Below are 57671 nucleotides of genomic sequence, written 5' to 3' on the forward strand. Positions count from 1 at the left end.
ATACCGGAACCATCTTTTAAGTGCCTAATTTTTAAAGGTCTTTTTATTAAACTGTCCATTTTATAGGGTACAGTTCAGAGAAAGGTGACTTCTTCTTTGTATTATTGTGTTGGATTAACTTCTGGTGTTGGTGGATCTGGCTTTGGATCTGGCTTTGGATCTGGCTTTGGATCTGGCTTTGGATCTGGTTTTGGATCTGGCTTTGGATCTGGCTTTGGTTTGTTAGCATCGTCTTCAGCCTTTTTCTTGGCTGCAGCAGCATCGTCTTCAGCCTTTTTCTTGGCTGCAGCAGCGTCGTCTTCAGCCTTTTTCTTGGCTGCAGCAGCATCGTCTTCAGCCTTTTTCTTAGCCTCATCTTCAGCCTTTTTCTTGTCTGCGGCAGCATCGTCTTCAGCCTTTTTCTTGGCTGCAGCAGCATCGTCTTCAGCCTTTTTCTTAGCCTCATCTTCAGCTTTTTTCTTAGCTTCTGCGTTCTCACCAGGGACAGTGAAAGATACGCCAGCTGCATCGCTTGTACCTGTTCCTTTTTTCGCTACTACTGAGAAGCTGTAAGTTACACCTGGTTTCACCCCGCCAAGTGAAGCACTTGTACCGCTCACGGATAGGCTACCACTAGAACCATCGTTTGCTTTATAGCTTGCAGAGTAAGCTTCAGCGTCTGAAGAACCAGACCAGCTTAATGTAATCGTATTAGATGCTGCATCATAAGATGGCGTTACACCAGTTGGTGGATCTACTTTAATCTGCTTAACAGCATCCTTTTTCGCACCTTTTACATACAGTTCTTCATTTATACGTTCTACAGAAGAAGGTTGTTCAAAACGAGATGTATCTGTAGCAAACTTACTCATCATTTCTTTAAATATTTGCTGTGCTATTCGGACCGAAGGTGATTTATCTGGAATATAGTTTTCTTCAGAATCTTTTTCATACCCTGTCCATACCGACATCGTATATTGCGGTGAATAACCTGCAAACCAACTATCTCTGTTAGCACTTTCTGGAATATTATATTTTTTTAATGTATCTGGATCAAAGTTTTGTGTTCCTGTTTTACCAGCCACATCAATTCCTGATACATAAGCCGTTGGACCTGTACCACCAGAACCTGGTTTTACAACATCACGAAGAACATCCGTAATCATATATGCTGTGTAGTCTTTCATTGCTCGTATTTCTTTTGGTTTAAAGTTTTTCTCTTTTCCATCAGGAAAGACAACTTTTGTTACGAAATGTGGCTTGTTATAATTTCCTTCGTTACCATAGGTGGCATATGCACCAGCTACTTGTAATGGGGAAGCGCTGTTACTACCAATGGCTGTTGATTCGTATACTGTGTTGTCCTTGAAAGTCATTCCAAGTCCTTCAGCAAATGCTTTTGATTTGTCTAATCCAACTGCTTGTGCTGTTTTTAAAGCAGGGATGTTTAATGACTTTTTCAATGCTTCACGTAAAGAGACATCACCTTTATAGCTGTTTGTAGCATTCCGGATTTTTTTACCGTTGGAATACGTATATTCTGAGTCATTTAATTGATGGTATGTAGACCATTGCATATATTCAATAGCAGGACCATAATCAAAAATTGGTTTCATAGTCGAACCTACTTGGCGTTGCATATCAACGACCATATTATGCCCTTTAAATACAGTTTTACTTTCTTTACGGCCAGCACCAATTGCACGAACCTCACCATTTTTTGTATCCATGAATACGAAAGAACCTTGGAAACGATCGTTTGGATAGTTAATAATATCCCCATCCAGTAATTGTTCAGCGTATTCTTGTGCCTTTGTATCAATTGTCGTATAAATCTGTAATCCGTCAGATCCAATATTTACATCGGGCATTTCTTTTTCGATTTCTTTTACGACTGCGTCTAAAAAGGCTTGATAAGGCATTTCGGTTACATCTTTAGATGGAAGAAGTCCTTCTGTTACAGGGATTTTTATCGCTTCATCCATTTCTTGCTTTGAAATAAAGCCATGTCGATTCATTAACGTTAATACAACGTTACGACGTTTTGTTGCTCGATCGATATTTTCTTTCTTTGTTGGATCATAAATGTTTGGACCTTGAGGTAATCCAGCAAGCATCGCTGCTTCGTGTAATTTTAAATCTTTTAAGTCTTTGCCATAATAGGTTTTCGCTGCTGTTGCAACCCCGTAGGAGCGATTACCAAGGTTGATTTTGTTTAAGTACATTTCTAAAATTTCATGTTTGGAATATTGTTGCTCTAATTTATAAGCTAAATACCATTCCTGTACTTTACGTTTTGATGTTTTTTCCATCGTTAGAAAATAGTTTTTAATTACCTGTTGGGTAATTGTACTACCGCCTTGAGAACCAAAACCACCTGTGACATTTTCAAGGATTGCTTTTCCAGTACGCTTAACGTCGATTCCGTTATGTTGATAGAAGCGAGCATCTTCTGTCGCTAGGAATGCGCTTTCTACTACTTTCGGAACTTGATCGTAAGTAATATTCGTTCGCTTTTCGGCACCATATTCATAAAAGAAATTCTTGTCTTTATCATAAAATTTAGTTGATAGCGGATTGACAAGTTTTGCTTTATTTAGCTTTGGAGCATCTTGTACCATTACAAAAAAGGCGGAAACTCCAGCTATAAGACCAACAATGCCAAGAAGTAGGCAACCAATTAAAAATTTCTTGAAAAAGGAACCTTTTTTCTTTGGTTTCTCCGTTTGGTTTGTTTCTTGTTTTTGATGTTGTGCATGTTTTCGTTCTGTACGAGAACGATAATTTTCTGACATTATACTTTCTCCTACCTTTCATTTTTTCCCCAAAAGTCGAAAAAAGAGCCTTATTGTTGACTCTATCACGAAAAATAAGCCATGTCTAGTACACGAATATAATCAATTCGAGGGTGATAACCGCATGATAACAAGTATCCGTGCTCTTCGATTTCCTGTTTCTTAATCGATTTGCGTCCACCAGCATCTTGGCGATTCCAAAATGAAACGACATGTTTTGCATCAAGTAAATAAAACTCGTCATAAAGTGTAAATTTAATAATAACAAATGCAATTCCGTTATGAGCTATTACTTGTTCCATATGCTTAATTTGATGAAGATGGAAATTTTGTAGCGGAAAACTTGTTTTATTTTTTGTTTCTTTCGCTTCGAAGTCAATGTATTTCCCCTTGTATACACCGTTGTAGTCTGTTGTAGAAGGCTGTTTAAAATAAGCTTCTTTCACAACCGCCGCACTTCGAGCGGGGTAATCCACTTTTACAATTTGAAGAGGAGTGGGTTTTTTATGTACGCATGCAATATTATGGGTTAAATAATATTGATTTGTTTCATTTAGTTCCTCTTCCAGAGACATACCTCTATTGCTATAAGTATGTTTTTTAAATTGTGTTTTTTGAGGTTGTAACGCTTGATTATACCTTTTTCCGTTTGGATAACGAATGGTCATAGTTTGTCCACCCCAACTTACCTAGAATTACTTACAAAGGTGATTATATCAAAAAAAACAAAAAAGATGCGATTTTTTTCAAGAGAGATGTGGTGATTCCTGTATGCATATGCAGAATGAGTATGAGAAAATAAATAGAGAGCGCAGTGGACTTTCTTGTACAATAGAAGAGAAACAATTAATAGCATATATAAAACAACAGACGACTCTAGCAAATATAGATAATATTTCACGCACACAGGCTTATCAAGAATATTACTTGAGAAATAAAGAAATCCGATGGTCATTTTTGGCGAGTATGGTTTCGAGAAATTCTGGGTGGAATATGACAGATTTAGCAGGGGAATATTATCCGAATATTTTATCTGAAAGAATGAGGAAGCAACTGTTCCTTACTTATGAAAGTGCAAATTGGCTTATTTTTTCAGATGCATACCCACAATTGTTGTTATACGAGTATAGCAAGAAAATGAATAAACCAATCTTTCACTTATTACAGTTTTTTAACGTATCTATTTTTATGGAGAAGGAATGGAATGATTTTTGGAATAAAAGAGATCTCACACGTCTTATTACAGCACTTATTATTAATGAACAAAATAGGATTCAAAAACCGATTATTGAACACCCATATTTTCAAAAGCACGTATTCCAAACTTTACTGTTTAAATTTCAAGAGCTCTTTCATTTTAGTGCTGTAATTTTTCCGACTACAAAAGGGCAACTATATGGTTTTTCGGTTTATCAATTTGAAGCATTACAAAAACGTATAGAACTCGGAAAGAAATTAGCTTGGCTATTATTTCATCCTAAATATGAAACGTTATTTTACGATTTTTCCTTGCGAACGTTTCCTACAGGATCAAGAATGGATTACGAGCGGTACTTTATAATTCCAAAAGAAAAAGATACACCGCAGTTAAGAGATGCTTTCTCAATTGTTTTACATCACCATAACGTAACGAAAGATTGGTTCCATAAAAAAATGGATATTGAGGCATTGTTTTTCTTTCAGGAACTGAAAGAAGAAGTTAATATTACAGAATGGTTTTTACAAAAACAACAACAAATACATCTTTTTTCTTCATTGAATAGCTTTTTTAAAAGGAGCAATGACTTCATGATATAATAAGAAAAGTCCCGCTCTCTGACAGGGAGTCGGGACGAATGGATTACATAAATCGATTCATGTTTTTATACAGTTTCAATAGGACAGTATGATTCCAATTGAAATGTAGGGAAAATTGAGGAAGCTAGGTAAGAGAAATAGACCCGCCGATTAAAGTTTTACTTTATGTAGCAGGAAAGTTCGGACCATCTAGCTTCGGATTTCCAGTTTCAGGTTTATTTTGCTGTGTGTTTTGTTTTTTCTTCTTCTCATTTTTATTTTTATTTTTAGCCATGGTAAACACCTCCCTTTTGTATTGTTACCACTTCTATAAAACTCATACAAACCGATTTCTTTGCCGAATATCAACTAGTTTTGTCAGTCGTGCAGGAGTGGTAAGTGACCCGTCGAAATAACATGACAAAGGAAAAGCAAAGAAGGAGGCGTTTTATAAATGGCGATGGTTCAGAAGGAAAATGTAATGAAAAAAATGGATCAAATGTTAAGTGCTCTTGATTTGCTGGAAATGAATGTTTCACTTAGAGTTAATCATTCTTTAAAAGATAAACGTGAAGATATATGTAATCGAGGAGAAATAACAGAAATGCACATTCAACATATGGAGGATAAATTATTACATCACGAAGAAAAAGGAAGTTGGCTTCAAACGTTTCAAAACGTCATAGTAAGTGCATAAGAGGGTGGAAATAAATTGGATTATGGAAAATTAATGCAGTCTTCAATAAAATTAATACAGTACAATGATGAAACGATTATAAAAAAAAGAGAAGAGAAAGAGTTTGATTTTTATCAAGATATGAAGCCTTTTGTGGATATGGTTGATCAAGAGTTAGAAGTGTGGAAAGAATTAGCTTATCAATGGATAAAACATGAAAAGCCTAAGTATATACATGTGCAACAAATTGACCAAGTGTATGAGAATTTACAAAATAATGCACTGCAATGTTTTGTAAATAAGGGAAAAGGTAAGCGGTTTTATGAAACACATCAGGCGATTTTATATACGTTGCAGAATATAATAGAACAATGTAAGTGACAAGAGGGAAAACCCTCTTGTTTTTATGATTCTACAGTTGTATGTGTCGGTTCCGCCCCATTTATTTCTAATTCACGTATTAATACTCGGTATTCTGAGATACAGATTTTTCCTTCTAAATAGTGATGTCTAGCAAAATCAAGCAACTCATTCATATCCTCTGTAGAGTACCCCTTTTTTTGAGCGAAAGCTTGTTTTAAATCCCCTAATATCATGTTGATTCCTCCCCAATGAGAATCTTCTTCTTCATTATCATAACATGAAAAGGCTTACTTTCTTATTTTTTTAAAAATTTAAACTTCCGACAAAAATAGACATTTATAAGGTTACACATTTTATTTTATAGGTACATATTCTGTATGTAGAAACTTAGTTAGAGGGGGAGAATGCATGTTTCAGCAATCTAATGTATACCAACACATCAATTCGTATACACAACCGGATTTTTATCAATATAATGAAGATCCATATTTACGCTATAATATGCACCCATTTGCACCTTATTATGGAAATCAAGCGAATTATTATCAGCCATTTGAAGTATCCTTTATGAATCAGCAACCACAGTCCTATATGAATCAACAACCTTATGTACCACAGCAACCACAATCTTATGTACCACAGCAACCACAATCTTATGTACCACAGCAACCACAATCCTTTATGAATCAGCCATCAATGTTTTACCCACCGAAACAGCCTTTTCAACCATATCCAACGATGAATAAACAAAAGCAACAACAGCAGCCAAGTCAATTTTCTAGTTTCGTATCTCAATTTAAGACGTCAGATGGTAACTATGATGTGAATAAAATGATGAATACAGCAGGCCAAATGATGAATGCTATGAATCAAGTCACTGGGATTGTAAAACAAGTTGGCGGCTTTTTTGCTAAAGGATGATAGTTGCGTGTCCAAGTTATCATATTTAAATGGCTATTATATAGACAAATTTCCATTAAATAAATGGGTATATATAACAAGCGGCTTTTACCCCTTTCTCATATTGTAAAGTGTAGTCAGATTTTTTAATGAGAGAGGAGAGAAAAAAACTATGTATCATTGTCATCCTTGTTTTGGAGGGCATAAACCTGTAGGACCTATTTGCACAACACCTCCTGTCGTTCATCCAACAAAGCAATGTGTAACGAACACTTTTTCCACAACGGTGGTACCACATATTCACCCAACTCATACAACACATGTTCATCATCAACAAGTTAAAAGTCAACATTTCTTCCCGCAAACAGTTTCAAATGTGAATGTTGTAGAACCTGTTGCTCCAGGATTCGGTGGACCTGGAGTTGGAGGATTCGGCGGACCTGGAGTTGGAGGATTCGGCGGACCTGGAGTTGGAGGATTCGGTGGACCGTGTGGCCATGGGCATCATGTATCTCCATACGGACCAGGACCAAATGTAGGACCACAAGTATCTCCATACGGACCAGGACCAAATGTAGGTGGAATGTTTAAAAAGTAAATGTTATGTTAGAACTAGCAAAATGCTAGTTCTTTTCTTTTTATTGGAGTGTTGATATGAAAGTTGTTGCGGTAACAGGATATAAACCATTTGAACTTGGGATATTTAAGGATGATCATCCAGGCGTTATTTGTATAAAAAAAGCATTGCATCGTAAGTTACTTGCTTTTATAGAAGAAGGGTTGGAATGGATTATTATTAGTGGGCAGTTAGGAGTAGAGTTATGGGCTGCTGAAGTTGTTTTTGACTTGCAGCTAGAATATCCTAATTTAAAGCTTGCTGTGTTTACTCCTTTTTTAGAACAAGAGGAAAATTGGAAAGAGGGAAATCGAGAACTATATGAGTTTATTCTAGGGCAAGCAGATCATGTTGATAGTATTACGAAAAGAAAATATGAAAGTCCTGAGCAATTTCGATTAAAAAATCAATTTTTTATTGAAAAAAGTAATGCACTTTTGGCAGTGTATGATGAAGAAAAACCAGGAAGTCCTAAATACATAGTAGAAGCAGCAAAGAAAAAAGGCGAAATAGAAAATTATCACAGTTATTTCATTCTTTTTTCTGATTTACAAGATATAATAGAAGAGGAACAGTGGGATAATGCCGAGTAATATGTAATATAGCTCATGTATATAGGATTGACAAAAGACATTGTTTCTGAAAAAATTTAGTTAATGAAAGTTTTGGTAAAAATTTGAGGTGAAGAAAATGATTTCGGATAAAATTAAATTAACAGCGAAAGATATTTTGGAAAAAGAATTTAAAACAGGTATGAGAGGTTACCAGCAAGAAGAAGTAGATAAGTTTCTTGATATGATTATTAAGGATTATGAGGCATTTCATAAGGAACTTGAGCAATTACAGCAACAAAATGTTCGTTTAAAACGTGAATTAGAAGAGCAAAAAGTAGCGGCAGTGCAAGTACCGCAACAACCAGCTCCAACACCGGTTGCACAACCTGTATACAACAATACGAACACGGATATTTTAAAGCGTTTATCTAATCTGGAAAAAGCTGTATTTGGAAGTAAGTTATACGAGTAATCTAGGGATAGAAAAAGATTAAAGCATTTTACATATAAAAAAGCATTGCAAAATCTTTTTGTTTCCACTATACTAATGTTTGTCATAACGTTTGGGTAATCGCTGCAACGCCAACGTTGTAGAGGAAAGTCCATGCTCGCACGACCTGAGATGGTTGTAGTGTTCGTGCCTAGCCAATTCATAAGCTAGGGTATTCTGGCTGTAAGGCTGGATTAACGGCAGGGAAAAAACCTAAGTCCTTTTGGATATGGTTTGACTACCTTTAAAGTGCCACAGTGACGAAGTCCTTGAAGAAATGATAGGAGTGGAACGAGGTAAACCCCACGAGCGAGAAACCCAAATAATGGTAGGGGAATCTTTTCCAAGGAAATGAACGATGGAAAAGGACAGGTTCGAGTAACCTGTAGATAGATGATTGCCACCGGAGTACGAGGCGTGGGCCGTTTGCAGTACAAAGGAACAGAACATGGCTTACAGAACGTTATGAACCAATTATGGAATGACTCAGCTCTCCTTTGTAAGAGGAGGGCTTTTTATTTGTATGAAGTTATAACTTGTGAGTTAAAATGGTAAATAAGAAAATACTTCGTAATATTTAATAATTAATAGAAGGAAAAGCTATTAATTATTGTTTGATTATACATAAGAGGTGAATGCAAATGGGAAAAGTTACTTTAATTGCAACAGCAGCAATGGGAATTGAAGCTTTAGTTGCAAGAGAAGTTCGCGATCTTGGTTATGAATGCCAAGTAGAAAACGGAAAAGTAACGTTTGAAGCGGATGCAAAAGCGATTTGTCGCACTAATTTATGGTTACGCACTGCAGATCGTGTGAAAATTAAAGTTGGTGAATTTAAAGCAACAACATTCGATGAATTGTTTGAAAAAACAAAAGCATTGAACTGGGGAGATTACATTCCAGAAAACGGAGAGTTTCCTGTAATTGGGAAGTCTTTAAAATCAACATTATTTAGTGTTTCAGATTGTCAACGTATTGTGAAAAAGGCTGTTGTTGAGAAACTAAAGACAACATATAGACGTACAACTTGGTTTGAAGAAGATGGTCCTTTATTCCGTATTGAGATTGCGATGCTAAAAGATATTGCAACATTGACAATTGACGCGAGTGGCGTTGGTCTTCATAAACGTGGATACCGCCTTGACCAAGGGGAAGCGCCTTTGAAAGAAACATTAGCGGCATCTTTAATTAAACTTACAAATTGGAAGCCAGATCGTCCGTTTGTTGATCCGTTTTGTGGATCTGGAACAATTCCGATTGAGGCAGCTTTAATTGGTCAAAATATTGCTCCTGGTTTTAACCGTGAGTTTGCATCAGATGCATGGGGTTGGATTGGTAAAGAAAATTGGCGTGAGGCTCGTCAAGAAGTAGAAGATTTAGCGAATTATGATCAACCATTGCAAATTATTGGATCAGATATCGACCATCGTATGATAAGAGTTGCACAGGACAATGCTGATGAAGTTGGACTGGGTGACTTAATTTCATTTAAACAAATGCAAGTAAAAGATTTTACAACAAAAGAGGAATATGGCTATGTTGTAACGAATCCTCCATACGGAGAACGTTTAAGTGAAAAAGCGCTTGTTGAAAAATTATATAAAGAAATGGGAGAAGTATTCCGCCCATTAGATACGTGGTCACTGTATTTATTAACGAGCTATGAAGCGTTTGAAAAATGTTATGGAAAAGATGCATCGAAAAAGCGTAAACTATTTAACGGTTTTATTCGTACAGACTATTACCAGTACTTTGGTAAACGCCCACCTCGTAATTCATAGTATAAAACCTCTTTGACGCGCATATACTGGCTATTATGTAATGTGCAAAAGGAGGAATAAATATGGATGGTTTCCAATTGTCGATGATTCAAAAGGCCATTCATCGTACGTATGATGAGCTTGGAAAAGAAATTAATCTTCAGGGTGTAGTTGCAGATGAAATACAGAAAGTACAGGAAGAATATTTATCTGCATTATCATATGAGACATTGATTGATAAGCGTTACTTAAAGTCATTAATAGAGTGAAAAATTTTCCTTTATATAAAGGAAAATTTTTTTCGCTCATTTCTATGTATTGCAACAGGGGAAAGCAACTGCTATTTAGATATAGCAGTTGCTATATCTTTTTATAGAAAAACTTTTTGGTTGGAGGCTAAGGATGTTTACTGAGAAGAGATTACCATTTGAAGTAGGGAAACAAGATAATTTTTATGATAAGTTGAATGAGTGGATTGGAGATGTGTTTTACGATATCCTCCCAGAAAAAGGTTTTGAAGAACGCGATGAACAAATTTTTATGGCATTCCAATTAGAACGAGCGTTTCAAGAGAAGAAAGTTATGTTCGCAGAGGCGGGTGTAGGAACGGGAAAAACGATTGTGTATCTTTTATATGCAATTTGTTATGCGCGTTATACAGGAAAGCCAGCTATTATTGCTTGTGCAGACGAAACGCTAATCGAGCAGCTTGTGAAAGAAGAAGGGGACATTGCGAAATTATCAGAAGCATTAGGGTTATCTGTTGATGTACGTCTAGCGAAATCAATGGATAATTATTTATGTTTACGTAAACTTGAAGATGTAATGAGTGGACGAGCTCCAGAAGTAATTGAAGATCTATATTATGAATTACCTCAGTTTGTATTTGATCATGGAACAATGCAAAACTTTACGCATTACGGTGATCGAAAAGAGTTTCCATTATTAAATGACGAAGAATGGTCAAAGGTATCTTGGGATTATTTCCAAGACTGCTTCACATGTGATTCTCGTCATCGTTGTGGTCAAACGCTCTCTCGTGAACATTACCGTAAAGCAGCAGATTTAATTATTTGCTCTCAAGATTTCTATATGGATCATATTTGGACATATGATGCTCGTAAACGCGAAGGGCAAATGCCGCTTTTACCAGAAAGCAGTTGCGTTGTTTTTGATGAAGGACACCTTGTGGAATACGCAGCGCAAAAAGCACTGACGTATCGATTAAAGCAAACGATGATGGAGCAACTCTTAACAAGATTATTACAAAATGATATTCGAGAAGAGTTTGCTCATTTAGTAGAAGAGACAATTTGGCAAACAGAGCGTTTCTTTGATGTATTAAGAGAAAGTAAAAAAGAAATTGCTGGATCAGATCGTTTAGAAATTACAGTAACAGAAAAAGTGATTACAGAAGCGAAACGACTTTATGCAAAAATTGCTGAAGTTGGTGATGCTCTTGTATTTGAAAGTGAAATGTATACAGTAAACACTTATGATTTAAATATCGTTGATGAGCATTTAGATGTACTGGAACATTCACTTCGTCTCTTTATGCATGAGAAAAATGTAATTACATGGGGAGAAGAAGGTGATGGTGCCTTTACGTTAGTTATTATGCCACGTGCGGTAGAAGAAGTGCTACAGGAGAAAGTATTCTCGAAAAAGATTCCGTATATCTTCTCTTCTGCTACATTATCTGAAAATGATTCATTCGCATTTACAGCAAATAGTTTAGGGGTAAAAGATTATTTATCATTCTCAGTAGCTTCTCCATTTGATTATGAAGAGCAAATGAAAGTATACTTACCATCGTATAACCAGGAAAATGAATGGGAACGAAAATGTCAGTATACGCTTGAGAACATTCAAAAAACAAATGGGCGTACGCTTGTATTATTCCGCACAACACAAGAACTTGCGGCGTTCAAAGAATATGTGAATAAAGAACAAATGTCTGTTCCGTTCTTATATGAAGGAGATCAAGAGATTAGTCAGCTTGTTTCCCGCTTCCAAAATGAACAAGAGACTGTGCTTTGCGCTGTTCATTTATGGGAAGGTTTAGATATTCCGGGTTCTTCACTATCACATGTCATTATTTGGTCGCTACCATTCCCTCCAAACGATCCTGTGTTTGAAGCGAAACGTAAGCATGTTAATGATCCGTTTTGGGATGTAGATGTACCATATATGATTTTACGTCTTCGTCAAGGAATTGGACGTTTAATTCGTACGAGCGAAGATAAAGGTGCTATTTCGTTATTCTTATCAGAGAATGAAAATGAAAAGGTTATTGAGGCTGTAAAGAAAGTACTTCCAGTAGAAGGTACGGTACTATAAAGTGAAACTGTAATCAGTAGCGGTTTTCTGCACCCCTCACCAATGGAAAAAGCTTAGCGTTTGCTAAGCTTTTTCTTTCTATATGGAAAAGGACTTTATATCTTTATGTCGAAATATAGGTGAGGTAGAAAAAGGAGGCAATAAAATATGACAATCGCTACATATGAAGTAGAAAAAGAGTTTTTAGCACACGTGAAAAAGATAAATAATTATGGGGAAGCATTAAGCCTAATATTTTGGGATTTACGTACAGGAGCACCGAAACAAGGTGTGGATCAACGCTCTGAGGTAATAGGAATGCTTTCATCAGAGGTATTTTCATTATCAACTTCTGATGAGATGGAAAGATATTTAAAAGAATTAGAACAGCTAATAGTAGATAATAAAATTTCCGAAACAACAAAGAAAATTGTAGAAGAGTGCCGCAAAGCGTATGATCGAAATAAAAAAATTCCACAGGCCGAGTATGAAGAGTTTGTTAAATTGCAAGCAAAATCGGAAAGTGTTTGGGGAGAAGCACGTGAAAAATCTGATTTTGAAATGTTCCGACCATACTTAGAAAAAATTGTTGAATATAAGAAAAAATTTATTACATATTGGGGTTATGAAACTTATAAGTATAATACGCTTTTAGATATGTATGAGCCAGGTATGACAGTAGAAGTGTTAGATCATGTATTTGGACAACTACGTGAGCGTATTGTTCCACTTGTAAAAGATATTGGTGAATCAAATAAAGAATTAAAAACAAATGTCTTATTTGAACATTTTTCAAAAGAACAACAAAAGAATTTTACTTTAGAGTTACTAACGCAATTAAATTATAATTTCGAGGCTGGCCGTCTTGATGAAACGATACATCCTTTTGAAATTACATTAAATAGAGGGGATGTTCGCATTACAACTCGTTATGATGAGAATGACTTCCGCATGGCAGTTTTCGGAACAATTCATGAATGTGGACATGCTGTATATGAACAAAATATTTCAGAAGAATTAGAAGGAACACCGCTTTGCAGTGGTACATCGATGGGAATCCATGAATCGCAATCGCTATTCTTTGAAAACTTTATTGGACGTAATAAATCGTTCTGGAAGAAAAATTATGATATATTGAAACAATTTAGTGATGGGCAATTTGAAAACGTATCTGTAAATGAATTCTATGATGCGATTAATGAATCAAAGCCTTCCTTTATACGTATTGAGGCAGATGAACTTACATATCCGCTTCACGTTATGGTTCGTTATGAACTGGAGAAAGAATTATTTGATGGAACATTAGAAGTAAAAGACTTGCCGGCAGCATGGAATGACAAGATGGAGAGTTATTTAGGTATCCGTCCAGAAACGGATGCACAGGGTGTGCTACAAGATGTACATTGGTCAGATGGATCTTTTGGATATTTTCCATCTTATGCACTTGGTTATATGTATGCAGCGCAATTTAAACATAAGATGTTAGAGGAAATTCCAAACTTCGATGCATTGCTAGAAGAAGGAAATGTGACACCAATTCGTGAATGGTTAACAAGAAATATTCACCAATATGGTAAAACGAAAAAACCATTACAAATATTAGAGGATATAACAGGTGAAGGGTTAAATGCAAATTATTTAGCGGATTATTTAGAAACGAAATATAAAGAGATTTATGAGTTATAAAAAGAAAAGGAGCTGCTTTAATGCAGCTCCTTTTTATGAATTAACATTTTACTGTATATGTGCGTTGCTTAAGGAGGAAGAGAAGTGAATTATACTTTTGAAGTGATGACACAAGAGCAAGCAGAAGAAATTGCGCTTAAATGGCACTATGAGGATAAGTATTCTTTTTATGATATGGAAGCCGATCAAGAAGATTTAGTGGAGTTTTTAGATCCTAAAATACGCGGAGAAACGACTTTTGCTGTTAGTGAGAATAATAGGCTTGTTGGATTTTTTAGTTTTAATAAAGTAGATATACATACAGTGGATATTGGACTTGGAATGAAACCAAACCTGACTGGAAATGGATTAGGTTTGGTATTTATAAAGGCAGGTCTGGTTTTTTGTGAAAAAAATATCAACCTAAGTATATAACGTTATCAGTGGCAACATTTAATCAAAGGGCAATTAATATTTATAAGAAAGCAGGTTTTGAAGCAGTTGGAGCTTTTATTCAAGAGACAAATGGAAGTCGCTTTGAATTTTTAAAAATGATGTATGTGACTTTATGTTCATCAAGATAAAATAGTTTTGAAACGATTTGCTTAGTAGTGATTTATGTTTTTTATGGATTCTATCGTATATAAAAATACATTTTTTCGAAATTTAGGGAGGGATATGAAAGTGTGTTGTTTTGATGATTTTGATTTTAATAACTTTTGGGATGACAGCGAATATGCAAGAGATGAATATATTTCTGAATATCCTACAGATGAAATGATTTCTAAACTAGAAAATGAATTAGGGTATAAGCTACCTGAATCTTATATTTGGTTAATGAAGAAGCATAATGGGGGAATTCCAATAAACGATTGTTTTCCTACAGATGTTCCTACAAGTTGGGCAGAGGATCATGTTGCTATAACTGGTATTTATGGTATTGGATATAAAAAAAGTTCTTCATTAGGTGGAGGATTTGGTAGTGAATTTTGGATTGAAGAATGGGGATATCCTGAAATAGGAGTAGCTATTTGTGATTGTCCCTCGGCTGGACACGATATGATATTTCTTGATTATAGGGAGTGCGCCCCGAAAGGAGAGCCTTGTGTTGTACATATCGATCAAGAATATGATTATAAAATTACATGGTTAGCAAAAGACTTTGAGAGTTTTATTAGAGGGCTTGTAAATGGGGAAGTCTATGATGATAGCGAACAAATCAAGGAAGAATATTAAGAAAAGGAATATACTTATTAAGCCTGCAGGTACATGATTAAATAGCTATTCTCGAAATAAAGCAGAGGGGATATCCCCTCTGCTTTTCACTTACCATAATTTAAACCCTTTTGAACCGGGCGGAGCATTTTGAATCATATCGATAAACGGAATGGTATAAGCGAATAAAATGAGTAGAGCTGTAATGCCAATCCAAAGCTTCCAATTATCGAAAACCATCGGTGTCCGTTCAGATGCATCAGCTACTTCACCAATTGGGAATTCCGTTTGTCCTTTTGGAGCGAAGAAGACAAGATCCACATAAATAATAATTGCGATAACAATGCCAGCGAATAAAATGGCGCCTCCGACTGCTTGCGCAATTTGATATGGAATCCATTCAAGTGCTTGCTGCGAATTTCCATATGTAGAAAAAGCAGAACGCCGAGGTGCTCCGAGTAACCCGGCAAAGTGCATACCAGCAGACATGAAGAACATACCGATAGCCCACACGCAAGTTTGAATCATGGCAAGCCGGTTCATTTCCTTTGTCATGACGCGTCCTGTTAGATGTGGAATTAACCAATAGGCGATTCCGAAAAATGTTAATACAACAGATGTTGCTAATGTTAAGTGGAAATGCCCAGTTATCCATACAGTATTATGAACGACCTGGTTTAGTTGGTTACTTGCATTGACAAGTCCACCAGCACCAGCTGGAATAAACATTAACATACCGACGAATGGAGCGAAAAATCTAGCATCTCCCCATGGGAGCATTCGAAGCCATCCGAATAGTCCAGTAGCTCCTTTTGAACGCCCAAACTGTTCAAAGGTTGCAAATAAAGAGAAGGCGGTCATTAAAGATGGAATGACAACCATAAATGTTAATACAACTTGTAAGTATTTCCACCCAGGGTCAATACCTGGTTCTGTTAATTGGTGGTGGAATCCTACAGGCATAGAAAATAGTAAAAATAAGATGAATGACAAACGAGCTAGTGAGTCACTGAAAATTTTACCGCCAATAATTTTCGGTATAATGACATACCAAGCCATATAGGCAGGAAGAAGCCAAAAATAAACGAGCGGATGACCGAAGTACCAAAATAGTGTTCGGCTGACCAGGACGTCAATTTTATCAATAAAGCCTAGGCTCCATGGAATAAATTGAATAAGTGCTGCTGCCGCTACACCAAGTGTTGCAACAAGCCATAGTGCCATTGTCACAACAGCCATAAAGCTTAACAGAGGACCTATTTTTCCTTTGTTATGTTTTTTCCATGTACGATACTGAGCAAACATTGCAAATCCGCTGAACCAACTTCCAACAATAACAAGGGTAAGGCCAATGTAAAATCCAGGATGTGCTTTTAATGGAGCATAGAACGTATAGAGTACAGTAGCTTTATTGAGTAGGATAAAAATTGCAGTAATTGTTGTTCCAATTGTCATAAGCCAAAAACCGATCCAGCCTGTTTGTCGGGCACCTTTTGAGAGGACACCAGTTGTTTTACTCATACAAGCAAATAAGAAACCGATAATAAAGAACGTTGTTAAGACGAGCCCGAGTAAAACACCGTGTGTTGTTAACACTTGATAATAACCAATACCAGCAGGTAAATTGAATTTTCCTGAACGGACAAGAACTTGTAGTAATCCGCATAACCCACCTAAAAACAGGGCGATAAATGCGATGTGACTATGAGCCATTGCTAATTTTGCATCTCGTTTGCTTATTTTATCCTGCAGTGCAATCATTTGTCGGTCACCTCTACTTTCGCGCTCATCATATGATGGCCAGTACCACAATATTCATTACAGACAATTAAATACTCTCCAGATTTTTGGAAAACTTGTGAAGCGGTACTTACATATCCAGGTTCAATCATCATGTTGACATTTGTCCCTGCGATTTCAAAACCATGTACAACATCTTTTGTTGCAACGACAAAATCTACTTTTGCACCTTTTGGTACTTTAATTGTATTTGGTGTAAAAGAAAAAGCTTGTGAGACAATCGTCACTTGATAATGATTTTTTCCAACTTGTTTAACGCCGGGTTGATCAAATGGTGCGGTCGCTTGAACCTTTTCTGGGTCAATTGTAGTTAAACAACTCGGTGGTTTGTTACCCATATAAAAAGCACTAATCCCTAAAACAGCCAAAAATACGAACAGTGAGCCGACACCGAAAATGAGCCAAATTTTTTCGTATTTATGTAAGTGCATATCTCCATCTCCCTTTTCAGAACTATATCTTATAGCCGATTAACAAAAATTTGATAGACGCTAAACCACGTGAAAATAATGAAAAAACCAATAAAAAAAACAGAGATTAAAGTTCCTTTTAACGAACTTTTTTGAGTGTTTTCAGTTTCTGTCTGATGTAAATTATGTTCCCCCATGATACCCCTCCTTGGATAAATGAAATCTTACATTTTTATAATACAAAAAATTTAGATAATTTCATCACGTCCGAATGTGCTTTCAAAAAGTGTTCATTGATACAATAAAAACTATGTCTATGATGAGAACTTATAAAGTCGCGGATTCTTACAAGTTTTGGAATGTTAATTTGTGAAAAAAATGTGAAATGAATGCTCTTTTGAAATTGTTGAGGAGGATGTGTATGATTGAATTTGGAAAGCTTTTATCGAGGGGAGATTTCATGAGTACAATAAAAACGAAAAAAGAAATAAATTTGATGCGCGAATCGGGAAATTTACTAGCTTCGTGTCATCAAGAAATTGCGAAAATAATAAAACCAGGTATCACGACATTGGAAATTAATACATTTGTTGAAACGTATTTAGAAAAGAATGGTGCGACACCTGAACAAAAAGGATATAACAATTATCCATATGCAATATGTGCATCTGTGAATGATGAAATGTGTCATGGTTTTCCGACTACTCACCCATTAAAGGGAGGTGATATTGTTACGATTGACATGGTAGTGAACTTAAATGGTGCTCTTGCTGATTCTGCATGGACTCATAAAATAGGGGATATTTCTAATGAAGCAGAAAAGTTATTACTAGTAACGGAAAATGCTTTATATAAAGGAATTGAGCAAGCGATAATCGGAAATCGTGTAGGTGATATTGGATATGCGATTGAAAGTTATGTAGCTTCGGAAGGGTTTTCTGTCGCAAGGGATTTTACAGGGCATGGAATTGGTAAAGAAATCCATGAAGAACCAGCAATTTTTCATTTTGGAAAGTCAGGTCAAGGATCAGAATTACAAGAAGGAATGGTAATAACGATCGAACCGATTGTAAATGTAGGTATGCGATATTCAAAAGTAGATTTAAATGGATGGACTGCCCGGACGATGGATGGAAAATTGGCAGCGCAATACGAGCACACGATAGCAATTACAAAGGATGGACCAGTTATTTTAACGAGTCTCTAGTAGAAGAATACAAAATGTAAGAGGTTTCAAAACTCGAACGAAAAAGATGTTTTTGTAAAATTTGTACGTGTTTTTTCTAGAAACGCTTTTCAAAGTAAAAAAAGTGCGTTATAATCCTTCTATAAAATAAATAGGTTAGCTACACTCATATAATCGCGGGGATATGGCCTGCAAGTTTCTACCGAAGTACCGTAAATACTTTGACTATGGGTGAGGACGAATATATTGCTGGTTTAGCATTCTTTTTTGCGAAGCTCCAAAAGCACGTCTCTCACTTGTAACGAGTGGTGGCTGCTTTTGGAGTTTTTTATTTGCATAAGAGGGGGAGCAAGCATGAAAGTATTACAAGAAAAGATTTTAAACGAAGGAAAGGTTTTATCTGGTGATGTGTTGAAGGTAGATGCCTTTTTAAATCATCAAATTGATCCAGTACTTATGCAAAAAATAGGAAAAGAGTTTGCACAGCGTTTTAAGGAAGATAATATTACAAAAATCGTGACGATTGAATCTTCGGGTATTGCACCAGCGGTTATGGCAGGTTTAGAGCTTGGTGTAAAAGTGGTTTTTGCAAGAAAGCGGAAATCGTTAACGTTACAAGATAATATGTATGTTGCAAAAGTATACTCATTTACAAAACAAGAAACGAATGAGATTTCATTATCTAGAAATCATATCCATGAAAATGATCGTGTATTAATCATTGATGACTTTTTAGCAAACGGTCAGGCTGCTTTAGGCTTAATGAGTTTAGTAGAGCAAGCCGGTGCAAGTATTGCTGGGATTGGAATTGTTATTGAAAAAGCATTTCAAGACGGAGGAAAGAAACTACGTGAGAACGGTGTTCGTGTAGAATCACTTGCAGAAATTGCATCACTTGATAACGGTACTGTTACATTTGTTCAGCATGAGACTGCGGAGGTGAAATAGTCATGAAGCAACACCCATTTAAAATCGCATCCCTTGGCGTGCAACATATGCTTGCGATGTATGCAGGAGCAATAATTGTTCCACTTATTGTTGGCGGAGGACTTGGCTTAAATCAACGAGAATTAACATACTTAGTATCCATCGATTTATTAATGTGTGGTGTCGCAACAATTTTACAAGCTTTATCGAATCGATTTTTTGGAATTGGCCTTCCTGTTGTACTTGGTTGTACGTTTACAGCAGTTGGACCGATGATCGCCATCGGTAAACAGTACGGTGTTTCTTCCATATATGGAGCAATTATTGCAGCAGGATTGTTCGTTGTTATTTTTGCAAAATTATTTGGAAAGCTTGTGAAACTGTTCCCGCCTGTAGTAACGGGTTCTGTTGTTACAGTTATTGGAGTTACATTAGTTCCAGCGGCTATTAATGACATGGCTGGAGGAGTTGGAAGTAAGGATTTTGGAAGTCTAGAAAACTTAGCGTTAGCATTTGGTGTTTTACTATTTATTATAATTATGTACCGCTTCTTTGATGGTTTTATCCGTTCTATTTCTATATTACTTGGCCTTTTATTTGGTACGATTATTGCAGCATTTATGGGAAAGGTGAGCTTGCAGGCTGTTGGAGAAGCTGAGTGGTTTCACGGTATTCAACCGTTTTACTTTGGCACACCAACATTTGAGTTAACGCCGGTTATTACGATGATTCTCGTTGCTTGTGTTGGGATTGTGGAAGCAACTGGCGTGTATTTCGCTTTATCCGATATATGTAACAAAAAGATTGGTGAAAAAGAGCTAACAAAGGGTTATCGTGCCGAAGGATTAGCGATGATCTTAGGTGGTATTTTTAATGCATTTCCATATACGACTTATTCGCAAAACATAGGTCTTGTTCAATTAACAGGTGTACGAAATCGCGTCATTATTTATACGTGCGGTGGTATGTTAATCGTTCTTGGTTTTATTCCAAAAATTGCAGCTATCACAACGATTATTCCAAAGCCAGTACTTGGTGGTGCCATGCTAGCAATGTTTGGGATGGTTATGGCATACGGTATTAAAATGTTAAGTAGTGTAGACTTTGCAAAACAAGAAAATTTATTAATCGTAGCATGCTCTGTTGGAATTGGCCTTGGTGTAACAGTCGTTCCAACGTTATTCTCTCAGCTTCCAGAAAGTATTCGTATTTTAACAGATAACGGAATTGTACTTGGAAGTGCGTCAGCTGTACTCTTAAATATTGTGTTTAATATGATTCCGCAGCGCAAAGCGAAAACAAAAGAAGAGCAAATTCCAATGCAAAGTGCTGTAACAGAAGCATAAACAAAAAGCAAGGTTCTCATTAAGAGACCTTGCTTTTCTTTTTTAGAGGCATCATTTTTCCATATGTGCCAAGGCGCCAAATATATTCAAGTGGACCGTACTGATAATGAGAGAGCCACCAGCGACTAATACAGATTTGTAATGTATAAAAGCCGATGCAAAATATTGGGCCGATCCATAATGGTACTGGTAAATAATTTTTGAAAAACAGACCAAACACAAGCAATGTAATGATTGTGCTTGAAATGTAATTTGTTAGTGCCATTCGACCTACATATTGGAATGGACGTAATAGCTTCTGCCAACGCTCCTTCTGTAATAAGCGCATAAGTGTGAAAATGTAAAAGATAAATAATGTTTTCCCGCTAAACATTGTAAGACCTCTCATGTAGATTGGTTCATATGGCTGTTTTGCCACAAAGTAGCGAATCATGAAGAACCAAATAGGTAATGTTAAAACGAACATAATGATTTGCCACTTTTTTAGTTTTGGATCTAGTTCATTCGTTCGGCGGAAAATGTCGTTTTTGCCGGCATATAAGCCGAGAAAGAATAATCCAACTATTTCTGGAAGTATAAAAAGGTTTGTCTGGATTACTTCAGAATAAAAGTCTGTAAAGCGATCTTGCACTTGTACTCCCCAATTTTCTAAAGGCATAATAGGGAGGGAAGTTCTTAATTCTTCTATTGGCATAAACATAAGGAGTAAACTCATTAGTAGCATGAAAAACTGGAAAAGTCCTAATAGAACTAAAGCCCATATTAAAACAGTACGAGGCTTTCTTTTATAAAATAAAAATAAGAAAAATCCTGCAATTGCATAGCTATGTAAAATATCCCCATCCCATAAAAGGACATAATGCATGAAGCCGAATAATAATAAGATGAGGAGACGACGAACAAATAATGTTTTTGGATGATCTGTTTTTGTCTCAGCACGCTGCATGAAAATGTAAAATCCTAGTCCAAACAAAAATGAAAAAATAGTATAAAATTTTGTTTGAATAAACATGTCATAAAATAGGCGAATATAACGGTCTATTCCTTCATAACCTCCTGTGATTTCACTAGTGTCAACACCAGCAATAACAGGCCAGTTAACAAGAAAAATACCAAATACAGCAATCCCTCTAATAATATCGATAGAATGAATCCTCTCACCGTGCGAAACGCTTTGTTCCATTATTTTCCTCCTTTGAATAAAGCCCTTTTATTATACAAAATGTTATCAAAAGGAGATAGAGGGGATTTCCAATTTTTGAAACTGTTAAGATGTTTGTTATGAGATATAATAAGGATGCACAGCAAGTTTTTCACTCCTTTAAAACAGGTAGTAAAGAAGCTCCTTATTTTCAAGGAGCTTCTTTTTTAGAAATTAATATTGATAATGATTCTCTTTAATGATAAAATATACTCAAAAGTGATAATCATTATCAAAAAAGGTTGGTGTGCTAAATATGGTATATGCATTAGTTGCAGGAACGGTGGCTGTGTATGCTGTCGTTACAAAATATGTGTTAAATGGAGTCGGAGCAACAAAATGAACAAACTTACATAGAATCCCTTTCATCTGTCAAAAGAATGAAAGGGATTTTTTATTTTTAATGAGAATATCCTGAAAATTTAGTATGATAGTAGGGTATATACATCTTGGAATAAAGGGGAACAAGGGGATGACAAACATAGTACAGACAAACAGTATGAAAAAGCTTGTTTGTTTTTATGAAGAATGGCAGAAGCATGGTGATACGGAAAATAGTTTGAAGTTGTTTGAAGTAATTCAAAAATATAAGCAAGAACAGCTTATGATTGCTTTTTGCGGTCACTTTTCTGCTGGAAAATCGACAATGATGAATCACTTATATAAAGCGCAGTTATTACCAACAAGTCCGATTCCGACAAGCGCGAACGTTGTTAAAATTGAAAAGGGACAGGACCGTGTTGTTGTGACAGTGAAATCTGGAGAGCATTATGAATATGATGGTGCATACTCGGCGGAAGAATTGAAACAGCTTTGTAAAAATGGTGATGAAATAATTGGCGTTCATATTTATCGAAATGATGCGCCAATTCCTGATGGCGTTATGCTCGTTGATACACCTGGAATTGATTCAACAGATGATGCGCATCAATTAGCAACAGAATCAACACTCCATCTTGCGGATGTTATTTTTTACATGATGGATTATAACCATGTTCAGTCAGAAGTGAATTTGCAGTTTGTGAAAGAATTAAAGCAGCGTAATAAAACAGTTTATCTTGTTATCAATCAAATCGATAAGCATAAAGAAAATGAGCTATCATTTGAAGATTATAGGCAAAGTGTGAGTCAATCGTTTTCTAACTGGGATATTGAAGTAGATGGTATTTTTTATACTTCTTTACGAATGATGAACCATTCGTATAATGAAATACAAAGATTAGAGAAATTGCTTTCTTCGATTATGAAAGAGCGTGAGCAGTATGTGAGCAATGGTATGGAAAGAGAAACGGCATATTTATTACAAGAACATTTTTCATTTATTCTTTCAGAAAATGAAAAACAATTAATGCCCTACCAAAAAGAATTAGCATTACCCCTATCGCTTACAGACGTAATGGAAAAGAAAGAAGAGCTTATTGAAAATAAACGACGTGTGGCTAGTAAAGAATCGGACGTGAAAAATGAATTTATAAAAGGATTGCAAGCAATATTAGACAATGCTTACTTAATGCCATTTGAAATGAGAGAGCTAGCAAATCAATATTTAGAAACGAAGCTAACGAAGTTTAAAGTTGGTTTGCTATTTGCAAAAGGAAAAACAGAGCAAGAAAAACAGCGACGTTTAGATGCATTTTATTTAGCACTAGGGAAGACCGTTGAAACACAGATTGATTTTCATGTGAAAGAGTTTATTGTGGCTTTCTTAAAAGATGAAGGGATGTTTACAGAAGAAGTCGGAAAAGACATATATGCACTGCGAATTTCTTTTGGTCCAGAATTATTAGCAGAAACCATTAAACAAGGTGCAGGGTTTACAGGAGATTACTTGCTTCTTTATACAGCGGATGTTGCGAATGAGCTGAAGAAACGCTACTTTATGAAAGCACAGCAAATTTTTGAGCAAAGCACGGGCGTTTTACGGAAAAAGATGGAGAAAGAGATTGCTCATATTGAACAAGAAATTGAGCAATATACTATGTTACAGACAGCAAAAGAAACAAAATTACAATATATTGAGGCGTATGATAAATACGAGAATTACTTACAAGGTATTTGGAGCGATCATGTACCGGTGCCAAATGAATTGCAAGTAGAAAAAGTATTACAAGGGAAGAAACAGGTTGTAAATGAGAAGTTTACATTACAAGAACAAGAGGTACAAAGTGATAGTATTTCGTATAAGGAAGAAAATATAAAAACAACAGCAACATTAAATATTCATCGTATATTAGAACAAGTAAAAGATGCGGAAACAATATTAGAAACTCTTCCTACACTTAAACATTTGCATCAAGAAGTTGTCGGGAAAAGAAAACGTGTTGAAACAAAGCAATTTACAGTAGCGTTATTTGGAGCTTTTAGTGCAGGGAAATCATCATTTGCAAATGCATTGCTTGGTGCGAATGTACTCCCAGTATCACCAAATCCAACAACGGCGACGATTAATCATATTTTACCGATTACAGAAGACAAACCTCACGGCACAGTAATTGTTCAGTTTAAATCGAAGCAGGCGCTATTAGAAGATATGAAAGCAGTTTATAAATTGTTTTATTATGAAATAAAGACATTTGAAGAAGCGTTATTACAAATAGATACAATCCTACAATACCCGTCACCAAGTGGAAAGCAGAAAACAACATTTAGTTTTTTACGTGCAGTGCAGAGGGGATATCAAGCAGTTTCTAATCATTTGGGAGAACAAGTGCAAGTTACGTTAGAGGAATTCTCTGATTATGTAGCGAATGAAGAGAAATCATGTTTTGTTGAATATATGGAATTATACTATGATTGTGCTTTAACGAGACAAGGCGTTGCACTTGTTGATACACCAGGAGCAGATTCTATTAATGCTCGACATACAGACGTTGCATTCCAATATATTAAAAACGCTGATGCGATTTTATTTGTAACATACTACAATCATGTCTTTTCAAGGGCGGATCGTGAATTTTTAATTCAACTTGGCCGTGTCAAAGATACATTTGCGCTTGATAAAATGTTCTTTTTAATTAACGCAGCGGATTTAGCTCAGTCTGAGGATGAACTTGAAATGGTAAAAGGCTATATAGCAGACCAGCTCCTGCAATACGGTATCCGAAATCCACGTCTATTTGCAATTTCGAGCTTATGTGCACTTGAGGAGAAACAAGGAAAGAGTATTGCAAAAGAAAAGTATGGTATCTTGAAAAATTCGGGGATTACAAAGTTTGAAGAATCATTTACATCCTTTATGATGCGTGATTTAATGCTCGTATCTGTCCATTCTTTATATAGCGCATTGCAAAGTGCTGAGCAGCTTCTTGTAAATATGATACAAGGAGCAAAGCAAGGGAACGATGAGAAAGAAAAACAAATAAAAAAATATGAAGCAGAACGTGAGCAGCTACTTCATATTATTTCATCGTATAGTGTACTTGCAGAAGAGCAAGCGATGCAAAATGAAGTGAAAGAACTGTTATATTATGTGCAGCAACGTCTATTTTTACGTTATAACGATGTGTTTACTGAATTTATTAACCCAGCATCCCTTCGAACAGATGGAAATGTGAAAATTAAGTTGCAAGAATGTCTCATGGAACTTGTAGCCTTTATCCAACATGATTTATTACAGGAAATGCGAGCAACGTCACTACGTCTTGAAAAATGGATGGATGAAGCGATGCAACGTGCAAAAGATGAAATTGCAGTGAAATGTAAGTTGGAAAACGAATCTATTTCTATGAATGGGACAGCAGATTATGAATACCAAGTTATTACGCATAAAGAGCCGTTTCCTTCTATAGAAATAAAGCATTTTAAAAAGGCATTATCTCATTTCAAAAATGAGAAAAGTTTCTTTGAAAAAAATGATAAAGCAACAATGCAGGAAGATACGAAGGAATCACTTGAGCCTGTCGTATCCCAATATGTAGCTGATGAAGAAGAGATATTTATCCAGCATTATAAACAAGAATGGGAATTGAAATGGGACTTATTCAAAAAAGTGATGCAGGAAGATGTTAAGCAATATTATGCAAGTGTATTATTCGCTTTAGCAGAGACAATTGATGTGTCGCTATATGAACAAAGTAAGGAACAATTACAGAAACAGTTAGCAGCAATCGAAAAAGAAATTCATATTTTATAAGCTCTATGAAAAAAAGATTCGTTCAATTTTCTTTTGTAATACAGCATCCAGAGATTTTACGAATCCTGCAAATTCATCTGTAGAAATCATATGAGTCAGAACTAACCGTCTGCCATCTGGTGTTTCACCGCATAAGACGAATGAAGAAAACTCATATGTTTTTCCATCTACAACTAATTTTGGGTGGGAATATGTTCCGTTTTTCTTTTTCTTTCCATCAATCGAGATGACGTTGCATTTTTTCTCATTGTTGTCCATGGTGAATCCCTCCTTTGTATTACTTATGGTAGACAAGGAGGGTTTAGAACAAGAGAGAAAGGGGAAATTTCATGAAAATTGTCATGGAACGTATTTCGCAAGATAAGGCGCCGATGTCATTATTGTTGCTTGCTGATCCCAGTGAGAGGCAAATTAATTCATATTTGAAGAGAGGTCTTTTATATATTGCAAAATATGAAGAAAATGTTATAGGCGTATATGTATTACTTGAAACAAGACCGCAAACAATGGAAATTATGAATATCGCTGTTTCAGAAGAAATACAAGGGCAAGGACTTGGAAAACAGTTATTACAGCATGCAATTGCAACTGCCAAAGGAAAACACATGCATAACCTTGAGGTAGGGACAGGGAATTCTAGTATTTCACAGCTTGCTTTCTATCAAAAATGTGGTTTTCGTATTTATTCTATTGATTTTGATTACTTTTCGAAGCATTATGAAGAAGAGATTATTGAAAATGGGATTGTATGCCGAGATATGATTCGGCTTACAATAGAACTCTAGTCATTTTCTTATGAAGAATTGGCGAGAAAGTATAAATTATTTAGGGGGAAGAGAAGATGGAAGTACATAAAGCAATTACAGCACATTCTCGTAAACAAAATGAAATTGTGACAACATTTTTACAGTTAGAAGCACAGCGTGAAGCGGCAATTGAAGCAGCAGTAGCACTTGCGTCAAATGGAAAACATTTCTCAGTAGATGCAATTAATATGGTAACGAAGCAAATCAATGCTCTTGCTAAACGAGGTGTTGCACCGCAACGTAAAATTGTAACAGAAGATATGGTTATGGAGTATGTAGGTCGTCTGCAAGAGAAAGAAGGTCGTTAAGCATGATTGTTACAGTCGAATGGTTACGTGATCACATAGAAGATGAACATGTCCGTGTAGTCGATTGTCGTTTTGACTTAGCTGATTCAAATTTGGGACGAAAGCAGTATGAAAAAGAACATATTCCCCATGCATTATATTTTGACTTAAATCTTGATTTATCAAGCGCTGTTACGGAGCATGGTGGTCGTCATCCACTCCCAAGTCTTGAGAATTTTGCCGAAAAGCTTTCTCAGGCTGGTATTGATAAAAATACGACAGTGGTTGCATATGATAGTCAAGCTGGTGCAATGGCTTCGCGTCTATGGTGGCTATTAACATATGTAGGACATCAAAAAGCATATGTGTTAAATGGTGGGTTTCCTGCTTGGAAAGACCAAAATTTATCTACAACAGCTGAAGTTCCAACCATTGAACGGAAAAAATTCATACCGAATGTGCAAGACAACATGCTTGTAACGATGAAAGATGTGAAAGAAAAAATTCGTACAAATGCAGATGTTACGTTAATTGATTCGAGAGAGCCAAAACGTTATGCTGGCGCTGAAGAATCTGTTGATCCTAAAGCTGGTCACATTCCAACAGCAGAAAATTATTTTTGGAAAGATGGAATCACATCGGAAGGTCAGTTCAAAGATAAAGAGGAACAAGAAGATCGTTTCCGCTATCTTAGTAAAGAGAAGGAAACAATCGTCTATTGCGGATCTGGTGTAACAGCATGCCCGAATGTATTAGCGTTACAAACAGCTGGTTTTCGTAACGTGAAGTTATATGCTGGAAGCTGGAGTGATTGGATTTCTTATCCAGAAAACCAAATTGTAAAAGAAGGACAGTAACCTCTTGCATGCAAAAATATTTTGTATTAAAATAAGGTCACAAGCAAGAATTTGCTTCAAAACATTACATTTTACACATTGCATGCAATGTGATAAGATAACGACAAGTAAATAAAACATCCTGCGGTGTACGTAACTTATTTATGTCTAAAACCGATGTTAGTTATACGGAAGCTCAACATTTAGCGACCATCATCAAGCCTTCCATGTGGAGGAAGATGTACGGTAGCTGTGAGGGCATCCACCTGCGAGTAGCGGGTTTTTGGACATTTACGAGGGACGGCACGTGCGGGGGTCTTATTTTAACTAACATTATATAAAATTCCTACGGTGTACGTAGCTTATGTATGTCTTAAACCAATAAGTATAATACGGAAGTTCAATATTTAAATGTAAACAGCATGCCATCTTTTTAAGAAGGAAGCTGAAAGCATTTATGAGAACATCCACCTGTGAGAGCAGGTTTATGGACATCTAGAGAGAACGGCATGTGTGGGGCTATATAAAAAACCTTACGTTTTATACGTAAGGTTTTTTTGTTTTAGGAACCTTTTATCGGGACTATGGAAATGATTAGAATTTCATTGTGTGGAGAGCATAAAAATATTAGAAATCAAATGAAACTCCCAATTATGGGAGTTTCATTTGATTGTTACCCCGCATTAACGGACAGTAAGACTCCCACCTCAAAATTCTGCAAAAACAAAGAAGTTAGGTGGGAGTCTTACTGTCCGTAAAAGCCCGATTCGTTCAACTAATAATCAGTGGGGGATGAAGAAAACCCCCACTGATTAAAGTTTCACTTTATCTGTGCCCACCTGTAAAATTTCCATAATAAACATAGCACTTTCGGTCTTCATCAATCTCTCTGGAATCTAAGGCGAGTTCCATAAATATTCCGTCTTTTTGAACGTACAAAATATCTGAATGGAGATACGTTAAAATCTCGTCATGGTTCCATACATCTTTACTTTCTATTAAAATTGAATTTGCCTCTTGTAGTTCTCTAATCTCAAAACCTATATGGGAATATGTAGGCTCTGAAGGATCATCGAAGAACGCTTCTTTTTGGACATATAATACTGCTGTTCCATCAGGATCCATCACGGTCGCTGTTACGACATATGTATCTCCTTCTTTAATGAAATACTCACAAGTCATCCTTGCGACGGTTTCGGAAACAGGAATGTTCGCGTAGCTCCATAGGGCAGGGTATTGTTTCGCTTCATCATTGAGTCGATATTCTAACCGCAATTGTACTCCCTCTTCCTTTTTCTTCTATTTTATCATGAATTCTATTATAATAAAAAAATAATATACAAAGGAGCGTTGGAAAGTGACAAAAACCAAATGGTTAGTAACAGGTGTTCTTACTTCTTTAATGACTAGCACTTTATCTGGATGTACAGAAGATCTCCCTCCAAAACCGAAGGATAAGAGTTGTGCTGATTGGGATTGGGATGATGAACTTGGTGTGTGGCGATGTGATGACAACCGTTCAAGTTATCATGGGCATTATTATTACGGTAGTACATACTATCAAAATAAATCCACCTTCAAAAATTCATCTGAATTTAAGTCCTACCAAGCTTCGTCCAATTTTAAAGGGGGAATTGGAAGCGGTTCAAAGGGTGGATTCGGAGGTTAAATTATGTCGCTTTACATAAAGAAACGAAGTGAATTTTATTCAAGGTTCCCTCACTTTTGGTCTGACTTATACGGGAGTGAGTATAGCCTTTTTCATGTTTTTGAAATAACAGAACAAATAATCCAAGATTTGCAATTAGCAACAGAAAGAATGGGGAAAGTATTTTTTAAGACTGCTAGGCTTCTTCGGACCTTGTCTGACGCTCAGCTTCTTGAATTTGGTTTTCCATCTTCAAGTTTGCCTTTTATTAGAATGAAATCTCTGTTTCCTGAATCTATTATTTCACGGTTTGATTTTGTTTTGAAGGATAGTGGTATCAAAATGCTTGAGTTTAATAGTGATACTCCAACTTTTATCGTGGAATGCTTTCAAATGAATGGAGTGGTTTGTAAAGAATTAGATTATCATGATCCGAATAAGAATCAGGAACGTCTTCTCTCTTCTGGTATCACAAAAGCTGTGATGGAGGCTGCTAAGGGAATAGAAAGTCCAAATGTTGTCTTCACAGCCCATCATGAAAATATAGAGGATTGGAATACGACTGCGTATTTGAGTCAGCTATGTCAGGTTAAAAACAAAATGATGTCAATGCCAGAACTCAGAATTACTGACGATGCTTTGGTCGACAGAGACGGTGTGCCAATTGATATTTTGTATCGTCAGACATATCCTATTGAAGACTTGGTTGAGGACAGGGATCCCAAAACCGGAGATCTTGTAGGGATTGAGCTACTGCAACTTGTAAAGGAAGGAAAGCTCTTTATTATAAATCCTATCTCATCCTTTCTGCTTCAGCCAAAATCGATTCAATGCCTGATTTGGGGATTGGCCGAGGCGGGCGCTTTTTATACAAATGAGGAACGACAATGGATAAAAAAATATATGCTCCCTACTTACCTAGAACAGGATCCTTTTTTAGGGAAAAGTTCTTTTGTTCAAAAGCCTTCGTTCGGTAGAGAAGGCGACACGGTTACAATTCGTGACAAAGACACCAATATTGTTAGTCAAAATTCATATCAAACGTATAAAAAAGAACTTCCTGTATTTCAAAAATATATAAAGCTTCCAGTTGTTTCACTTGAGACTGAAAGGGGAAACGAGGAGCTGTCGTATGTGTTTGGATCGTTTTTAATTGCAGGAAAACCAAGTAGTATTGGTATACGTGCCGGTGAAAAAATTACGGGGAATGAATCTTATTATTTACCTGTAGGAATTAAAAAGGAGGATTATAAATGATAAATTTCTTACTTTATTTAGCGATTTCAATCGGTCTTTTATGTATCGGTCTGTTTCTTATGGAAGTGACAACGAAAGTCAAGGAATTTTCGTTAATGGCGAAAGGTAATAAAGCAGCAAGTTATGCACTTGGAGGAAGACTTCTTGGTCTTGCTATTGTTTTGTATTCGACCGCAGCTAATTCTATTTCATTTTTGGATATGGTTTTATGGGGAGCGATTGGAATTTTAGCACAGATTATTGTGTTTTATTTAGCTGAATGGCTCACACCGCGTTTTAATATCAATCAAAGCATCGAAGAAGATAATCAGGCCGTCGGACTTTTCCTTATGTTTTTATCAATTTCCATCGGAATCGTGATTGCTGGGTGTTTAACGTATTGAAAAACCTTGAACTGAAGGTGTTGACATCTATTTTAAATAGGAGTAACATTTTCTATGTAATAAAAAAATAAGTCTCTGTTAGGTGAGGCTCCTGTATAGAGAAATGCTACTGCCCAAAAATGTCGAGAGACGCCAATGGGTCAACAGGAATGATCGAATTAAGGTTTTTCTTAACGTAGCTGGTAATGTACCTATGCTATACAGTGCTAAAACTCGGCGAGGGAGAGGTTCGCAGATTTCTATGTTGATTAGGAATCGCTTATTTACGTATGTAATGACCTTTACTCGCTTATGAGTAAAGGTCTTTTTATTAACAAACTATGACCATTTCCATAGTATAAATACTGACTAACAAATGAAAGAGGAGGTGAGGAGCATGTCAAATTCTGACTCGGTTCCGTTACCCATATACTGCAAAACAAAAATATATGATGTAGGCAGGAAACGACTTGTTCCTCCCTCTATAATTTATCACTAAAATAGCGGGCAGCTTATAGTTATGTGCTGAAATAATTATGAGTTGAGCGTAGACACTTTAACTGAGTTTAGGGATATCCATTGTTAAAGTGAGATAAATTGAGAAACAAAGCGTTTCTTCCTATGTTGTAAAGGAGGAGACGATAATATGTTATATGTAAATAAACTTGTGGGTAACATGTCTCATAAACAAAGTAAAAGAATGATGAAAGAGCAATCTATGTTAAAACAAAATAAAGACTTGTTAATTGAAATTGCAACAAGAGATGTAAAGTCTGTATTTGCTTATTTTAAAACGACAAGAGATGGTCTTTCTATTAAAGAAGCGCAGAAACGCATGCATGTGTACGGGAAAAATGAATTACCTTCAAAAAGAGCAATTCTTTTTGATGTAATGATGAAATTATGTGAAATGCTCCCTGGATTTACAAAGCAACGTGTTCATAATCAAAATCAGTGTGAGATTGTAATGGTTACTGTTTCTAGGATAGAAGGATGTACAACTGCGGAGATGAATAGCGAATCAAAAATAATGAAACTTCCAGTTGAGGAGCTAGTTCCCGGGGATATGATTTTTCTTTCAGCAGGTGATACAGTTCCAGCTGATGTACGTATTATTTTTGCAGAGGATTTGTTAGTAAATGAATCGGTGCTAACAGGGAAAGAAACGAATGTAGAGAAATTTGAAAGCTGTTATCATCTTGAACGCAAACGTTTTATTCCGTTAAAACGAATGAAAGATTACAATCCACTTCAACTTGAAAATGTATGTTTTAAAGGCACACATGTTGTAAATGGAAGTGCGAAGGCTGTGGTCGTTTCAACAGGTAAAAACACGTATTCTGGATTACTTCATACATGCTGTAGTCAAACATGTTAAACTATTAATGGTGCTAAATATATGAAAACATTGTATAATAGATAAAGTTGAACAGAAACGTAGAATGGTAATCTATTTATATAACCTTACGTGATAACGTGAGGTTATTATTTTTTGTTAGTAGGAGAGGAATTATGAAAAAAGTATTGTTAGTTGATGGCATGGCACTATTATTTCGTGCCTTTTACGCAACAAGTGTTTACGGCCAATTTATGAAACGACAAGATGGTACCCCAACAAACGGGATTCATGGTTATATGAAACATTTATTAACAGCGGCGCAAGCGATTGAACCGACGCATATTGTAACGTGCTGGGATATGGGAAGTACGACATTCCGAACAGAATCTTTCTCAAACTATAAAGCAAATCGTGCAGCACCACCAGAAGAATTGATTCCGCAATTTGATCTCGTGCAAGAGATGACATCGAAGTTATCTATTCCTGTAATTGGACTGAAAGGCTATGAGGCTGATGACTGTATTGGTACGTTGGCAAAAGAATACGCTAGTGAGGCAGAAGTATATATTTTAACAGGCGATACAGATTTATTACAGCTTGTTGATACAAATGTTACGGTAATGCTTCTTCGTAAGGGTATTGGAAACTATGAGTATTATACGCCAGAGAAGATTAGGGAAGAAAAGGGTGTAGAGCCTTGGCAAATCGTTCATGCGAAAGCATTTATGGGAGACACGAGTGATAACTACCCAGGTGTAAAAGGAATTGGCGAAAAGACGGCATATAAACTAATTCAAGAACACGGAACCGTAGCGACAGTATTAGAAAATATAGCGGCATTAACAAAAGCACAGCGTACAAAAATTGAAAATGATTTGGAGAATTTAAACATATCATTACAATTAGCACAAATTCATTGTGAAGTTCCGATTTCATGCTCGCTAGAAGAAGGACTGCATACAATTGATGAAGAGAAAGTACGATTTGTTTGCGACCAAATGAACTGGGGAAGACCTGAAATATTTATAAATATGCTGTAAAAGAAATGCTAGAGAGATTGCTTACCACTATAGATAACGTCTGATCAAATATATTTTGATTAGGCGTTATTTTTTATGTGATTTCTTTTAATCGATAAAGTTATCAGAAAAAATACTTAGTTTTCATTTGGAATTCAAATAGATTTCACACGAATCTTTTATTATAAGACTACACAGATAATTACTTATCTTTTATATAAATGATCCTTTGATAAGTTATTTGTAATAGTGAAGGAGGAAATTAAATATGCGAAAAAAAATACGAAAATCATTTAAACAATTATTGATAGAGAATAAACAATTATTATTAAGCGATAAAGAGAATATAAGAGAAATAGAAGAAAAAATCGAAAAAAGGCATGTATCATATCGTGTATCAAGTAACTGAATAAGATAAAAAAATTATGTAAAATCCCTTCATTTATGGTTCGAAGGGGTTTTATTTATATATGGATCATACTTAAGAGCGGGGTTGTGACGGAGAAAGAAGGGGAATGAAATGAGTGAGTTAATAGAAAAGGTGGCGTTACAATTAATTCTTTCTGTTCCATCAAAAAAACAAAGGATCGTTAACGAAAAATTCAAGTTACTAAGAAAACAAAAGTGGTTTCAAGATAAATATGATACCACTGTGATGTTTCAACCAGAGGTAAGAGAGTGTATTATGAAATACGATATTGAAAAGATGTTAAAAAGTGATTTAGAAATTATGATATTTCAGAAAGAATTGAATGGAATATTGATAAAGTAATTTGTTATCCCGCTATTCGCGGGCAGTAAGACCCCCACCTCAAAATTCAGCGAAAGCAAAGAAGTTAGGTGGGGGATTAACTGCGCGCAAATGCCTGATTGGTGAAGGCTAATAATCAGTGGGGGATGAAGAAGTCCCCTCCTGATTAAAGTTTCATTTTATTAAATCACGAACTCTCCCTTCTGAAAAAAGGTTTTTTAAGAGCATACGCTGTATATAGTTATTATTTACTTCTTAAAAAATTGATAGCTAAGGAGGAATAATAATGAAAGCGATTACTGAAGGTGTGCTGTTATGGGAGCCATCAGAGCAACAAATAGAAAGCTCAGGTGTCAGTCTTTTCATGAAATGGCTCAAACAAGAGAAGGGGCTATCTTTTGGAAATCAAAAGGAACTATGGAAATGGTCTGTTGAAGAACTTGAAGTGTTTTGGGAAAGTATTTGGAATTATTGCCAAGTTATTTCTACTACACCGTATCATCAAGTTTTAGAATCAAGAAAGATGCCCGGGGCAAAATGGTTCCCGGGTGCTACTTTAAATTATGCGGAACATATTTTTCGAAATGCAAGAAAAAATAAACCGGCAGTAATTTTTCAATCAGAAACCACTCCGAGAACAGAATTAAGCTGGAAAGAACTTCAGGAAAAGACAGCGATGGTGGCCAATTCTCTAAAGGAATTAGGGGTTAAACCAGGAGATCGTGTTGTGGCTTATATGCCTAACGTTCCTGAAACTATAATTGCTTTTTTAGCATGTGCCAGCATTGGAGCGGTTTGGTCCAGCTGTTCTCCTGATTTCGGGACAAATACTGTTATTGATCGATTTAAACAAATTGAACCGACAATTTTATTTGCAGTCGACGGGTATTCCTATAATAGTAAAATTCAGAATAGAATAACAAATGTTTCGGAAATTCAATCGAGCCTACCTACCTTAAAGCAGACAGTTTTAATCCCTTATGTTGGCAGTAATGATTCTGAATTGAATAATCGTACAATGTATTGGAATGACCTATTGCGAGGAGATTATGATCTTGTTTTCGAAAAGGTCCCATTTGATCATCCTCTTTGGATTTTATTTTCTTCTGGAACGACAGGGTTGCCAAAGCCAATTGTACAAAGTCAAGGTGGAATATTATTAGAACAGCTTAAGACATTATTAGTTGAGCAAGGTGTTAACCGAGATGATGTGTTTTTTTGGTTTACAACGACAGGGTGGATGATGTGGAATCTTTTAGTGGGTGGTCTTTTAGCTGGAGGTACAATTGTTTTATATGACGGCAGCCCATCTTATCCTAGTATACATAGATTATGGGATCTTGCCGAAGAAGTTGGTGTGACTTTCTTTGGTACAAGTGCCGGTTTCCTAAGTGCATGTATGAAATTTGGGATTAAGCCGAAAGAAAGAAACAGTTTTTCTAAGTTAAAGGCTATTTGTTCAACTGGTTCACCTCTACCTGTGGAAGGGTTTTTATGGGTATATGAAAATGTGAAAACAGATGTATGGCTTGTTTCGACCAGTGGAGGAACTGATGTATGTACTGCATTTGTTGGTGGCTCTCCTATATTGCCTGTTTACGCAGGTGAAATACAAACTCGTTCTTTAGGTGCAAACGTACAATCATTTGATGATGAAGGGAATTCGATTACTAATGAAGTTGGAGAGTTGGTTATAACTTCTCCAATGCCATCTATGCCTATATATTTATGGGGAGATGACAATAATAAGCGTTATCTTGAAAGTTATTTTGAGATGTATCCAGGGATTTGGAGACATGGTGATTGGATTAAATTTGATGATAAAGGCAGCTGTGTCATTTTCGGGCGATCAGACTCTACGATCAATCGGCTAGGAGTACGTCTAGGGACGAGCGAAATCTATCGTGTAGTTGAGTCCCTGGATGCCATTATAGAGAGTTTAGTAGTGGATTTAGAGCTCCTTGGACGTAGATCATTTATGCTGCTATTTGTGGTATTAAAACCTGAAGTAAATATGAGTGATAACTTAAAAGAAACAATAAGAGCTGAAATAAAACAAAAAGTTTCGCCTCGGTTTGCCCCTGACGAAATTTACGTAGTAGAGCAAATTCCGAAAACATTGAGTGGGAAAAAACTAGAAGTCCCAATTCGCAAAATTCTATTAGGATTTCCGGCAGAAAAGGTAGTCAATCAAGGTTCCATGGCGAATCCTGAATCATTAAGCTTTTTTATGGATTTAGCACGAATTATCAATAAGCAAGAATAATAGAGTTCTTCCTTATTTATCCTGCTATTCGTGGGCAGTAAGATCTCCACCTCAAGATTCAAAGAAAAACGAGGAAGGTAGGTGGGGATCGGGTTGCCCGTAAAAAAACGATTGGTGAGGGCTAATAATCAGTGGTGGATGAAGAAAACCCCCACTGATTAAAGTTTCAAAGGAGTTGTATTGAGACATTCATTTATGGAATATAGAAGGAGGATAGATAGTGATTGCAATAGAGAGAATTCAGGAAAATGATATACCGCATCTTATAAATTTATCTGAATCAGTTGGATGGGATTATAGCTCAGAAGAAATTAAAACAATTGTTAATTCTGGAATTATATATGGTGGGAAAAATAAGCAAGGTGAAATAATCGCTAGTGCAGCTATCATCCTATATGGAGAGAAACTAGCATCTATTGGTATGGTTATTGTACATCCTCAGTATAAAGGAAAGGGGATTGGAAGAAAAATTACAGAGGCTTGTATAAGAAGTGTTTCAGAAAAGACATCGATTATGCTTATTGCTACAGAAGAAGGAAGACCTTTATATGAAAGATTAGGTTTTCAAGTGGTTAGTCATGTTTCAAAGTATATATGTAATCAGTATGTAACTCCTAAAGATTACGATAGAAATGAGCAACATATTTTTATGGATTATGATAAGGGAGATAGTAATGGGATTGTGAAGTTAGATGAAGCCGCTTTCGGGGTAAATAGAAGTAATTTTATACAGAGAAGAATTGAACAATCTGAGCAATGTATAGTTGTAAAAGACAAAGAAAATTATATTGTGGGATATGGAATGAGCGTACAAACTCCAGAAAATAGAATTATAGGATCAATTGTCGCGCCGAATGATCATATCGCAACTACAATTGTTCATCATTTGGCAAAAGATTATAAAGGAAGGCTTAGAATTGATGTACCAGAAGGAAAAGAATTTTTTATGACAGTGCTCGAGACAGTTGGATTTCAAAAGGTAAATCAACCACCAATTATGTTGAAAAACAGCACTCAATTTTTGAAAAGAAATGGTGAATTATATGGAATTGCTGCACAGATATTTGGATGAAAAAGATTCCTTGTGAACTACCCGCCACTTAAATTCTAACGAATTTTGAAGTGGGGGCTTCTCAGTTCCACGACGAAAGCAACCTTTCGTCTCCCTGAGCGTTACTTCGGGTTATTCCACCCCTAGATGTCCAACGCTTGGACGTTCTTTTTTACGGTTGATATTTTACGCAGGAACCGAACGGCTTGGTTTTCGCACTTTGTTTTCTTCCTGCAACCTTATATATCAAGTTATCAAAGAACTTCATGTGTCTAGTTTATCAAAAATCTTTTTGCTATGCCAAACCGAAATTCATCTCCCACCTAGCGTTGGGCTATCGCCCTACACACGCTTGAAGAAGGAGAATTCTTTCGGATAGAGTGTTAAAAAAGGAATCTTTTAAATTTATAAATGTGATTTTTCTATTCTCGATATTGATTATGAATAGGGGAAAATAGAGCTTCTTCGACATCTCTAACAACAGAAAAATGATCCACATTATAATGACCATGTAGTGTTTTATTATGATGTTCAATAATTTTTTTGGCTGATAAAATCGTAGAATCATTCGTGGAATGCCCATTTTTAATTAAAGTGACATCAAATCCCTGTACAGTTGCTGTTCTAACGGCAGTATCAATACAATGCTCTGTTTTGCAGCCGCCTATAACGAGATGACCAATTTCTTTCTCTTTTAAAATGGCATGTAAAGAGGTGTTATAAAATGAATTGGTTGCTTGTTTGTCTATGATTTGTGCTGCATGCGGAATTCTGAGTTCCTCATGTACTTGAAATCCTTTCCCCATACCAGAAGCAACATCAGTATCTCTGACGAAAATAATAAGAGCATTGGATTGAATTGCTTTTTGAATGGCTATATTTATGTTCGTTAATAATTGCTCTTTATGAAATACTGCAGATTCTTGCTCGTTTCCATCAATAAGTTCTTGTTGAGCATCAATAATTAATAGAGCTTGTTTCATTATATTTCTCCTTTTTATTTCGTGATTTGTAGGTAATAAGTTTGTCTCGATGTTTAGAATATAGATAGAGAGACAGGTACGGAATAAAGAAAATTCCCGTTGATTAAAGTTACACTTTATTTATTTCGTGATGCTGTACATGAATCCTTTTTATATAAGGGAATTATTTCATTTTCTTTATTGATCTTCACATCATGTAATACCTTACAATATAACCAAGGAGAGAAAGTGAAAATTAGTGAAGTATTTAGTGTTGTTTTTATCTTTTAGGAAATCAAGAAATCTAAGAGAGATTGTCAAAGAAAATTCATTCTCATAAAGCCTAAAAAAATGTATGATAGGAAGTGGAGAATTTTTTGGTAGGTGGGAACAGCATGCAAACGGTACAAGAATATCTTTCATTCTTACACACAAAAGCATTTAAATTATCAGAGGACGCACAAGGGTTTATTATGTTTGGTCAAGGGTATACTGGTGCGTCGGATGGGATTGTGAATGCAGCGATTGAGGCAACAATTAAACATCAACTACAATTTGATGGTAGTTATTTTATCGCTTTATTGGAGCGTTTGAAGGAAGAGAAAATTACTGATAAAAAAAGCGCAAAGGCTTTTATGTGGACGTTACAAGCGTAACATCACGCAGCCTGCGCTTCTTTTTTTGCTTTTGAAGGAAGTTCAACGAAGATCATGCCTAAGAAAATACAAAGGCAACCAAGTACTGTGGGAATAGAAAGTTGTTCGTTTGCGACAAGAACACCTGTTAATGCAGCAAAGACAGGTTCCATTGCGAAAATAATGGCAACTCTTGTTGGAGAGGTGTGTTTTTGCGCAGCTGTTTGAATAAAAAAAGCGATGGATGTTGCGAACACGGATGTTGCAAGTAGAGCAAATAAAAAAGCAGAATTCGTCCATAAAGAGATTGAAAATAACTTTTTCCAGTCCTCGAATAAAAAAGCGCAGATAGAAGAGAAAATTCCAACAGATAATACTTGAGATGTGCTTAATAATAAAGGGGATATTTTTTTAGAAAAGACTCCGTTAATGAGAATATGGGCTGCAAAAGCAATTGCACAGCCGAGAACAAGTATATCACCAATATTCAATTGAAAAGAATCACCAGCGGTTAGTAAATATAAGCCTGCTGTTGCAGCAGTAATGCCAAGTATGATAAAAGGTGTAACTCTTTGTTTTAAAAAGATAAATGAAAGAATCGGAACCATAACAATGCTGAGTCCAGTTAAAAATCCTGCTTTAGAAGAAGTGGTATAGAGTAATCCAAATGTTTGTAATAAATAACCGATAAATAAGAAAAATCCGATAATTAAACCAGCAATGCTACTATGTTGAACTTCTTGTTTTGAAGTTTTTTTCGAGAATATAAATTGGACAAATAATAAAATGATTCCAGCAAATAAAAAGCGAACACCATTAAAAGTAAATGGCCCAACAAATGACATTGCATTTTGAACGACAACAAATGTGGCTCCCCAAATAAAGGAGACAAATAATAAAGCGAGAGGAGCAATCCATCCTTTTTTCACACTAAAACCCCCATTAATTTTGTAAAATGGCTTTTCTTGCTAATTCATCGGCAACTTTGTTTTGACTATTTGGAATCCACTTTATAAAGAAAAGATCAAAGCTTTTGATGTACGCTAGTGCTTCTTCTAAAAGTGGTGCATACGTTTTGTTTTTTGCATATTCTTTTTCTACAGCACGTTCAACAAGCTGTGAATCTGTGCGAAAAGATACAATGCTATAATTATGTTCCATGCAATATTTTAATGCGACCAGTAATGCATGATATTCAGCTTCATGGTTGGACATGATTCCAAGTGGCAGTGATAATTGCACAGGTGGCTGCACACCTTTAATAAAAACCCCAGCACCAGAAGGACCTGGATTTCCCTTTGATGCACCATCAATATATACTTCAATCAAAATTGAATACCTCCATTATTATATAGCGTTAGCTGATAGTAATCACCCCGCCTAAAAACTTCTAGGGGCGGGGGATAGAATATGAAAAATGCACTTTATCCAATTGTAATGCTGTAGCGACATGTAAACGTTTCATTTGCTTGTAAGGATTGTACGCCTTTTTTCTCTTTGAAATCTTTAGCTGGTTCTACTTCATCAGCAATTCCATACCACGGTTCGATACATAAGAAAGGAGCGTCATTTCCTAGTGTCCACACACCAACGAATGGGAAACCTTCAAATGCTACTTTTACAAATTTATTATGTTTATGAGAGCCAATGGAAATTTCATTTGTATTCATATTTTCAAAAATAAGGGCATCATTTTTGAATAAATCGTATGTAAGTGGTAATTCTGTCTTGTTTTCAACCATTAGTTGTTTTTCTTTTGAAAGAAATGGTCCTTTTAGAACGTTTGTTTCTAAATGTTCAGGGCCATTAAATGATAAATGGTAATCTGTAAATGATTCACCTTCTATTAAAGGACAATTGAAGCCTGGATGTGCTCCGATAGAAAAGAACATTTCTTTTGAAGTAGGGTTGATAACTTCATAAGTAACATGTATATTTTGCTCGTCTAGTTCATAAGAAACACGTAACTCAAATTCGTACGGATATTTTTGTAAAGTTTCTTGATTACTAGTGACTGCATAAGTAATTTTTGTTTCACTTTTCTCTTTTACTGAAAATGTAAGATCGCGAGCGAAGCCGTGCTGTGTTAATGAATAAGGTTTACCATCTACATAATATATATTGTCCACTAATCTACCGACAATTGGGAATAAAATTGGTGCACGGCGCCCCCAATAGTTAGGATTTCCTTGCCACATATATTCTGTGTTGTCTTCTTTTAAGCGAACGCTTTGTAACTCTGCACCTTTTTCAGAGATGGAAACGATCACTTTTTCATTTTGAATTGTTGCTGTCATGAAGTGAAACCTCCTAAATCTTTCATATTCTTTATTATACGTGGTCTATAAGAAAAAGGGTAGTGGATGGTAGGAATCTATTGACGAATGGTTTGCTATTGCGTACAATATAAAATTGTTGTTTAAAAACGAATCACGTGGTTCGAAACCATCCCACGTAAAAAAACTAAGGAGATTTTGTCATGAATATAAAAACATTAGTTGGTAATGGTATTTTAGCAGCATTATATATTGCTGTTTCAGCACTTATTCAGCCGTTTGGCTTTACGAATGTACAATTTCGTATTTCGGAGATGTTTAATCATCTCGTTGTATTTAATAAGAAATCAATTTATGGAATTGTCTTAGGGGTATTTTTAACAAATCTCTTTTTCTCACCTATGATTGCGTATGATTTAGTATTTGGAGTGGGGCAATCCATTCTTGCACTTCTTGCTACTATTATTTCCATGCGTTTTATTAAGGGTGTTTGGGCGCGCATGATTTTTAATACAGTTATCTTTACAGTTACAATGTTTATGATAGCGATTGAACTTCATCTTGCATTCGATCTGCCATTTTTATTTACATGGCTTACATGTGCAGCTGGTGAATTTGTCGTGATGGCAATTGGTATGCCTGTTATGTATTGGATTAATAAACGAGTGCAATTTGAAAAGGTGATGTAATAAATAAAGAGGCTGAACCAAATCGAAAGGATTGGGTAGCCTCTTTATTTGTATATAAGTAAGTTCTCTCAGTATATCTAATAGCAGTAAAGAAACCGAGATTCAGAAAAAAATTGCATTTGTTGGATTAGGAACTTTAATGATTGTGATGTTAGAATTGATAGTTTTTTCATTACTATAACACGTGTCTGAATTTTCTTTTTTGTTTTCGAAGAGGATAAGGGCTAAATCTAAGTTAGTATTTCTATAAGTAATCGCTTTATCCCGATTTGTGAGGACTGATTAAAGTTTCATTTTATCCCGCATTAACGGACAGTAAGACCCCTACCTCAAGATCCAGAGAGAAATGAGGAAGATAGGTGGGGGATAACTGCTCGTAAAAGCCCGATTGGTTCAACTAACCATCAGTGGGGGATGAAGAAAAACCCCACTGATGGAAGTTTCACTTTATCTCAAAATTTTGAGGAGTTCAAAGGACTTTGATGGAGGATGAAGCCCTTCTAATCATACAGACTCTCCCCTTTCTTGTGAGTTAGGAGAGCAATCTAAGTTAAGTTCAGATAATGGTAGTTACTTACAATATGATTTGATTCATTCGCATATAATACTGTGACTCTTGGTAAAATATAATAAAATAAAAATATGAAGTCTTATATAAGGGGAAAATAGTATGAAGTATAAAATGAATTGGTTGTATAAAACAAAACATGGTCTTCAAACAGAATTAATAACAGATTATATGAGTATGGAAGAAGCTCTCCAATTTGCAGTGGATTTTGAGAAAACGGGAAGAGTAAAAGAACTCGTATTTTACGATGAAATGGGCGCGGAATGGACGCTGAAAGAAATGAAAAAATTGAGTAAACAAGTGGAAGAAGATCCACAAGAAATTCGCATTTACTTTGATGGAGGATATGACATCGAAACGAAAGAGGCGGGACTTGGAATATGCGTGTACTATAAAAAAGGGAAAAAAGTGTATCGTGTTCGTCGAAATGCTTACATAGAAGGTATATATGATAATAATGAGGCAGAGTATGCAGCGTTATTATATGGAATGGATGTATTAGAAGAATTAGGAATCAAATATGAATCAGTTACGCTTCATGGTGATTCTCAAGTCGTACTTCAGCAATTAGCTGGACAGTGGCCATGCTATGATGAACATTTGAATCACTATTTAGATCAAATTGAACAAAAAGCAAAGCAAATGAAATTGAAGCTTGTCTGTGAGCCAGTAACAAGAAAACAAAATAAAGAAGCACATCAATTGGCCGCGCAAGCATTGGAAGGGACACCGATCGATAGTCATAAGGAAGTAACAGAATAGAGAGGTGCACTGGTGAATAAGAAGCAGCTCATTATAGAGGTAAATGATTTATTAGAGACGTATTGTGAAGGATGTTTTTTACAAGAACACTATAGAAAAACACAAAGTAAGTACTATGCCCATTCTTTTTGTATTCGGCAATGCACAGTGGGAGCGAAGTTAAAAGAATATGGCAATCAATTATCATAAAAAACATCCAGAGGTAGCTCTGGATGTTTTTTTAATGCTTAGCTTCTTTCAATTGGTGTTCGCATAGGCTTAGTTTTTTTTCTGCATTCATTAAGAAAGGCTCGTCTAAATCTGTTGCAACAGATTTCATTGTTTCAAGCTGAGAGCGTGCAGATTCTACTGCAGTTGTCGCATGCTGCAGTGATTCAGGATCCATTGTAATTGTTGCAGAACCTACCATTTTTTGTGCTGTTTCTACGCGGAATTTTACTTCTTCAAAATCATTTACATGTGAACCCATTGTCGATTCCTCCTTTGTATTCTGTCACATTTCACATAGTTTTTACTCTGCAAAAAGGAAATATACAAAGGAATAACAAAGGAGGTTACCAAATAAGGTAACCTCCTGTTATATGTTGGATTAAAGTTTTACTACGTTAGCAGCTTGTGGTCCACGGTTTCCTTCAACGATGTCGAAAGATACTTCTTGACCTTCTTCTAAAGCTTTGTAGCCTTCGCCTTGAATAGCTGTGAAATGTACGAATACATCGTCAGCACCTTCAATTTCGATAAATCCAAAACCTTTTTCGTTGTTAAACCATTTTACTTTTCCTTGCATGTTACAATTCCTCCTAAAAAACGATTACTTTTTCATTTAGTGAAGTTCATTTGAAATATTTGCGAATTCATAAAACTGAAAATGCTATATTATCGAATATTCTGCTAAATGATATTTTAAATATACACGAAATGGTAGATTTTAGTCAAGTAAGCGGTTTTATATTTTTGTATTTTCAAATAATTTTTTACACAAGTTTTTAAAATGGTATAGGACAACTTTTATTCTTAATATGCTTAAATGAATGCTGTACATAATGAGGTGAGAGAATGAGTAAGTCTTATTTGTTAGATAATCAAGAAATTAAAACTAGGAGTGATATACCAAGTTGGGTTTCAAAAGAATTTGAGAATTTTTCTAATGTTGTATTAGAGCCAACTTTTCCGTGCTATTTTGGCTTAACGGCCTTAAAGAAAAATGAACTTCGTTACTCGTTTTTATCTCAGGATGATTGGAGTCATTTACCCAAGACTCTGTTTTCTTTTTTACAGTTAATGAATGAGCGACCAGTTGTAAGAAGAGGTTTTTTTCTTTTTGTTGAGCCAGAGTGTGAAGAAAGATCGCTCGAATATTACCGCATGTACTTTTGGAGAGTGCTACAATATTTACATGAAAAGGATGAACAGCCATGGCCAGAGCAAATTCCAAAAAATCCAGATCATTACTTATGGGAATTTTCATTTGGTGGGGAGCCGATGTTTGCATTTGGGAATGCTCCTGCCTATAAACAGAGAAAAACGAGGCATTTAGGAAATTCGCTCATTATAGGATTTCAGCCACGGATCATATTTGATGGATTAGAAGGAGATCGACCGAAAGGGGCATATTCCAGACAAACGGTTAGAGAACGAGTGGAAAAGTGGGATCAGCTGCCGAAACATCCCAATATTAGTCACTATGGTGATCCGAATCATCAGGAATGGAAACAATATTTTATTGGAGATGACATCGAACCAATCGAAGGGAAATGTCCATTTCATCATAAAGTACTAAAATGAAAGCCATCATTAAGGATGGCTTTTTTGCATATTTTGGATAAAAAAGGGCATTTTATATATGTATATTTTTTATAAAAGTTAGTCTATTTTTAGTACTGTTTACATTAGCTAATAGTAAAATGATATAAAAAGGATAGAGCGATGTTTGGAGCAATTATACAGCAATTTATACTAGGAATTTCACTAGCAGCACCAGTAGGGCCAATTAATATTGAAATGTTAAAAAGAGGGATCGAACGTGGGTTTTGGCATGCTTGGCTTGTTGGGGTAGGAGGCATGAGTGCAGATATTTTATTTATGCTGCTTATTTACTTTGGATTATCTTCTGTATTTATGTATACATATGTACAAGCATTTATGTATTGTATAGGTTTTTTCTTATTGTTTTATTTAGGATTTCAAAGTGTAAAACAAGGAATTTTACATTCAAATATGGAATATAAACAAGAAGAGGTAGGTGGACTTCGTCAATCCTTTATGGCAGGATTTTTAATTGCGGTATCTAATCCGTTAAATCTTGTCTTTTGGTTTGGTGTATATGGGAGTACGCTTAATTCACTGCTCACGAAAGTAACAAAACAAGAGGCCCTTTTATATAGTCTCTGCATAATTGGTGGCATTATTTTATGGAATTTAAATATTGCCTTTTCTGTTCATTTTGGACGCACAGTGCTTAAACCAAAGGTACTCGGTTATATTACAGCGGGAGCTGGTTTTATCTTAGTCGGGTATTCGATTCATTTTGCGTATAAAGCTTTACAGTTGTTCATATAAGATTGAAGGGGAGATTTTTATGTATCGAACCACAGTTAATGGAAAAGAAATTATCATTACATTAGCACCAAAAATTCGAAAAGAAATAACGGATAGGGACCCTTTATATGAGGCCGTTCTTCAAACTGTTGAAAGACTACTTCAAACAAAGCAGCTAACATTTGCTGTAAATCATGCAATACTGGGACTGATTATTGGAGAGGTACAGGGAGGTGAAGTAACTGTCTTTGCAGTTGAACACATTATACCGAAACAAAATATATTTGGTTCGCAAAATTTTTTCTCTACAATAGAACAGCGAGCAAATTTGTGAGTAAAAGAGAATAAGATAGATAGAATGAAAACAGTCGTAACGATATGTTATGGCTGTTTTTTCTAAGAAAGGGGATAGGATGAATGAAAAGGGTGATGAAGGAGTTCTTTTTCCAACATGATATTGTGATTATGTTTGGAGTATTTATATTGTTTATCATTATTTTGAAAATGCAATTATTTACAGGGCTGGCGATTTTATCATGTCTTGCGGGAATCGTTTTTTATACAATCAATGAGTATATAACACATCGGTTTTTATTTCATATGAAACCCCCTAAAAATGTTAAAGAGATTACATTATGATCACCATGTGTACCCGGATGATTTAAAGCTATTATTTTTACCAGTATGGTATAGCATGACAGGATTTGCAATTTATTTGTTCATTCTGTATGGACTTACAAGTAATATAACGATTACATTTTCATTTGGAATTGGGATGATTGTCATGTTGCTCGTTTATGAATGGAAACATTATATAGCGCATAGACCAATCCGTCCTTTGACTGGTTTTGGTAGATGGCTAAAAAAACAACATATTTTGCATCATTATAAAAATGAAAATTATTGGTTTGGTGTGTCGAATCCAGTTTATGATTTCTTATTTGGAACTTATAAAAACGGAAAAGATGTTGAATTAAGTAGGACGGCACGTAACTTAGAAAAAGAGAAGTACAAGAAAGTGGTGCGATGAGCACTTCTTTTTATTTTAAAAAAATATATTAAAAAATTAGGAAAATATGACGAAAAATGTCTATCGAAAAATCTTTGCAGAGGAAAAGAGATTGTCTAAAATAAATGTAAGTTTCTGAATATTTATAAAATTTAGTTTTTTGTTTATGAGGGAGAATTTTATTTAAGGATTGAAGGAAAGGGGAGAGGACAAATGAAACGAGAGAGTTCAGCACGTAAGTTGCAAAGTGAGGTAAATTATACAGAAGTCGTCCAGTCAGCGGAATTTCAAGCATTGCTAGAAAAGAAGCGAAAGTTTATTGTTCCGATGAGCATTTTCTTTTTAAGCTTTTTTATTGCTCTGCCGCTTTTGACTTCTTATTCAAAAGTGTTGAATACACCAGCGTTTGGAGATGTTACATGGGCGTGGATCTTTGCTTTCGCACAATTTGTTATGACGTGGTCGTTATGTATGATGTATAACAAAAAAGCGGAATCGTTCGACAAGACTTCGCAAAAAATTCTTCAAGATATACAAAAAGGGAGGGGATAAATTTGAACGTAACGGCGTTTGCACTTTTTTTAATTATCGTTCTTGGTACGCTCGTCATTACATATTTTGCATCGAAAAAGACGAAAAATGCGAGCGAATTTTATACGGCAGGAGGAGGCTTAACTGGGTGGCAAAATGGTTTGGCCATTGCGGGAGATTATATGTCAGCTGCTTCTTTTTTAGGGATTGCAGGGGCAATCGCATTAACTGGATTTGATGGTTTCTTTTATAGCATAGGCTTTCTTGTTGCCTATTTAGTTGTATTATATCTTGTTGCTGAACCGCTTAGAAACTTAGGGAAATATACATTAGCTGATATGATTGCAGCACGTTTTGATGCGAGAAAAGTGCGCGGAGTTGCAGCTTTAAATACGATGACGATTTCAATTTTCTATATGATTGCACAGCTTGTGGGAGCAGGAGCACTTATTAAATTATTATTAGGGATTGAATATACGACATCCGTTTTAATTGTTGGAACGTTAATGACGGTGTATGTGATTTTTGGAGGTATGACAGCGACGAGTTGGGTGCAAATTGTAAAAGCTGTCTTGCTAATGGCAGGGACATTTATTATTTCAGTAATTGTATTTGCTAAATTTAATTTTAGCGTGACAGAAATGTTTGCGCAGATGAAAACGGCAACACCTCTAAAAGAGGCATTTTTAAATCCAGGTGTGAAATATAAAAATGGATTAGATACGATTTCTTTAAATTTAGGTCTTGTTTTAGGGACAGCTGGTTTACCTCATATTCTTGTTCGCTTTTTCACTGTTCGTGACGCGAAAACAGCACGTCAGTCTGTTGTATATGCAACGTGGTTAATTGGTGCATTTTATATTATGACCATTTTCCTAGGTTTTGGTGCAGCTGCATTTGTAGGGAATGCTGCAATTATTCAGGCAAATCCAGCTGGTAATATGGCAGCACCTTTATTAGCAAAAGCACTTGGGGGAGATTTCTTATTTGCATTCGTTTCTGCAATTGCATTTGCGACGATTTTAGCCGTTGTAGCTGGTTTAGTTTTAACAGCCGCTTCAGCTTTCGCACATGATTTCTATAATGAAATTATTCGCCGAGGAAAATCAACAGAAAAAGAGCAGGTGTCCATGGCACGCTATGCATCAATTGGTGTAGCTGTATTATCTATTATTTTAGCGTTATTTGCTCAAACGTTAAATGTTGCGTTTCTAGTGTCGTTAGCATTTGCGGTTGCTGCAAGTGCTAACTTACCAGTGATTTTGTTTACAATTTATTGGAAACGCTTTAATACAACAGGAGCAATTTGTGGAATGGTTGTTGGGTTAGTATCAGCTATCGTATTAGTGGCACTAAGCCCGAATGTTTGGAATCCCGAAGCTGGGAAAGCAATCTTTGTTGGAAAAGCATTATTCCCTTATACAACACCTGGAATTATTTCTATTCCACTTGGATTTTTAGCAGCGTATTTAGGGACAATCTTTTCAAGTAAGAAAGAAGATGCAGCGAAGTTCGATGAAATCCTTGTTAAATCTAACACAGGTCATGGAGTTAGTGACGTGTCTGCGCATTAAGAAGAAAGAGAGCTTTCCAGTTGCTTGGAGAGCTCTTTTGTTTTGTAATGTTGCTTGAAAATATTACTCGGCAGTCGGTAGGATTTATTTTGTTCATGTGGAATGAAAATAAATAGGGAAAAGTTTTATCTCATCATGGCGCCAGTACAGCTTGGGAAAATATAAGTTGTTTTGGAAGGTGGAATGTATGATGAAAACGAAACAATCAGATGCATTATTAGCAAAGGATGAAAAGTATGTGTGGCATGGAATGCGTCCTTTTAGTCCAAATAGTACAATGGTTGGGGCAAAAGCAGAAGGATGCTGGGTAGAAGATATAGAGGGGAAACGGTACTTAGATGGGATGAGTGGGCTTTGGTGTGTGAATAGTGGATACGGAAGAAAAGAGCTTGCTGAAGCAGCGTATGAGCAATTGCAAAAATTATCATATTTTCCAATGTCACAATCTCATGAACCTGCAATTCAGCTTGCTGAAAAGTTAAATGAATGGCTTGGAGGAGAGTATGTTATTTTCTTCTCTAACAGTGGATCGGAAGCGAATGAAACAGCATTTAAAGTTGCTCGTCAATATTATGCTCATAAGGGAGAGTCACACCGTTATAAATTTATGTCACGTTATCGTGGTTATCATGGAAATACAATGGCGACGATGGCAGCGACAGGACAGGCACAGCGGAGGTATCAGTATGAGCCATTTGCTTCTGGTTTTTTACATGTTACGCCACCAGATTGTTACCGAATGCCAGAGATTTCGTCACAAAATATTTATGATGTAGAGTGTGTGAAAGAAATTGATCGTGTTATGACGTGGGAACTAAGTGAAACGATAGCTGGATTGATTATGGAACCAATTATTACAGGCGGAGGAATTTTGATGCCCCCGCAAGATTATATGAAAGCTGTTCATGAGACGTGTCAAAAACATGGTGCATTGCTAATTAGTGACGAAGTAATTTGTGGTTTCGGTCGTACAGGAAAAGCGTTTGGTTTTATGAATTATGATGTAAAGCCTGACATTATTACAATGGCAAAAGGGATTACAAGTGCATACTTACCGTTATCAGCAACAGCAGTGAAGAAAGAGATTTATGAAGCATTTAAAGGAAAGGGAGAATATGAATTTTTCCGTCATATTAACACGTTTGGTGGCAATCCAGCAGCTTGTGCGTTAGCACTTAAAAACTTAGAGATTATGGAAAACGAAAATTTAATTGAGCGTTCTGCACAAATGGGATCGCTTTTATTAGAGCAATTAAAAGAAGAAATAGGAGATGATCATCCACTTGTTGGAGATATTAGAGGGAAAGGGTTGCTAGTTGGCATTGAGCTGGTAAATGACAAAGGAACAAAAGAACCAATTGATAATGATAAAATTGCCAGTGTAGTGAATGCTTGTAAAGAAAAAGGATTAATCATTGGACGTAACGGAATGACAACAGCAGGCTATAATAATGTTTTAACGTTAGCACCGCCTCTTATTATTTCAAGTGAAGAAATTGCTTTTGTTGTCGGGACATTGAAGACAGCGATGGAACGTATTTAAAAAAACCGATTCATCCCCCACCTTCACTTCGTTTAGAGGAGGGGGTCTTCTCGGTTAAAATGATAAAAAATGAGATGATTGTCTTTTGAAGAGAATCATCTCGTTTTTTATATTATGAAACTAGTACTCTATATAGCTATTATGCACTTTGTTTTAATTGCTTATCTTTTACACCGAAAGAATATTTTAACATTGGTGGTGTAATCATTGTTGTTAAAATAACGACAATTACAATTGCTGTAAAGTAATCTTGTGCTAGTAGTCCAGAAGTAAGCCCCTGTCCTGCAATGATAAGAGCAACTTCACCGCGTGAAACCATTCCGGACCCAATGATTGTAGATGATTGTAAATCAAATCCTGTCATGCGCGCTCCGAAGCCACAACCAATCAGTTTTGTTAATACAGCAATTACAGTTAAAGCCAAGATAAACCATACTTTATCTCCAATGCCTGCAAACGTAATATTCATACCAATGCTTACAAAGAAGATAGGAACGAACATTGCATAAGCGATTGGTTCTACTTTCTTTTCTACTTCATGTTTGTAATCTGTTTGAGAGATAGCAATACCTGCTGCAAATGCTCCGATAATGCCTGCGATTCCTAATAGTTCACCGAAATATGCAAAAGCGAAACAAATGATAAGAGCCGCACTAATTATAGACTCTGATACGCGTAGTGGTGATAACCAACGCATAATCATTGGAACACCTTTCCAACCGATTAGGATGATAGAAAGGAAGAAAACAACCTTTTTCAAAATAATCATTGTTAAGCTTACATCACCTGAGCCTAAGAAACTCATGGCAAATGCTAGTAAAATAACAACAAGAATATCATCAAATACAGCTGCTCCCAACATTGTTGTGCTTTCGCGAGTCTTCATTTTTCCTAAGTCACGAAGTGTTTGTACAGAGATACTAACACTTGTTGCACATAGAAGTAATCCTAAAAAGACAGCATTTGCTTGTTCCATACCCATAATTAGTCCTGAAACATAACCACCTACAAATGGAAGAATAATACCGCCAACAGCAACAGCTAAAGATGAATTGCGATTTTCATTTAGTTCTTTTAAATCTGTTTCTAGACCTGCCATAAACATAAGGAGAATAACTCCTACTTGACTTAACTGTGTGAGTAAATCTGAATTGTTAACTAAACCTAATACCGCCGGACCAATTACAATACCAACAATTAATTTCCCGAGTACAGAAGGTTGTCCTAATCTCACACTAATGTCACCAGCAATTTTGGTGCTTAGTAAAATTAACGCAATTTGAAAGAAAAATTCCATCTCATCTCTCCTTTTCATTTTTTGTTTTTATTAAACGATTTCTCGGAGTTTGCCTAATGTACTAATATGTAAAACACATTAAACAAGAGGTCTTTATACGAGTTCTTTTGAACTTGTAATTTGAACCTGTGATAAATATATAATAAATTTCAAGAAAAATCAATGTTAAATCGGAAGATTTTCATGGGGATGATTCATTTTGAATAAGGAATAAATGTCTATATAATGAAGGGGAAGAAAAACAAATTTGTTTTTAACGAATCAATTTATTTGAAAGAAACGGAGTAGAAAATATGTTATTCAATCAACGCTTTACTATTGGAGAAATGGCAAAAATGCATAATATTGCGGAGTCAACATTACGTTATTACGATGAAAAAGGTATTTTTCATCCATCCATTGTTGATCCACAAACAAAGTATCGATATTATACAATCGACCAATTTGCACTTTTAGATACAATTAAATTTTTACGGCAGTTAAATATTTCTTTAAAAGAAATAAAGGAATATATTGATGAAAGAAACCCATCTTATGCCTTAAATTTACTTAAAAAACAACAAGAGATGATGTTAAAAAAACAAAGAGAAATTGAATATGCATTGGCTAAAATGAAGCATAAAATCGATTTGATGAAAGAAGCTACAAAGTCAAAAGCTAATAATGTGACACTTAAAAAATTACCAAAGAGAAAAATTACAGCGTTAGCTATTGCACCAAATATAACGGATGATATGTTTGAATATTATATCCATTCACTCCAAAAAAATATGAAGCAAATAGATGATAGTTTATTTTCAGGAGACCTAGGTGTGACAGTGTCAAAAGAAGGGTTGCTTCAAAATGAATTTCAAGCATATAACAGTGTTTTTATTCTCCTTGATTATATGCCGTTTCAAATTATTACTTCAGATGAAATTAAAGAAGGGATGTTCGCTTGCTCTTATCACCATGGGCCATATGAAAAAACGGATGGAACTTATAAGAAGCTGTTAATGGATATCAAGGAGAAAGGATATGAAGTGTCTGGAGATGCAATTGAGCTCGCTTTAATTGACTGTTCTGTAACGGAGAATCCAGAAGAGCAAGTTACAGAAATACAAATCCCGGTAATAAAAAAGAAGTAAGAGGTTGTATAATAAAAATGTATTTTTAATTCTCACTTGACCTTCAAGTTGCTTGAAGGTTTAAAATGTGAACAGAGAATTGAAAAGGAGCATTTTATTATGGAAACAACTGAGAAATTAAGAGAAAAACCAATGAAAAATTTATTTATATCTTATTTAATACCAGCGGTTCTTGGAATGGTATTAATGTCGGTGAATATTGTAATCGATGCCGTTATGATTAGCAGAGGAGTCGGAGCGAATGGCTTAGCGGGAGTAAACGTTGCTATCCCGGCCTTTTCCATTTTTTTCTCTATATCATTGTGGATTGGAATGGGCGGAGCTACACTATATTCCATAGCATTAGGTGAAAATAAAATAGAGCGAGCGAGATCCATTTTTACTCAGTCTATGACAGTGGCTGTTGTAATTGTTGGTGCTTTAATGGTCATCTGTTTATGGAGAATAGAAGATTTGGCCTATTTATTTGGAGCTAATGAAGTAATCTTACCATATGCATTAGACTATTTAACTGTATTATTAACATTTGGAATGATATACGTATTAGAAAATATTTTAAGTACATTTATACGAAACGACGGAAATCCAAATTTAGCGATGGCAGGACTTGTTGTAACAGCGTTGTTAAATATTGCTTTTGATTATATTTTTATTTTTATTTTTGGCTGGGGTGTAACAGGAGCGGCGGCAGCGACTATCCTGTCAGCAGCAATTGGTTTTCTTGTTTTATTAAGTCATTTCTTTAGAAAAAGTAGCATTTTAAAATGGACGAAATTTCATTTTGAATGGAATACAGTCAAACAAATTATGGTGATTGGTTTTCCAAGTTTCACCGCAGAAATAACAGTAGCGATTGTAACGATTGGTTTTAACATAACCTTTATGAAATATGCAGGAGAATTAGGTGTAGCATCTTACGCAATAGTGAATAGTATTCACTCCATGATGCTATTAGTATTCTTAGGTGTTGGAGCGGCATTGCAACCAATTGCAAGTTTTCATTACGGTGCAAATTTACCTGAACGTTTGAAGGAAGGACTAAACTTTGCAGTCAAAACAGCTATTGTACTTGGATGTGTAGCAATTGTGAGCGGATTATTCTTTGGGGAATACATTATTGGTTTATTTGATGTTCAATCAAAAGAGTTACTGACACTAACTGTAACAGGAATGAGTCTGTTCTTTGTTCAATATGTATTTTTTGGCTATAACATTGTATATGGAGAGTATTTCCAATCGGTGAGACAAACAAGAAAGTCTATCTTGATTATTTTGAACCGCGGTTTATTACTCATTATTCCACTCTTATGGATTATGCCAAAGTTGTTTGGAGTAAATGGAATTTGGCTTGTAATGCCTGTATCTGAAGTATTAACAGCGATTGTTGTATTTGGGATGAATCGTATTTCTCATCCTGTATCAGTACGAAATATAGAAAGAGAACATGTGGCATGATAGAAATCCCCTTAATGTATTTAAGGGGATTTCTTATTTTTTAGGCTAATTGCAAAAGAGCCTTCAGTTTCTTGTACAGAAGCAAATGCAATGTTTTTTATATCTTCAAATCCTTTTTCTAGTAACTCTTTCCGAAGCCATTTTTCATTTTTATGGATTAATTTTAAATTATCGTATTGAATTTGTGCATCAACGATAAGGGCAATTGGTAATCCTGCATATTTTACATCTATATGCATATCTTTTGGAGTGAGAGGAACAAGCTCTCTTTTTGGTAAAATACTAATGGCGCCATTCGCTTCTAAAATGGCATATTCGATTTCATGTACGCTAGGATATCCTGCTACGCGAAGATTAGATAGTAACTCAGCAATTGGATATCTACTTTTCTTTAGATTTTCAAAAACAATATCTCCATGTTTAATTAAAATAATGGGGTGACCAAGAATGAAACGATTCAGTTTATTTAGCAAGCTCAATTTTGTAATCAAGAGATGAAGACATGTAATCACAATTATACCTACAATAGCTTGCAGAGCGCCATCAACCGGTATAGCTCGAAAAGCTAAATAAGATAAAAAGATAATCGCCCCGAAATCGTGTGGTGTAAGCTGTGCGAGTGCGGATTTTCCTAGTAGTTTAAGCGAGATAAGAAATAATAAAAAGAAGAAGGTTATATTACATAAAAAAACAATCAATGTTTACACTCCTTAATGCAAAGTTCCCATTATCTTATATATACCTTATCCACTATTCCCTTTATTTATTGTAAATATTACTTATCGAGGGTTATTTAGGAAATTAAATCTATACAAATAATGAGAAGAATATTATGATGAGAAAATAGAAAAAATAGGAGTAAATGTAAATGATAAAGAAGAAAAAGATGATGAAGTATAGTTTAGTTGTGATAATGATTATAGTAGGTTATATAGGATTTTTACAATATAACATTTATAAGCATGGTCATATGGAAGCACCGAACGATGCAGACTACATGATTCTTTTAGGAGCAAAGGTGAAAGGAACAGAGCCTTCTTATTCTTTACAATATCGTATTGATAAAGCAGCGGAATATTTAAAAACACATGAACAAACGATTGTTATTGTATCCGGTGGTAAAGGAAAAGGAGAAGACATTTCAGAAGCACGGGCTATGAAAAAAGGATTAATGAAACAAAGTATTGCAGAACAAAGAATTATAATGGAAGATCGTTCTACAAATACAGATGAAAATATTGAATTCTCAAAGTCTCTTATTCCAGCAAATAAGAAAAAAGGGATGATTGTTACAAATGATTTTCATATGTTTCGGGCCAAAAAAATTGCTGAAAAACAAGGGTTGAAGGTAAATGGACTTCCTGCGAAAACACCTAAATCGATTATTATTCAGTCAAATGTGAGGGAATATTTTGCGATTACACAGTATTGGCTAACGAATCGTATATAGTAATAAATCTTACAAAAATGTAATCTGATTGAAGGGTAAAACGATAGTTCCTAAAGTAGTGAAGTGCCATAATAAAGGTAACAAAAACAACGAAACTTTAGGAGTGAATCGTATGAAAGGCAATAATATTTTATCTTCACTTTGTTATTTTAGTATTTTCTTTGCACCGTTTCTATTCCCAATCATCGTCTACTTTATTGCAGAAGATGATGTGAAATATCATGCGAAAAAGGCATTTTGGACACACATTTTCCCATATGCAATTTTGTTTGGTGGATTGGCATTTTCAGGTGTATTCGGTTTAAGTTTTGGAGAATCCGCAAGTGTTGGAATCGGAATGATTGTAACCTATGTAACTTTTGCAATTGTAGGTATTTATTACTTTGTTTGGAATATTGTTAAAGGTGTTAAAGTGCTGAGAGCAGCTTAAACGATTTATTTTTTCAAGAATGAAAGAGGACGAATGGTTAAAAATTCGTTCTCTTTTTGTATAGGTTTGAAGGGTTCTGCTTTAATTGAGGTGAAAAAAGAGCATATTATATAGAAGTTTTTAGATGGGCATAAAAGTTGTGATAAATGAAAAGGATATGTTAATTTTTCAGTAATAAGAAATAAGGAGGCTTTACTATGAATGAGATGATACATAAAATGGAGCAACATACATCAGTTCGGAAATATAAACAAGAACCAATTCCTAAGAATATAGTGGAAAGAATGGTACAAGCAGCGCAGTATGCAGCATCATCACATTTTGTTCAGGCGTATTCAGTTATGTACGTTACAGATGAAAATTTAAAGGTGCAATTGGCAGAGTTATCAGGTAATCGTCATGTGAAAGATTGCGCGGCATTTTTTGTTTGCTGTGCAGATTTAAAGCGCTTAGAAACAGCATGTGAGAAACATGGAACAGAGATTAAACATGATGGTGCAGAGGACTTTATTGTAGCTACAGTAGATGCATCCTTATTTGCACAAAACTTAGCGCTCGCTGCAGAATCACTAGGATATGGCATTTGTTATATTGGAGGAATCAGGAATAATCCAGAAGAAGTGAGTGAACTGCTCCATTTACCAGATAAAGTATACCCGGTATTTGGGATGACAGTTGGAGTACCTGATGAAAGTCATGCAGTGAAACCGCGTTTGCCAGTTGAAGCGATTTTACATGAAAACGTATATGACGAAAATAAATATGATGAATTACTAGAGGAATATGACCGTACGACTAATGAATATTATAAGGGAAGATCTACAAATCAAAAGGATGTAACATGGACAGGATCAATGAGTGCTTTTATGTCAAAAGAGAAAAGAATGCATATGAAGGAGTTTTTGAGTAAAAAAGGGATTAATAGAAGATAAGGTAAAAACAAATCTGCATTAGCAGGTTTGTTTTTAGAAGGAGAAGTTTTTTACTTTCGAATATGTATAAGTGTGTCGAAAGTAAAGGGGCTGATGAAATGAAAAAAGCATTGTTTTTTCTATTTGATGGATTTGCAGAATTTGAAGTGAATCTAGCGAGT

Annotated in this window: 60 protein-coding genes, 3 other RNA genes, 2 pseudogenes and 3 riboswitches (1 of these 68 running past the window's edge); of the genes and pseudogenes, 49 read left to right on the plus strand and 16 right to left on the minus strand. The window is 35.5% G+C overall.

The features are described 5' to 3' along the window. Positions 1-101 precede the first annotated feature (101 nt). Together JDS96_RS11920 and recU are read right to left on the minus strand one after the other, a co-directional pair. A complete protein-coding gene (locus tag JDS96_RS11920) occupies positions 102-2774 on the minus strand; it encodes a PBP1A family penicillin-binding protein (RefSeq protein ID WP_199666946.1) in 2673 nt (890 codons plus the stop codon). Positions 2775-2839: 65 nt separating this feature from the next. Then, positions 2840-3442, minus strand: a complete 603-nt coding sequence (gene recU, locus JDS96_RS11925; RefSeq protein WP_003196400.1) for a Holliday junction resolvase RecU — start codon at positions 3440-3442, stop codon at positions 2840-2842. Between the two features lie 103 nt (positions 3443-3545). On the opposite strand from recU, the gene JDS96_RS11930 reads away from it, so the two are divergent. From JDS96_RS11930 to JDS96_RS11940, 3 genes are all read left to right on the plus strand, one after another. Continuing rightward, positions 3546-4571: a DUF2515 domain-containing protein gene (locus tag JDS96_RS11930; protein WP_199666948.1), complete on the plus strand. Its 1026-nt coding sequence runs from the start codon at positions 3546-3548 to the stop codon at positions 4569-4571. Between the two features lie 433 nt (positions 4572-5004). Continuing rightward, positions 5005-5247: a hypothetical protein gene (locus tag JDS96_RS11935; protein ID WP_003206610.1), complete on the plus strand. Its 243-nt coding sequence runs from the start codon at positions 5005-5007 to the stop codon at positions 5245-5247. A gap of 33 nt (positions 5248-5280) precedes the next feature. Then, complete coding sequence (locus tag JDS96_RS11940) at positions 5281-5607, plus strand: YppE family protein (RefSeq protein ID WP_006094321.1); 327 nt, start codon at positions 5281-5283, stop codon at positions 5605-5607. A 23-nt stretch (positions 5608-5630) separates the two neighbouring features. On the opposite strand, the gene JDS96_RS11945 is transcribed toward JDS96_RS11940, so the two are convergent. Then, positions 5631-5822, minus strand: coding sequence for a YppF family protein (locus tag JDS96_RS11945; RefSeq protein ID WP_199666950.1), 192 nt, complete (start codon positions 5820-5822; stop codon positions 5631-5633). 175 nt (positions 5823-5997) lie between these two features. Between JDS96_RS11945 and JDS96_RS11950 the strand changes: the two genes are divergently transcribed. The 11 genes and pseudogenes from JDS96_RS11950 (at position 5998) to JDS96_RS12000 (ending at position 15129) form a co-directional block, all read left to right on the plus strand. After that, positions 5998-6510 carry a YppG family protein gene (locus tag JDS96_RS11950; protein WP_199666952.1) on the plus strand — a complete coding sequence of 171 codons (513 nt, stop codon included), beginning with the start codon at positions 5998-6000 and terminating at the stop codon, positions 6508-6510. A gap of 151 nt (positions 6511-6661) precedes the next feature. After that, positions 6662-7087 carry a CotD family spore coat protein gene (locus JDS96_RS11955; protein ID WP_098123073.1) on the plus strand — a complete coding sequence of 142 codons (426 nt, stop codon included), beginning with the start codon at positions 6662-6664 and terminating at the stop codon, positions 7085-7087. A gap of 56 nt (positions 7088-7143) precedes the next feature. Next, positions 7144-7698, plus strand: coding sequence for an SLOG family protein (locus JDS96_RS11960; RefSeq protein ID WP_199666954.1), 555 nt, complete (start codon positions 7144-7146; stop codon positions 7696-7698). 97 nt (positions 7699-7795) lie between these two features. Next, positions 7796-8131, plus strand: a complete 336-nt coding sequence (gene gpsB, locus JDS96_RS11965; RefSeq protein ID WP_016114126.1) for a cell division regulator GpsB — start codon at positions 7796-7798, stop codon at positions 8129-8131. Between the two features lie 87 nt (positions 8132-8218). Next, an RNA gene (gene rnpB / locus JDS96_RS11970) (RNase P RNA component class B) lies at positions 8219-8610 on the plus strand. Between the two features lie 180 nt (positions 8611-8790). After that, positions 8791-9930 (plus strand): THUMP domain-containing class I SAM-dependent RNA methyltransferase, encoded by a 1140-nt coding sequence (locus JDS96_RS11975; protein ID WP_018764299.1) that lies wholly within the window; start codon positions 8791-8793, stop codon positions 9928-9930. A 62-nt stretch (positions 9931-9992) separates the two neighbouring features. Continuing rightward, positions 9993-10178 carry a DUF3921 domain-containing protein gene (locus JDS96_RS11980; protein WP_199666956.1) on the plus strand — a complete coding sequence of 62 codons (186 nt, stop codon included), beginning with the start codon at positions 9993-9995 and terminating at the stop codon, positions 10176-10178. A gap of 133 nt (positions 10179-10311) precedes the next feature. Further along, on the plus strand, positions 10312-12249 hold the full coding sequence (locus JDS96_RS11985) for an ATP-dependent DNA helicase (protein ID WP_003196413.1): 1938 nt from the start codon (positions 10312-10314) through the stop codon (positions 12247-12249). Positions 12250-12396: 147 nt separating this feature from the next. Beyond that, a complete protein-coding gene (locus JDS96_RS11990) occupies positions 12397-13914 on the plus strand; it encodes a carboxypeptidase M32 (protein ID WP_199666958.1) in 1518 nt (505 codons plus the stop codon). Positions 13915-13998: 84 nt separating this feature from the next. Continuing rightward, positions 13999-14477, plus strand: a pseudogene (locus JDS96_RS11995) (GNAT family N-acetyltransferase). 94 nt (positions 14478-14571) lie between these two features. After that, the gene (locus JDS96_RS12000; protein ID WP_199666960.1) at positions 14572-15129 is read left to right on the plus strand and encodes an SMI1/KNR4 family protein; all 558 of its coding nucleotides are present in this window, start codon (positions 14572-14574) and stop codon (positions 15127-15129) included. 90 nt (positions 15130-15219) lie between these two features. Here the strand turns inward: JDS96_RS12000 and JDS96_RS12005 are convergent, their stop codons facing one another. Continuing rightward, positions 15220-16869 (minus strand): b(o/a)3-type cytochrome-c oxidase subunit 1, encoded by a 1650-nt coding sequence (locus JDS96_RS12005; RefSeq protein ID WP_199666962.1) that lies wholly within the window; start codon positions 16867-16869, stop codon positions 15220-15222. After that, positions 16866-17339, minus strand: a complete 474-nt coding sequence (locus JDS96_RS12010) for a cytochrome c oxidase subunit II (protein ID WP_040119355.1) — start codon at positions 17337-17339, stop codon at positions 16866-16868. Before JDS96_RS12010 ends, JDS96_RS12005 begins: the two co-directional genes overlap by 4 nt. A gap of 439 nt (positions 17340-17778) precedes the next feature. Here JDS96_RS12010 and JDS96_RS12015 point away from each other — a divergent pair, with 439 nt between their 5' ends. The 3 genes from JDS96_RS12015 (at position 17779) to pbuX (ending at position 20777) form a co-directional block, all read left to right on the plus strand. After that, a complete protein-coding gene (locus JDS96_RS12015; protein WP_029427542.1) occupies positions 17779-18525 on the plus strand; it encodes a type I methionyl aminopeptidase in 747 nt (248 codons plus the stop codon). 125 nt (positions 18526-18650) lie between these two features. Further along, positions 18651-18752: riboswitch (purine riboswitch) on the plus strand. Positions 18753-18858: 106 nt separating this feature from the next. Next, positions 18859-19452 (plus strand): xanthine phosphoribosyltransferase, encoded by a 594-nt coding sequence (locus JDS96_RS12020; RefSeq protein WP_016114144.1) that lies wholly within the window; start codon positions 18859-18861, stop codon positions 19450-19452. A 2-nt stretch (positions 19453-19454) separates the two neighbouring features. Next, a complete protein-coding gene (gene pbuX, locus JDS96_RS12025) occupies positions 19455-20777 on the plus strand; it encodes a xanthine permease PbuX (protein ID WP_199666963.1) in 1323 nt (440 codons plus the stop codon). A 19-nt stretch (positions 20778-20796) separates the two neighbouring features. Here pbuX and JDS96_RS12030 read toward each other — a convergent pair whose 3' ends face one another. Continuing rightward, on the minus strand, positions 20797-21960 hold the full coding sequence (locus JDS96_RS12030; RefSeq protein ID WP_199666964.1) for a DUF418 domain-containing protein: 1164 nt from the start codon (positions 21958-21960) through the stop codon (positions 20797-20799). Positions 21961-22450: 490 nt separating this feature from the next. Here JDS96_RS12030 and JDS96_RS12035 point away from each other — a divergent pair, with 490 nt between their 5' ends. After that, positions 22451-26110 (plus strand): dynamin family protein, encoded by a 3660-nt coding sequence (locus tag JDS96_RS12035; RefSeq protein ID WP_199666965.1) that lies wholly within the window; start codon positions 22451-22453, stop codon positions 26108-26110. Between the two features lie 3 nt (positions 26111-26113). Here the strand turns inward: JDS96_RS12035 and JDS96_RS12040 are convergent, their stop codons facing one another. Then, entirely contained in the window at positions 26114-26368 is a 255-nt protein-coding gene (locus tag JDS96_RS12040; protein ID WP_000369734.1) for a DUF3931 domain-containing protein, read from the minus strand. Positions 26369-26439: 71 nt separating this feature from the next. Here JDS96_RS12040 and JDS96_RS12045 point away from each other — a divergent pair, with 71 nt between their 5' ends. From JDS96_RS12045 to ssrS (JDS96_RS12065), 5 genes are all read left to right on the plus strand, one after another. Further along, on the plus strand, positions 26440-26895 hold the full coding sequence (locus JDS96_RS12045) for a GNAT family N-acetyltransferase (protein WP_199666966.1): 456 nt from the start codon (positions 26440-26442) through the stop codon (positions 26893-26895). 56 nt (positions 26896-26951) lie between these two features. Beyond that, positions 26952-27224, plus strand: a complete 273-nt coding sequence (locus tag JDS96_RS12050) for a DUF2533 family protein (RefSeq protein WP_003196439.1) — start codon at positions 26952-26954, stop codon at positions 27222-27224. Between the two features lie 2 nt (positions 27225-27226). After that, positions 27227-28060: a sulfurtransferase gene (locus JDS96_RS12055; RefSeq protein ID WP_199666967.1), complete on the plus strand. Its 834-nt coding sequence runs from the start codon at positions 27227-27229 to the stop codon at positions 28058-28060. Positions 28061-28175: 115 nt separating this feature from the next. Beyond that, positions 28176-28358: non-coding RNA, 6S RNA (ssrS, locus tag JDS96_RS12060), on the plus strand. A 21-nt stretch (positions 28359-28379) separates the two neighbouring features. Beyond that, positions 28380-28563: non-coding RNA, 6S RNA (gene ssrS / locus JDS96_RS12065), on the plus strand. A gap of 301 nt (positions 28564-28864) precedes the next feature. Here ssrS (JDS96_RS12065) and JDS96_RS12070 read toward each other — a convergent pair. Then, positions 28865-29314 (minus strand): hypothetical protein, encoded by a 450-nt coding sequence (locus JDS96_RS12070; RefSeq protein WP_199666968.1) that lies wholly within the window; start codon positions 29312-29314, stop codon positions 28865-28867. 82 nt (positions 29315-29396) lie between these two features. Between JDS96_RS12070 and JDS96_RS12075 the strand changes: the two genes are divergently transcribed. From JDS96_RS12075 to JDS96_RS12115, 9 genes are all read left to right on the plus strand, one after another. Continuing rightward, a complete protein-coding gene (locus tag JDS96_RS12075; protein WP_003196444.1) occupies positions 29397-29708 on the plus strand; it encodes a hypothetical protein in 312 nt (103 codons plus the stop codon). A gap of 3 nt (positions 29709-29711) precedes the next feature. After that, complete coding sequence (locus tag JDS96_RS12080; protein WP_199666976.1) at positions 29712-30944, plus strand: glutathionylspermidine synthase family protein; 1233 nt, start codon at positions 29712-29714, stop codon at positions 30942-30944. Further along, a complete protein-coding gene (locus JDS96_RS12085; protein ID WP_018764315.1) occupies positions 30941-31327 on the plus strand; it encodes a DUF350 domain-containing protein in 387 nt (128 codons plus the stop codon). The genes JDS96_RS12080 and JDS96_RS12085 overlap by 4 nt, the downstream gene beginning before the upstream one ends. A gap of 67 nt (positions 31328-31394) precedes the next feature. Further along, positions 31395-31558: riboswitch (M-box (ykoK) riboswitch) on the plus strand. Between the two features lie 394 nt (positions 31559-31952). Then, positions 31953-32684: a P-type ATPase actuator domain-containing protein gene (locus tag JDS96_RS12090; protein ID WP_003196451.1), complete on the plus strand. Its 732-nt coding sequence runs from the start codon at positions 31953-31955 to the stop codon at positions 32682-32684. Between the two features lie 134 nt (positions 32685-32818). Further along, entirely contained in the window at positions 32819-33685 is an 867-nt protein-coding gene (locus JDS96_RS12095) for a 5'-3' exonuclease (RefSeq protein WP_199666978.1), read from the plus strand. A gap of 247 nt (positions 33686-33932) precedes the next feature. After that, positions 33933-34073 (plus strand): FbpB family small basic protein, encoded by a 141-nt coding sequence (locus JDS96_RS12100; protein ID WP_006094338.1) that lies wholly within the window; start codon positions 33933-33935, stop codon positions 34071-34073. Between the two features lie 111 nt (positions 34074-34184). Next, positions 34185-34436, plus strand: a complete 252-nt coding sequence (locus JDS96_RS12105; protein WP_018782518.1) for a hypothetical protein — start codon at positions 34185-34187, stop codon at positions 34434-34436. A 265-nt stretch (positions 34437-34701) separates the two neighbouring features. Beyond that, the gene (locus JDS96_RS12110) at positions 34702-36681 is read left to right on the plus strand and encodes an acetoacetate--CoA ligase (RefSeq protein WP_199666980.1); all 1980 of its coding nucleotides are present in this window, start codon (positions 34702-34704) and stop codon (positions 36679-36681) included. 220 nt (positions 36682-36901) lie between these two features. Beyond that, positions 36902-37753, plus strand: coding sequence for a GNAT family N-acetyltransferase (locus JDS96_RS12115; protein WP_199666982.1), 852 nt, complete (start codon positions 36902-36904; stop codon positions 37751-37753). Between the two features lie 401 nt (positions 37754-38154). Here the strand turns inward: JDS96_RS12115 and JDS96_RS12120 are convergent, their stop codons facing one another. Then, entirely contained in the window at positions 38155-38715 is a 561-nt protein-coding gene (locus JDS96_RS12120; protein ID WP_199666984.1) for a cysteine hydrolase family protein, read from the minus strand. Positions 38716-39089: 374 nt separating this feature from the next. Here JDS96_RS12120 and JDS96_RS12125 point away from each other — a divergent pair, with 374 nt between their 5' ends. Continuing rightward, positions 39090-39350: a DUF6123 family protein gene (locus tag JDS96_RS12125; RefSeq protein ID WP_199666986.1), complete on the plus strand. Its 261-nt coding sequence runs from the start codon at positions 39090-39092 to the stop codon at positions 39348-39350. A 2-nt stretch (positions 39351-39352) separates the two neighbouring features. On the opposite strand, the gene JDS96_RS12130 is transcribed toward JDS96_RS12125, so the two are convergent. The 3 genes from JDS96_RS12130 to JDS96_RS12140 form a co-directional block, all read right to left on the minus strand. Next, positions 39353-40258, minus strand: coding sequence for a DMT family transporter (locus JDS96_RS12130; RefSeq protein ID WP_199666987.1), 906 nt, complete (start codon positions 40256-40258; stop codon positions 39353-39355). A 13-nt stretch (positions 40259-40271) separates the two neighbouring features. Beyond that, positions 40272-40658 carry a reverse transcriptase-like protein gene (locus JDS96_RS12135; protein ID WP_003196481.1) on the minus strand — a complete coding sequence of 129 codons (387 nt, stop codon included), beginning with the start codon at positions 40656-40658 and terminating at the stop codon, positions 40272-40274. A gap of 95 nt (positions 40659-40753) precedes the next feature. Next, positions 40754-41626 carry an aldose 1-epimerase family protein gene (locus JDS96_RS12140; protein WP_199666988.1) on the minus strand — a complete coding sequence of 291 codons (873 nt, stop codon included), beginning with the start codon at positions 41624-41626 and terminating at the stop codon, positions 40754-40756. A gap of 131 nt (positions 41627-41757) precedes the next feature. Then, a riboswitch (PreQ1 riboswitch) is annotated at positions 41758-41802 on the plus strand. A gap of 6 nt (positions 41803-41808) precedes the next feature. Here JDS96_RS12140 and JDS96_RS12145 point away from each other — a divergent pair. The 3 genes from JDS96_RS12145 (at position 41809) to JDS96_RS12155 (ending at position 43813) form a co-directional block, all read left to right on the plus strand. Continuing rightward, positions 41809-42294 carry a QueT transporter family protein gene (locus tag JDS96_RS12145; protein WP_003196485.1) on the plus strand — a complete coding sequence of 162 codons (486 nt, stop codon included), beginning with the start codon at positions 41809-41811 and terminating at the stop codon, positions 42292-42294. A gap of 670 nt (positions 42295-42964) precedes the next feature. After that, on the plus strand, positions 42965-43624 hold the full coding sequence (locus JDS96_RS12150; protein WP_006094345.1) for a ribonuclease H family protein: 660 nt from the start codon (positions 42965-42967) through the stop codon (positions 43622-43624). 12 nt (positions 43625-43636) lie between these two features. After that, a complete protein-coding gene (locus tag JDS96_RS12155) occupies positions 43637-43813 on the plus strand; it encodes a zinc-finger domain-containing protein (protein WP_003196489.1) in 177 nt (58 codons plus the stop codon). A gap of 31 nt (positions 43814-43844) precedes the next feature. On the opposite strand, the gene JDS96_RS12160 is transcribed toward JDS96_RS12155, so the two are convergent. Together JDS96_RS12160 and cspB are read right to left on the minus strand one after the other, a co-directional pair. Then, entirely contained in the window at positions 43845-44093 is a 249-nt protein-coding gene (locus tag JDS96_RS12160; RefSeq protein ID WP_199666989.1) for a DUF2564 family protein, read from the minus strand. Between the two features lie 120 nt (positions 44094-44213). Continuing rightward, positions 44214-44411 carry a cold shock-like protein CspB gene (gene cspB / locus JDS96_RS12165; RefSeq protein WP_003196492.1) on the minus strand — a complete coding sequence of 66 codons (198 nt, stop codon included), beginning with the start codon at positions 44409-44411 and terminating at the stop codon, positions 44214-44216. A 269-nt stretch (positions 44412-44680) separates the two neighbouring features. Between cspB and JDS96_RS12170 the strand changes: the two genes are divergently transcribed. The 7 genes and pseudogenes from JDS96_RS12170 (at position 44681) to JDS96_RS12205 (ending at position 50819) form a co-directional block, all read left to right on the plus strand. Beyond that, positions 44681-45409 (plus strand): YqcI/YcgG family protein, encoded by a 729-nt coding sequence (locus JDS96_RS12170; RefSeq protein WP_003196494.1) that lies wholly within the window; start codon positions 44681-44683, stop codon positions 45407-45409. Between the two features lie 141 nt (positions 45410-45550). Further along, positions 45551-46183: a LysE family transporter gene (locus tag JDS96_RS12175; RefSeq protein ID WP_199666990.1), complete on the plus strand. Its 633-nt coding sequence runs from the start codon at positions 45551-45553 to the stop codon at positions 46181-46183. A gap of 19 nt (positions 46184-46202) precedes the next feature. After that, on the plus strand, positions 46203-46496 hold the full coding sequence (locus JDS96_RS12180) for a hypothetical protein (RefSeq protein WP_018764327.1): 294 nt from the start codon (positions 46203-46205) through the stop codon (positions 46494-46496). A gap of 83 nt (positions 46497-46579) precedes the next feature. Continuing rightward, a pseudogene (locus tag JDS96_RS31725) lies at positions 46580-47192 on the plus strand (sterol desaturase family protein). Positions 47193-47384: 192 nt separating this feature from the next. Beyond that, on the plus strand, positions 47385-47723 hold the full coding sequence (locus JDS96_RS12195) for a DUF485 domain-containing protein (RefSeq protein ID WP_003196502.1): 339 nt from the start codon (positions 47385-47387) through the stop codon (positions 47721-47723). A gap of 2 nt (positions 47724-47725) precedes the next feature. Beyond that, the gene (locus tag JDS96_RS12200) at positions 47726-49276 is read left to right on the plus strand and encodes a solute symporter family protein (RefSeq protein ID WP_003196504.1); all 1551 of its coding nucleotides are present in this window, start codon (positions 47726-47728) and stop codon (positions 49274-49276) included. 190 nt (positions 49277-49466) lie between these two features. Continuing rightward, positions 49467-50819 (plus strand): aspartate aminotransferase family protein, encoded by a 1353-nt coding sequence (locus tag JDS96_RS12205; protein WP_033796022.1) that lies wholly within the window; start codon positions 49467-49469, stop codon positions 50817-50819. Between the two features lie 139 nt (positions 50820-50958). On the opposite strand, the gene JDS96_RS12210 is transcribed toward JDS96_RS12205, so the two are convergent. Further along, the gene (locus JDS96_RS12210) at positions 50959-52116 is read right to left on the minus strand and encodes a cation:proton antiporter (RefSeq protein WP_018764331.1); all 1158 of its coding nucleotides are present in this window, start codon (positions 52114-52116) and stop codon (positions 50959-50961) included. Positions 52117-52409: 293 nt separating this feature from the next. On the opposite strand from JDS96_RS12210, the gene JDS96_RS12215 reads away from it, so the two are divergent. Further along, the gene (locus tag JDS96_RS12215; RefSeq protein ID WP_003196509.1) at positions 52410-53243 is read left to right on the plus strand and encodes a MerR family transcriptional regulator; all 834 of its coding nucleotides are present in this window, start codon (positions 52410-52412) and stop codon (positions 53241-53243) included. A 96-nt stretch (positions 53244-53339) separates the two neighbouring features. Then, complete coding sequence (locus tag JDS96_RS12220; RefSeq protein ID WP_033794770.1) at positions 53340-54698, plus strand: MATE family efflux transporter; 1359 nt, start codon at positions 53340-53342, stop codon at positions 54696-54698. Between the two features lie 20 nt (positions 54699-54718). On the opposite strand, the gene JDS96_RS12225 is transcribed toward JDS96_RS12220, so the two are convergent. Then, complete coding sequence (locus JDS96_RS12225; protein WP_003196513.1) at positions 54719-55396, minus strand: DUF421 domain-containing protein; 678 nt, start codon at positions 55394-55396, stop codon at positions 54719-54721. Positions 55397-55569: 173 nt separating this feature from the next. Between JDS96_RS12225 and JDS96_RS12230 the strand changes: the two genes are divergently transcribed. The 4 genes from JDS96_RS12230 to JDS96_RS12245 all read left to right on the plus strand — a co-directional run. Beyond that, entirely contained in the window at positions 55570-56148 is a 579-nt protein-coding gene (locus JDS96_RS12230) for a YdcF family protein (protein WP_033671070.1), read from the plus strand. 112 nt (positions 56149-56260) lie between these two features. Further along, positions 56261-56578: a magnetosome magnetite crystal formation protein family gene (locus JDS96_RS12235; RefSeq protein WP_018764335.1), complete on the plus strand. Its 318-nt coding sequence runs from the start codon at positions 56261-56263 to the stop codon at positions 56576-56578. A 197-nt stretch (positions 56579-56775) separates the two neighbouring features. After that, positions 56776-57510, plus strand: a complete 735-nt coding sequence (gene nfsA, locus JDS96_RS12240; protein ID WP_199666992.1) for an oxygen-insensitive NADPH nitroreductase — start codon at positions 56776-56778, stop codon at positions 57508-57510. Between the two features lie 98 nt (positions 57511-57608). Beyond that, positions 57609-57671 carry the start of a DJ-1/PfpI family protein gene (locus tag JDS96_RS12245; protein WP_199666993.1) on the plus strand. 522 nt of this gene lie beyond the right edge of the window, so 63 of the gene's 585 nt are visible here — the first part of the coding sequence; it begins with the start codon at positions 57609-57611; the stop codon falls past the right edge of the window.

Origin of the sequence: Bacillus cereus group sp. N21 (genome assembly GCF_016483395.1) — a bacterium.
GTDB classification, from domain to species: Bacteria; Bacillota; Bacilli; order Bacillales; family Bacillaceae_G; genus Bacillus_A; species Bacillus_A pseudomycoides.

Excerpts from the sequence above, each read along its gene's own strand:
- JDS96_RS11920 (WP_199666946.1), bottom strand. The coding sequence starts at position 2,774 with ATGTCAGAAAATTATCGTTCTCGTACAGAACGAAAACATGCACAACAT.
- recU (WP_003196400.1), bottom strand. The coding sequence starts at position 3,442 with ATGACCATTCGTTATCCAAACGGAAAAAGGTATAATCAAGCGTTACAA.
- JDS96_RS11930 (WP_199666948.1), top strand. The coding sequence starts at position 3,546 with ATGCATATGCAGAATGAGTATGAGAAAATAAATAGAGAGCGCAGTGGA.
- JDS96_RS11935 (WP_003206610.1), top strand. The coding sequence starts at position 5,005 with ATGGCGATGGTTCAGAAGGAAAATGTAATGAAAAAAATGGATCAAATG.
- JDS96_RS11940 (WP_006094321.1), top strand. The coding sequence starts at position 5,281 with ATGCAGTCTTCAATAAAATTAATACAGTACAATGATGAAACGATTATA.
- JDS96_RS11945 (WP_199666950.1), bottom strand. The coding sequence starts at position 5,822 with ATGATATTAGGGGATTTAAAACAAGCTTTCGCTCAAAAAAAGGGGTAC.
- JDS96_RS11950 (WP_199666952.1), top strand. The coding sequence starts at position 5,998 with ATGTTTCAGCAATCTAATGTATACCAACACATCAATTCGTATACACAA.
- JDS96_RS11955 (WP_098123073.1), top strand. The coding sequence starts at position 6,662 with ATGTATCATTGTCATCCTTGTTTTGGAGGGCATAAACCTGTAGGACCT.
- JDS96_RS11960 (WP_199666954.1), top strand. The coding sequence starts at position 7,144 with ATGAAAGTTGTTGCGGTAACAGGATATAAACCATTTGAACTTGGGATA.
- gpsB (WP_016114126.1), top strand. The coding sequence starts at position 7,796 with ATGATTTCGGATAAAATTAAATTAACAGCGAAAGATATTTTGGAAAAA.
- JDS96_RS11975 (WP_018764299.1), top strand. The coding sequence starts at position 8,791 with ATGGGAAAAGTTACTTTAATTGCAACAGCAGCAATGGGAATTGAAGCT.
- JDS96_RS11980 (WP_199666956.1), top strand. The coding sequence starts at position 9,993 with ATGGATGGTTTCCAATTGTCGATGATTCAAAAGGCCATTCATCGTACG.
- JDS96_RS11985 (WP_003196413.1), top strand. The coding sequence starts at position 10,312 with ATGTTTACTGAGAAGAGATTACCATTTGAAGTAGGGAAACAAGATAAT.
- JDS96_RS11990 (WP_199666958.1), top strand. The coding sequence starts at position 12,397 with ATGACAATCGCTACATATGAAGTAGAAAAAGAGTTTTTAGCACACGTG.
- JDS96_RS12000 (WP_199666960.1), top strand. The coding sequence starts at position 14,572 with ATGAAAGTGTGTTGTTTTGATGATTTTGATTTTAATAACTTTTGGGAT.
- JDS96_RS12005 (WP_199666962.1), bottom strand. The coding sequence starts at position 16,869 with ATGATTGCACTGCAGGATAAAATAAGCAAACGAGATGCAAAATTAGCA.
- JDS96_RS12010 (WP_040119355.1), bottom strand. The coding sequence starts at position 17,339 with ATGCACTTACATAAATACGAAAAAATTTGGCTCATTTTCGGTGTCGGC.
- JDS96_RS12015 (WP_029427542.1), top strand. The coding sequence starts at position 17,779 with ATGAGTACAATAAAAACGAAAAAAGAAATAAATTTGATGCGCGAATCG.
- JDS96_RS12020 (WP_016114144.1), top strand. The coding sequence starts at position 18,859 with ATGAAAGTATTACAAGAAAAGATTTTAAACGAAGGAAAGGTTTTATCT.
- pbuX (WP_199666963.1), top strand. The coding sequence starts at position 19,455 with ATGAAGCAACACCCATTTAAAATCGCATCCCTTGGCGTGCAACATATG.
- JDS96_RS12030 (WP_199666964.1), bottom strand. The coding sequence starts at position 21,960 with ATGGAACAAAGCGTTTCGCACGGTGAGAGGATTCATTCTATCGATATT.
- JDS96_RS12035 (WP_199666965.1), top strand. The coding sequence starts at position 22,451 with ATGACAAACATAGTACAGACAAACAGTATGAAAAAGCTTGTTTGTTTT.
- JDS96_RS12040 (WP_000369734.1), bottom strand. The coding sequence starts at position 26,368 with ATGGACAACAATGAGAAAAAATGCAACGTCATCTCGATTGATGGAAAG.
- JDS96_RS12045 (WP_199666966.1), top strand. The coding sequence starts at position 26,440 with ATGAAAATTGTCATGGAACGTATTTCGCAAGATAAGGCGCCGATGTCA.
- JDS96_RS12050 (WP_003196439.1), top strand. The coding sequence starts at position 26,952 with ATGGAAGTACATAAAGCAATTACAGCACATTCTCGTAAACAAAATGAA.
- JDS96_RS12055 (WP_199666967.1), top strand. The coding sequence starts at position 27,227 with ATGATTGTTACAGTCGAATGGTTACGTGATCACATAGAAGATGAACAT.
- JDS96_RS12080 (WP_199666976.1), top strand. The coding sequence starts at position 29,712 with ATGTCGCTTTACATAAAGAAACGAAGTGAATTTTATTCAAGGTTCCCT.
- JDS96_RS12085 (WP_018764315.1), top strand. The coding sequence starts at position 30,941 with ATGATAAATTTCTTACTTTATTTAGCGATTTCAATCGGTCTTTTATGT.
- JDS96_RS12090 (WP_003196451.1), top strand. The coding sequence starts at position 31,953 with ATGTTATATGTAAATAAACTTGTGGGTAACATGTCTCATAAACAAAGT.
- JDS96_RS12095 (WP_199666978.1), top strand. The coding sequence starts at position 32,819 with ATGAAAAAAGTATTGTTAGTTGATGGCATGGCACTATTATTTCGTGCC.
- JDS96_RS12100 (WP_006094338.1), top strand. The coding sequence starts at position 33,933 with ATGCGAAAAAAAATACGAAAATCATTTAAACAATTATTGATAGAGAAT.
- JDS96_RS12105 (WP_018782518.1), top strand. The coding sequence starts at position 34,185 with ATGAGTGAGTTAATAGAAAAGGTGGCGTTACAATTAATTCTTTCTGTT.
- JDS96_RS12110 (WP_199666980.1), top strand. The coding sequence starts at position 34,702 with ATGAAAGCGATTACTGAAGGTGTGCTGTTATGGGAGCCATCAGAGCAA.
- JDS96_RS12120 (WP_199666984.1), bottom strand. The coding sequence starts at position 38,715 with ATGAAACAAGCTCTATTAATTATTGATGCTCAACAAGAACTTATTGAT.
- JDS96_RS12125 (WP_199666986.1), top strand. The coding sequence starts at position 39,090 with ATGCAAACGGTACAAGAATATCTTTCATTCTTACACACAAAAGCATTT.
- JDS96_RS12140 (WP_199666988.1), bottom strand. The coding sequence starts at position 41,626 with ATGACAGCAACAATTCAAAATGAAAAAGTGATCGTTTCCATCTCTGAA.
- JDS96_RS12145 (WP_003196485.1), top strand. The coding sequence starts at position 41,809 with ATGAATATAAAAACATTAGTTGGTAATGGTATTTTAGCAGCATTATAT.
- JDS96_RS12150 (WP_006094345.1), top strand. The coding sequence starts at position 42,965 with ATGAAGTATAAAATGAATTGGTTGTATAAAACAAAACATGGTCTTCAA.
- JDS96_RS12160 (WP_199666989.1), bottom strand. The coding sequence starts at position 44,093 with ATGGGTTCACATGTAAATGATTTTGAAGAAGTAAAATTCCGCGTAGAA.
- cspB (WP_003196492.1), bottom strand. The coding sequence starts at position 44,411 with ATGCAAGGAAAAGTAAAATGGTTTAACAACGAAAAAGGTTTTGGATTT.
- JDS96_RS12170 (WP_003196494.1), top strand. The coding sequence starts at position 44,681 with ATGAGTAAGTCTTATTTGTTAGATAATCAAGAAATTAAAACTAGGAGT.
- JDS96_RS12175 (WP_199666990.1), top strand. The coding sequence starts at position 45,551 with ATGTTTGGAGCAATTATACAGCAATTTATACTAGGAATTTCACTAGCA.
- JDS96_RS12180 (WP_018764327.1), top strand. The coding sequence starts at position 46,203 with ATGTATCGAACCACAGTTAATGGAAAAGAAATTATCATTACATTAGCA.
- JDS96_RS12195 (WP_003196502.1), top strand. The coding sequence starts at position 47,385 with ATGAAACGAGAGAGTTCAGCACGTAAGTTGCAAAGTGAGGTAAATTAT.
- JDS96_RS12205 (WP_033796022.1), top strand. The coding sequence starts at position 49,467 with ATGAAAACGAAACAATCAGATGCATTATTAGCAAAGGATGAAAAGTAT.
- JDS96_RS12210 (WP_018764331.1), bottom strand. The coding sequence starts at position 52,116 with ATGGAATTTTTCTTTCAAATTGCGTTAATTTTACTAAGCACCAAAATT.
- JDS96_RS12215 (WP_003196509.1), top strand. The coding sequence starts at position 52,410 with ATGTTATTCAATCAACGCTTTACTATTGGAGAAATGGCAAAAATGCAT.
- JDS96_RS12235 (WP_018764335.1), top strand. The coding sequence starts at position 56,261 with ATGAAAGGCAATAATATTTTATCTTCACTTTGTTATTTTAGTATTTTC.
- nfsA (WP_199666992.1), top strand. The coding sequence starts at position 56,776 with ATGAATGAGATGATACATAAAATGGAGCAACATACATCAGTTCGGAAA.